At 68.6% G+C, this 56,840-nt stretch carries 52 protein-coding genes and 1 pseudogene (2 of these 53 only partly in view); 36 read left to right on the forward strand and 17 right to left on the reverse strand.

Features of this window, described 5'->3' with window-relative positions; genetic code table 11:
* Window positions 1-190, forward strand: partial view of an SDR family NAD(P)-dependent oxidoreductase gene (locus tag IE302_RS03815; RefSeq protein ID WP_229907576.1) — the 3' end only. 605 nt of this gene lie to the left of the window's left edge; only the last 190 of its 795 coding nucleotides appear in the window; the start codon falls outside the window, past its left edge; its stop codon occupies window positions 188-190.
* Window positions 191-197: 7 nt separating this feature from the next.
* On the opposite strand, the gene IE302_RS03820 is transcribed toward IE302_RS03815, so the two are convergent.
* The gene (locus IE302_RS03820) at window positions 198-1,238 is read right to left on the reverse strand and encodes a DUF2891 domain-containing protein (RefSeq protein WP_191251732.1); all 1,041 of its coding nucleotides are present in this window, start codon (window positions 1,236-1,238) and stop codon (window positions 198-200) included.
* A 549-nt stretch (window positions 1,239-1,787) separates the two neighbouring features.
* Here IE302_RS03820 and IE302_RS03825 point away from each other — a divergent pair.
* On the forward strand, window positions 1,788-2,471 hold the full coding sequence (locus IE302_RS03825) for a class I SAM-dependent methyltransferase (protein WP_191251734.1): 684 nt from the start codon (window positions 1,788-1,790) through the stop codon (window positions 2,469-2,471).
* 1 nt (window position 2,472) lies between these two features.
* On the opposite strand, the gene IE302_RS03830 is transcribed toward IE302_RS03825, so the two are convergent.
* Window positions 2,473-2,934: a nuclear transport factor 2 family protein gene (locus tag IE302_RS03830; protein ID WP_191251736.1), complete on the reverse strand. Its 462-nt coding sequence runs from the start codon at window positions 2,932-2,934 to the stop codon at window positions 2,473-2,475.
* 87 nt (window positions 2,935-3,021) lie between these two features.
* Between IE302_RS03830 and IE302_RS03835 the strand changes: the two genes are divergently transcribed.
* On the forward strand, window positions 3,022-3,588 hold the full coding sequence (locus tag IE302_RS03835) for a TetR/AcrR family transcriptional regulator (RefSeq protein ID WP_191251738.1): 567 nt from the start codon (window positions 3,022-3,024) through the stop codon (window positions 3,586-3,588).
* On the opposite strand, the gene IE302_RS03840 is transcribed toward IE302_RS03835, so the two are convergent.
* Together IE302_RS03840 and aztA are read right to left on the reverse strand one after the other, a co-directional pair.
* Window positions 3,589-5,598, reverse strand: coding sequence for an acyltransferase family protein (locus IE302_RS03840; protein WP_191251740.1), 2,010 nt, complete (start codon window positions 5,596-5,598; stop codon window positions 3,589-3,591). It abuts the gene before it with no gap.
* A gap of 123 nt (window positions 5,599-5,721) precedes the next feature.
* Window positions 5,722-6,432, reverse strand: a complete 711-nt coding sequence (aztA, locus tag IE302_RS03845) for a zinc ABC transporter ATP-binding protein AztA (RefSeq protein ID WP_191251742.1) — start codon at window positions 6,430-6,432, stop codon at window positions 5,722-5,724.
* 48 nt (window positions 6,433-6,480) lie between these two features.
* Between aztA and aztB the strand changes: the two genes are divergently transcribed.
* The 4 genes from aztB to aztD are packed head-to-tail and all read left to right on the forward strand — an operon-like array spanning window position 6,481 to window position 10,614.
* Window positions 6,481-7,332: a zinc ABC transporter permease AztB gene (gene aztB, locus IE302_RS03850; RefSeq protein ID WP_191251744.1), complete on the forward strand. Its 852-nt coding sequence runs from the start codon at window positions 6,481-6,483 to the stop codon at window positions 7,330-7,332.
* Window positions 7,329-8,525: a hypothetical protein gene (locus tag IE302_RS03855; protein ID WP_191251746.1), complete on the forward strand. Its 1,197-nt coding sequence runs from the start codon at window positions 7,329-7,331 to the stop codon at window positions 8,523-8,525. The genes aztB and IE302_RS03855 overlap by 4 nt, the downstream gene beginning before the upstream one ends.
* Window positions 8,522-9,421, forward strand: coding sequence for a zinc ABC transporter substrate-binding protein AztC (gene aztC / locus IE302_RS03860; RefSeq protein WP_191251747.1), 900 nt, complete (start codon window positions 8,522-8,524; stop codon window positions 9,419-9,421). The genes IE302_RS03855 and aztC overlap by 4 nt, the downstream gene beginning before the upstream one ends.
* 26 nt (window positions 9,422-9,447) lie before the next feature.
* The gene (aztD, locus tag IE302_RS03865; protein ID WP_191251749.1) at window positions 9,448-10,614 is read left to right on the forward strand and encodes a zinc metallochaperone AztD; all 1,167 of its coding nucleotides are present in this window, start codon (window positions 9,448-9,450) and stop codon (window positions 10,612-10,614) included.
* Window positions 10,615-10,721: 107 nt separating this feature from the next.
* Here the strand turns inward: aztD and IE302_RS03870 are convergent, their stop codons facing one another.
* Together IE302_RS03870 and IE302_RS03875 are read right to left on the reverse strand one after the other, a co-directional pair.
* On the reverse strand, window positions 10,722-11,357 hold the full coding sequence (locus IE302_RS03870; protein WP_191251751.1) for a response regulator: 636 nt from the start codon (window positions 11,355-11,357) through the stop codon (window positions 10,722-10,724).
* Window positions 11,354-12,529 carry a sensor histidine kinase gene (locus tag IE302_RS03875; RefSeq protein WP_229907577.1) on the reverse strand — a complete coding sequence of 392 codons (1,176 nt, stop codon included), beginning with the start codon at window positions 12,527-12,529 and terminating at the stop codon, window positions 11,354-11,356. Before IE302_RS03875 ends, IE302_RS03870 begins: the two co-directional genes overlap by 4 nt.
* Before the next feature lie 171 nt (window positions 12,530-12,700).
* Here IE302_RS03875 and IE302_RS03880 point away from each other — a divergent pair, with 171 nt between their 5' ends.
* The 8 genes from IE302_RS03880 (at window position 12,701) to IE302_RS03915 (ending at window position 21,497) form a co-directional block, all read left to right on the forward strand.
* Entirely contained in the window at window positions 12,701-13,780 is a 1,080-nt protein-coding gene (locus IE302_RS03880; protein ID WP_191251754.1) for an ABC transporter permease, read from the forward strand.
* Complete coding sequence (locus IE302_RS03885; protein ID WP_191251755.1) at window positions 13,777-14,460, forward strand: ABC transporter ATP-binding protein; 684 nt, start codon at window positions 13,777-13,779, stop codon at window positions 14,458-14,460. The genes IE302_RS03880 and IE302_RS03885 overlap by 4 nt, the downstream gene beginning before the upstream one ends.
* 64 nt (window positions 14,461-14,524) lie before the next feature.
* Window positions 14,525-15,409, forward strand: coding sequence for an ANTAR domain-containing protein (locus IE302_RS03890; RefSeq protein WP_191251763.1), 885 nt, complete (start codon window positions 14,525-14,527; stop codon window positions 15,407-15,409).
* Between the two features lie 153 nt (window positions 15,410-15,562).
* On the forward strand, window positions 15,563-16,489 hold the full coding sequence (locus IE302_RS03895) for a universal stress protein (protein WP_191251767.1): 927 nt from the start codon (window positions 15,563-15,565) through the stop codon (window positions 16,487-16,489).
* 13 nt (window positions 16,490-16,502) lie between these two features.
* A complete protein-coding gene (locus IE302_RS03900; protein WP_191251769.1) occupies window positions 16,503-17,108 on the forward strand; it encodes a CBS domain-containing protein in 606 nt (201 codons plus the stop codon).
* Window positions 17,105-18,004, forward strand: coding sequence for a universal stress protein (locus IE302_RS03905; RefSeq protein WP_191251772.1), 900 nt, complete (start codon window positions 17,105-17,107; stop codon window positions 18,002-18,004). The genes IE302_RS03900 and IE302_RS03905 overlap by 4 nt, the downstream gene beginning before the upstream one ends.
* Complete coding sequence (locus IE302_RS03910; RefSeq protein WP_191251773.1) at window positions 17,965-20,391, forward strand: phosphoketolase family protein; 2,427 nt, start codon at window positions 17,965-17,967, stop codon at window positions 20,389-20,391. The genes IE302_RS03905 and IE302_RS03910 overlap by 40 nt, the downstream gene beginning before the upstream one ends.
* Entirely contained in the window at window positions 20,388-21,497 is a 1,110-nt protein-coding gene (locus tag IE302_RS03915) for an acetate/propionate family kinase (protein WP_191251778.1), read from the forward strand. Before IE302_RS03910 ends, IE302_RS03915 begins: the two co-directional genes overlap by 4 nt.
* Here IE302_RS03915 and IE302_RS03920 read toward each other — a convergent pair.
* Window positions 21,478-21,945: a universal stress protein gene (locus IE302_RS03920; protein ID WP_191251781.1), complete on the reverse strand. Its 468-nt coding sequence runs from the start codon at window positions 21,943-21,945 to the stop codon at window positions 21,478-21,480. The genes IE302_RS03915 and IE302_RS03920 overlap by 20 nt on opposite strands.
* Before the next feature lie 246 nt (window positions 21,946-22,191).
* Here IE302_RS03920 and IE302_RS03925 point away from each other — a divergent pair, with 246 nt between their 5' ends.
* Window positions 22,192-23,154, forward strand: a complete 963-nt coding sequence (locus IE302_RS03925) for an Acg family FMN-binding oxidoreductase (RefSeq protein WP_191251787.1) — start codon at window positions 22,192-22,194, stop codon at window positions 23,152-23,154.
* Between the two features lie 18 nt (window positions 23,155-23,172).
* Here IE302_RS03925 and IE302_RS03930 read toward each other — a convergent pair whose 3' ends face one another.
* From IE302_RS03930 to IE302_RS03940, 3 genes are all read right to left on the reverse strand, one after another.
* Window positions 23,173-24,222: a hypothetical protein gene (locus IE302_RS03930; protein ID WP_191251788.1), complete on the reverse strand. Its 1,050-nt coding sequence runs from the start codon at window positions 24,220-24,222 to the stop codon at window positions 23,173-23,175.
* Between the two features lie 158 nt (window positions 24,223-24,380).
* Entirely contained in the window at window positions 24,381-24,893 is a 513-nt protein-coding gene (locus IE302_RS03935) for a hypothetical protein (RefSeq protein WP_229907579.1), read from the reverse strand.
* The gene (locus IE302_RS03940; RefSeq protein ID WP_229907580.1) at window positions 24,890-25,525 is read right to left on the reverse strand and encodes a CBS domain-containing protein; all 636 of its coding nucleotides are present in this window, start codon (window positions 25,523-25,525) and stop codon (window positions 24,890-24,892) included. Before IE302_RS03940 ends, IE302_RS03935 begins: the two co-directional genes overlap by 4 nt.
* 206 nt (window positions 25,526-25,731) lie before the next feature.
* Here IE302_RS03940 and IE302_RS03945 point away from each other — a divergent pair, with 206 nt between their 5' ends.
* Together IE302_RS03945 and IE302_RS03950 are read left to right on the forward strand one after the other, a co-directional pair.
* Window positions 25,732-26,634 (forward strand): nitroreductase family protein, encoded by a 903-nt coding sequence (locus IE302_RS03945; RefSeq protein ID WP_191251790.1) that lies wholly within the window; start codon window positions 25,732-25,734, stop codon window positions 26,632-26,634.
* Between the two features lie 130 nt (window positions 26,635-26,764).
* The gene (locus tag IE302_RS03950) at window positions 26,765-28,486 is read left to right on the forward strand and encodes a sensor histidine kinase (RefSeq protein ID WP_191251791.1); all 1,722 of its coding nucleotides are present in this window, start codon (window positions 26,765-26,767) and stop codon (window positions 28,484-28,486) included.
* A 14-nt stretch (window positions 28,487-28,500) separates the two neighbouring features.
* Here IE302_RS03950 and IE302_RS03955 read toward each other — a convergent pair whose 3' ends face one another.
* Entirely contained in the window at window positions 28,501-29,163 is a 663-nt protein-coding gene (locus tag IE302_RS03955; RefSeq protein ID WP_191251792.1) for a response regulator transcription factor, read from the reverse strand.
* A 222-nt stretch (window positions 29,164-29,385) separates the two neighbouring features.
* Between IE302_RS03955 and IE302_RS03960 the strand changes: the two genes are divergently transcribed.
* Window positions 29,386-30,381: an Acg family FMN-binding oxidoreductase gene (locus IE302_RS03960; RefSeq protein ID WP_191251793.1), complete on the forward strand. Its 996-nt coding sequence runs from the start codon at window positions 29,386-29,388 to the stop codon at window positions 30,379-30,381.
* Between the two features lie 7 nt (window positions 30,382-30,388).
* Here the strand turns inward: IE302_RS03960 and IE302_RS03965 are convergent, their stop codons facing one another.
* The gene (locus tag IE302_RS03965) at window positions 30,389-30,628 is read right to left on the reverse strand and encodes an SHOCT domain-containing protein (protein ID WP_191251796.1); all 240 of its coding nucleotides are present in this window, start codon (window positions 30,626-30,628) and stop codon (window positions 30,389-30,391) included.
* A 35-nt stretch (window positions 30,629-30,663) separates the two neighbouring features.
* Window positions 30,664-30,819 (reverse strand): annotated as a pseudogene (locus IE302_RS03970) (Acg family FMN-binding oxidoreductase); the annotation flags it as partial.
* Between the two features lie 238 nt (window positions 30,820-31,057).
* Here IE302_RS03970 and IE302_RS03975 point away from each other — a divergent pair.
* From IE302_RS03975 to IE302_RS03990, 4 genes are read left to right on the forward strand one after another with little or no spacing between them, the layout of a single operon-like run.
* The gene (locus tag IE302_RS03975) at window positions 31,058-32,449 is read left to right on the forward strand and encodes a DUF4389 domain-containing protein (RefSeq protein ID WP_191251798.1); all 1,392 of its coding nucleotides are present in this window, start codon (window positions 31,058-31,060) and stop codon (window positions 32,447-32,449) included.
* The gene (locus IE302_RS03980; RefSeq protein WP_191251800.1) at window positions 32,449-32,973 is read left to right on the forward strand and encodes a flavodoxin domain-containing protein; all 525 of its coding nucleotides are present in this window, start codon (window positions 32,449-32,451) and stop codon (window positions 32,971-32,973) included. Before IE302_RS03975 ends, IE302_RS03980 begins: the two co-directional genes overlap by 1 nt.
* A 14-nt stretch (window positions 32,974-32,987) precedes the next feature.
* Complete coding sequence (locus tag IE302_RS03985; protein ID WP_191251802.1) at window positions 32,988-33,896, forward strand: universal stress protein; 909 nt, start codon at window positions 32,988-32,990, stop codon at window positions 33,894-33,896.
* A gap of 31 nt (window positions 33,897-33,927) precedes the next feature.
* Window positions 33,928-34,740, forward strand: coding sequence for a ribosome hibernation promotion factor (locus tag IE302_RS03990; protein WP_191251804.1), 813 nt, complete (start codon window positions 33,928-33,930; stop codon window positions 34,738-34,740).
* Here the strand turns inward: IE302_RS03990 and IE302_RS03995 are convergent.
* Complete coding sequence (locus tag IE302_RS03995) at window positions 34,715-37,279, reverse strand: helix-turn-helix transcriptional regulator (RefSeq protein WP_191251806.1); 2,565 nt, start codon at window positions 37,277-37,279, stop codon at window positions 34,715-34,717. The genes IE302_RS03990 and IE302_RS03995 overlap by 26 nt on opposite strands.
* A gap of 210 nt (window positions 37,280-37,489) precedes the next feature.
* Between IE302_RS03995 and lanL the strand changes: the two genes are divergently transcribed.
* From lanL to IE302_RS04055, 12 genes are all read left to right on the forward strand, one after another.
* The gene (gene lanL, locus IE302_RS04000) at window positions 37,490-40,240 is read left to right on the forward strand and encodes a class IV lanthionine synthetase LanL (RefSeq protein WP_191251808.1); all 2,751 of its coding nucleotides are present in this window, start codon (window positions 37,490-37,492) and stop codon (window positions 40,238-40,240) included.
* A gap of 5 nt (window positions 40,241-40,245) precedes the next feature.
* Window positions 40,246-40,404: a listeriolysin S family TOMM bacteriocin gene (locus tag IE302_RS04005; protein WP_191251810.1), complete on the forward strand. Its 159-nt coding sequence runs from the start codon at window positions 40,246-40,248 to the stop codon at window positions 40,402-40,404.
* An 81-nt stretch (window positions 40,405-40,485) separates the two neighbouring features.
* The gene (locus IE302_RS04010) at window positions 40,486-42,159 is read left to right on the forward strand and encodes an ABC transporter ATP-binding protein (protein ID WP_191251812.1); all 1,674 of its coding nucleotides are present in this window, start codon (window positions 40,486-40,488) and stop codon (window positions 42,157-42,159) included.
* On the forward strand, window positions 42,156-43,838 hold the full coding sequence (locus tag IE302_RS04015) for an ABC transporter ATP-binding protein (RefSeq protein WP_191251814.1): 1,683 nt from the start codon (window positions 42,156-42,158) through the stop codon (window positions 43,836-43,838). The genes IE302_RS04010 and IE302_RS04015 overlap by 4 nt, the downstream gene beginning before the upstream one ends.
* 1 nt (window position 43,839) lies before the next feature.
* A complete protein-coding gene (locus IE302_RS04020) occupies window positions 43,840-44,424 on the forward strand; it encodes a thioredoxin-like domain-containing protein (RefSeq protein ID WP_191251816.1) in 585 nt (194 codons plus the stop codon).
* Window positions 44,425-45,165: 741 nt separating this feature from the next.
* A complete protein-coding gene (locus IE302_RS04025; RefSeq protein ID WP_191251818.1) occupies window positions 45,166-46,434 on the forward strand; it encodes an aspartate kinase in 1,269 nt (422 codons plus the stop codon).
* Entirely contained in the window at window positions 46,431-50,495 is a 4,065-nt protein-coding gene (locus tag IE302_RS04030; protein ID WP_191251820.1) for a Pls/PosA family non-ribosomal peptide synthetase, read from the forward strand. The genes IE302_RS04025 and IE302_RS04030 overlap by 4 nt, the downstream gene beginning before the upstream one ends.
* Window positions 50,492-51,856 carry an aspartate aminotransferase family protein gene (locus IE302_RS04035; protein WP_191251822.1) on the forward strand — a complete coding sequence of 455 codons (1,365 nt, stop codon included), beginning with the start codon at window positions 50,492-50,494 and terminating at the stop codon, window positions 51,854-51,856. Before IE302_RS04030 ends, IE302_RS04035 begins: the two co-directional genes overlap by 4 nt.
* A 476-nt stretch (window positions 51,857-52,332) precedes the next feature.
* Window positions 52,333-52,590, forward strand: a complete 258-nt coding sequence (locus IE302_RS04040) for a hypothetical protein (protein WP_191251823.1) — start codon at window positions 52,333-52,335, stop codon at window positions 52,588-52,590.
* Entirely contained in the window at window positions 52,587-53,408 is an 822-nt protein-coding gene (gene map / locus IE302_RS04045) for a type I methionyl aminopeptidase (RefSeq protein ID WP_191251825.1), read from the forward strand. The genes IE302_RS04040 and map overlap by 4 nt, the downstream gene beginning before the upstream one ends.
* 182 nt (window positions 53,409-53,590) lie before the next feature.
* Window positions 53,591-53,941 carry a beta/gamma crystallin domain-containing protein gene (locus IE302_RS04050; RefSeq protein ID WP_191251827.1) on the forward strand — a complete coding sequence of 117 codons (351 nt, stop codon included), beginning with the start codon at window positions 53,591-53,593 and terminating at the stop codon, window positions 53,939-53,941.
* Between the two features lie 212 nt (window positions 53,942-54,153).
* On the forward strand, window positions 54,154-54,303 hold the full coding sequence (locus IE302_RS04055) for a hypothetical protein (protein WP_191251829.1): 150 nt from the start codon (window positions 54,154-54,156) through the stop codon (window positions 54,301-54,303).
* Window positions 54,304-54,318: 15 nt separating this feature from the next.
* On the opposite strand, the gene IE302_RS04060 is transcribed toward IE302_RS04055, so the two are convergent.
* The gene (locus tag IE302_RS04060) at window positions 54,319-54,990 is read right to left on the reverse strand and encodes a hypothetical protein (protein WP_191251831.1); all 672 of its coding nucleotides are present in this window, start codon (window positions 54,988-54,990) and stop codon (window positions 54,319-54,321) included.
* A 280-nt stretch (window positions 54,991-55,270) separates the two neighbouring features.
* Between IE302_RS04060 and IE302_RS04065 the strand changes: the two genes are divergently transcribed.
* Window positions 55,271-55,636: an ArsR/SmtB family transcription factor gene (locus tag IE302_RS04065; protein ID WP_191251833.1), complete on the forward strand. Its 366-nt coding sequence runs from the start codon at window positions 55,271-55,273 to the stop codon at window positions 55,634-55,636.
* 13 nt (window positions 55,637-55,649) lie between these two features.
* Here IE302_RS04065 and IE302_RS04070 read toward each other — a convergent pair whose 3' ends face one another.
* Both IE302_RS04070 and IE302_RS04075 read right to left on the reverse strand, forming a co-directional pair.
* On the reverse strand, window positions 55,650-55,796 hold the full coding sequence (locus IE302_RS04070) for a hypothetical protein (RefSeq protein WP_191251835.1): 147 nt from the start codon (window positions 55,794-55,796) through the stop codon (window positions 55,650-55,652).
* A gap of 238 nt (window positions 55,797-56,034) precedes the next feature.
* Window positions 56,035-56,840: the 3' portion of a GlxA family transcriptional regulator gene (locus tag IE302_RS04075; protein WP_191251836.1), read on the reverse strand. Its footprint extends 163 nt past the window's final position; 806 of the gene's 969 nt are visible here — the last part of the coding sequence; its start codon lies off the right edge, out of view; it ends in the stop codon at window positions 56,035-56,037.

Below are 56,840 nucleotides of genomic sequence, written 5' to 3' on the forward strand. Positions count from 1 at the left end.
CGCCACCCCGATGATCCAGGATCTGCTCGACGAACAGGGCGACGAGCAACCCGACATCGTGCGCACTCCCATGCGTCGCGCGGGTGTCCCCGCCGAGGTCGCCTCGGCGATGCTCTTCCTGGCAGGCGATGGGTCCTCGTTCGTCACCGGAACGGAGCTCGTCGTCGACGGCGGCCTCACCGCCTACTGAGGTCGACTCAACTAAGCAGGAGGAGCGCGTAATAGGCCAGGAAGTGCTCGACCATGTACGCGCCGCCGGAGGTCTGCGCGAGTGAGGCGTCGGTGTGTGCGCGTGCGGTTTCGCCCATGGCGGGGATCCGGACGTCGTCGTCGGGGAGCGCCTGCGCGAGACGGCGCCAGCACCAGGCGCGATGCAGATTGAGGCCGTGCAGGTGGGCGATCTGCCCGTCGGAGGAATCGGTCACGGTCGCCGGGGTGAACAGCGTCGCGGGTTCACGGTCGGCGATGCCTGGCAGGAATCCGTGCAGCCAGCCGGCGAACTCGCTCGCGGAAAGCAGCCGGGTCATGAGTTCGGCTTCGGCGAGCGCGGGGGACAGGAAATCGGCGCCGGAGGGTTCCCAGGCGCCGGGGTAGTCGCGGTCGGAACCGAACCAGCGCCAGGCGGTCTCGGTGATGACCTGCCGCAACCGAGGGTCGCCCTGCTCGGCGAGGTAGCCCGCGTACGGCAGGGCGCGAGAAAGCCCGAACGCGCCGTTTTCGTGGATGCCGTACCGGATCGGATAGGTGGCTCGCGGCAGCCAGTCGAGGTATCGGGTCACGAACACCGAGCTCAGCTCTCGGAGGCCGGACGACCAGCGTGCGGCGTCCGGGTCGTCCCAGGTGGCGGTCTCGAAGGTGAGTTCCAGCAACGCGGACCAGCCATAGGGGCGCTGGGTGGTGCGGTGTTCGTCGGGAGTGAAGAAGGCGACCTCGCCCGCGAGCGCGTCGGCGGTCAGATGTTCGTCGAGGACGCGGCGGATTTCTTCGGCGGGAACGAGTTCGGAGTGATGGCGAAGCAGGCGTACGAGTACCCAGAACATCTCCACACACGAATGCCAGTCGAAACTGCCGTAAAAGCACGGATGCGACAGTTTCGGGGCAGGGATGGGCACGCCTTCGTGATGCCAGTGGCTCTCGTGGTGCGGATACTCGCGCACGACGTTGGTCAACGCCGTTCTGGCCAGTGTGCCCGCGTTCGTTTTCAGAAGCCGGGTCCGTTCGGCGTTCCCTGCGGCCATTGGCGTACCCCTCGGGTGGTCGTGAGTGGTAAGGATGGTTCTAACGGACTTGTATTTACCTATCCACTGGTGTGACTGGCGGTCGAGTGTGGAGGATTGGGGACGTTGAACGTCCTGAATACTCCACGCTCGGCCTTGGTGATGAGGGATTCGGGACAGCGAGCGACCTGAATCCTTCGACGGGGCCCTGCTTCGTCTGTGGCGCGTGGAGCTTGTGCTGGATGCCGGTGTGGTCGACGGGGGAGGATTCCGGCCGGTGAGCGTCCGGAATCTTCCCCCGTCACCTCGTCTGCCACCGGTCGCGACCGGCACGACCTTGATCAACGGAGGATCGGGGACGTTGAGTGTCCCGGATCCTCCGTTGATCAAGATCCGAGACCGGGCGACCCATGCGACGGTGAAGGAATTGGGACATCCAACGTCCCAATTCCTTCACCGTCGAGCCCGGCAGCCGCTGAACCGCCACCCTCGGCAGGTCAGGCGTAGGTAGGTAAATACCGGTCCGCTCTAACCAGCCTCGCCACTCACGAGACGATCTACGATGAAGGTGTGGACCAACGACCGATCACCACCGCGCAGGTCAACTTCCGTCGGGTCGCCGAAGAGCTCGAAAGCCTGGGGACCCAAGATCGTTTCACCTACATCTTCCGATCCCGATTGTGGGAATCCTCCTCGGTTTCCGGTCCCGGATCCGAGTCCGCACAGACCCGGGAACTCCGCGAGCGGCTGCCGGTTCTCCTCGAACGTTTCGGCGTGCGCACCCTGCTCGATCTGCCGTGCGGGGACTTCGGCTGGCTCAGCGAGGTGGAGCTCGACCTGGACCGCTACATCGGCGCCGACATCGTCACCGAGCTGGTCGAGTCGAACGCCGCCCGATTCCGCGACGATCCGGTGCGGGAGTTCCGGGGCCTCGACCTGACCGGCGATCCGCTGCCGACCGCCGATCTGGTGCTGTGCCGGGATTGCCTGGTGCACTTGAGTTTCGCCGACATCGAGCGGGCGTTGCGCAATCTTCGGCGCAGCGGCTCCCGGTACCTGCTGACCACGACTTTCACCGAACTGGGCACCAACACCGACATCGTGACGGGGGACTGGAGGCCGTTGAACCTGTGCCGGGAGCCGTTCGGGTTCCCGGAGCCGCTGGCCGTGCTGGTCGAGGGCTGCACCGAAGAGGGCGGGGCCTACGCCGACAAGTCCTTGGGGTTGTGGGAGATCGCGACGATCGTGGATTGAGCTACCGGAGCGGGAAATCGGCTCCGTATTCCTCCGCCGGGCGGGGGCCGCGGATCCGCCGTTCGTCTTCGGCGATGGTCACGTCGTTGATGCTCGCCTCGCGACGGCTCATGAGACCGTGCTCGTCGAACTCCCACAGTTCGTTGCCGTAGCTGCGCCACCACTGTCCGGCCTGGTCGTGCCACTCGTACTGGAACCGGACGGCGATCCGGTTCCCGGTGAACGTCCAGAGGTTCTTGCGCAGCGCGTAGTCCTGTTCCCGCTCCCACTTCCCGGTCAGGAACGCGACGATCTCCTCGCGGCCCTGGACGAACGTGTCCCGGTTCCGCCACACCGAATCCGGTGTGTACGCCGACGCGACCCGACGGGGATCGCGGGTGTTCCAGGCGTCCTCGGCGGCTTGGACCTTCTTCACTGCCGTCTCCCGCGTGAACGGCGGGTAGGGCGGGCGATCTTCCGACATCGTTGACCTCCTCAAGTAGAGAACGTGCGTTCTCTACGTCTGACGGCTAGAGTAGGGAACGACCGTTCTCGACGTCAAGGAGTTCCGATGCCGGCCGCAGTCACCGACGAGCAGAACCGGGTGGACCGCGAACTCCTGCTCGATGCCGCAGAGAAGCTCTTCTACGAGAACGGCATTCAGGCGGTCGGCATGGATCAGGTCCGCGCGGCGTCCGGCCTTTCCCTGAAACGGATCTACCGGTTCTTCGAGGCGAAGGAAGACCTCGTCGTGGCGATGCTCCGACGGCGTGATCGCCGCTGGCGGGGCAGCCTGGCCGACCGGGTGGAGCAGGTCGCCGATCCCCGCGAGCGGGTGCTCGCGATCTTCGACTGGCTCGCGGACTGGTTCGCCGAACCCGGTTTCCGCGGCTGTGCCTGGATCAACGCGCACGGCGAGTTCGGTCCGTCTTCCGAGGCCGTGCTGGCTGAAGTGCGGACGCACAAGCGGGCCTTCCACGAGCAGATCGAGACCTGGGTGCGGGCCACCGGGCTGGCGGTGACCGAACCGGTCTACCTGCTCGCCGAAGGTGCCATCGTGACGGCGGGCATCAGCGGCGACCCGGCTCCGGCCCGGCAGGCACGCGCCGCCGTCGCGGCACTGCTCGGGAAGCCGTGATCACCAGCCGAGCGCGCTGATCATGCCTCGTTCCAGCACCGGGGAGAGTGTGGTCATGAAGCTGGCGGTGACGTGGTTGTCGTCCATGTACACCAGCACGTTCCCCACCACGGGACGGCAGCGATCACGGCCGCAGAAGTAGTCGCTGAAGTCGAGCAGCGAGACGTTCGCCGGGATGTCCGCGAGTTTCTCGTACGGCGGGTCGGCGAGCAGTTTCTTCCGGGGGACACTGCATTCGGGAGCCTTGACGCCGTTGGCTTCGATACAACTGGGAGGCGAGAACCCGGGACGGGGACTGTCACGGATCGCCACGACCGGGATCCCGGCGCGGTCGAGGACCTTCCACTGGTCGACGAAACCCTGCGGGGTCTTCTCGGTGGGGCCGACCCGGACGTCGCGAGTGGACAGGGTCAGCACGGCGTTGGGCCGCATCGCGAGGATTTCCTTCTGTGCCGCGGAGTTCCACGCGAGGCAGCCCGCGTCGCCCGGCATCGCGTCCGACGTCGTGGAGAACGGGCAGGCTCCCTTGAGCATGAAGGTGACCTGATAGCCGTTCTTCTCCGCCATCGGTTTGATCGCGGCGAGATACTGCTGCATATGCGAGTCGCCGACGGCGACGATCGTCTTCGTCGGAGTGCCCTCCGGGCGGGAGGTGCAGACTTCGAGGATCTGGTCGAACCGGGACGGTGTGCACTGCGCCTCGGCGATGCCGCCCCAGTCGTTGGGGACGGCGATCAACGGCGGCACGGCTTCCTTGCCGGGTAGAGGTTTCTTCGGTGTCTCCGGGTCGCGGGCCATCGCGCCGGGATGATGGTCGTCGTCGAGCGCGATCGAGAAATCGGCTTTCTTGGCGCTCACCACCTGCCAGGTGCTCGCGACCAGCAGCACCGGGAGCAACGCGAGCACGGCGAAGCGGTAGGAGCCCCAGCGCGTCCGCTCGCCGACCGACGACTTCCGCACCGGTTCTTCGACGAACCGATACGTGGCGGCCGCCAGGACCAGGGACACCCCGATCACCACCGCCCCGCCGAGCAACCCGACGGCCTCGCGCTTGCGGGCGATCAAGTAGAACAGCAGCACCGGCCAATGCCACAGATACAGCGAGTAGCTGAGGTTGCCGAGGTACACCAGCGGCCGGGACGACAGGATCCGGTCGGCGCCCGCCCGGCTGCCGGTCGCCCCGGCGACGATCACCAGCGCGGCGGAGATGGTGGGCCACAGCGCCGCCCAGCCGGGGAACACCTGGCCGACGTCGAGGATCATCCCGCAGGTCACGAGCCCCGCCACGCCGATCCAGCCCAGCAGGATCCGGACCAGCCGGGGAAGCATGAACCGGTCGATGGCGAGGGCGAGCAGGCCGCCGAGGGCGAACTCCCAGACCCGGGTGAGGGAGTGGAAGTAGGCCAGCGGCTGGTTGGTCGCGGTCAGCCGCACCGAATAGGCCAGTGACACGGCGAACAGGACGCCGAGCGTGATCGCGACCGTGCTGTTGAGCGAGCGCCGCAGCCGGGTGGCGGCGAAGGCCACGAGTCCGATCAGCAGCGGCCACACGACGTAGAACTGCCCTTGGATGGACAGTGACCAGTAGTGCTGGACGACGCTGGCCGTGTTGTGCTGGGCGAAGTAGTCGACCGAGTCGGCGGCGAGACGCCAGTTCTCGACGTACAGCGCGGAGGCGAAGACCTCCTTGATCGTCTGGAACCACCGGTCTTGCGGGAGCAGCCAGATCGCCAGCGCGAGCACCGCGAGCAGGACGGTCAGCGCGGCCGGGAACAGCCGTTTGATCATCCGGCCCCACAGCGGACGGAACTCGATCCGGCCGCGGCCCGCGGCCCGGACCAGCTGACCCGTGATCAGGAACCCGGAGATCAGGAAGAAGACGTCGACGCCGCCGGAGATCCGGCCGAGCCAGACGTGGTAGACCACGACCAGCAATGCCGCGACCGCACGCAGTCCCTGTAACTCGGGCCGATAGCGGCGGCGCGTTTCCGCTGCTCCGGCGGTTGCCATACGCGGTTTCCTCACACTGATGGTCGGACGTCCTGGCAGCCTAGGTGGTCACCCTGGGTGATTTCGTACCCGCTGTCAGGTGAAGTAAGTCCCGAGTGTGACAAAGCTGCCGCATTCAGAGGACTAAACGCGGGTTCGCAGGCCCCAGGCGGTGGTCACGCGTTCCGGAGTCAGCACCGACGCAGGAGGGCCTTCGCCGACGAGACGACCGTCTCGCAGCAGCAGGCAGTGATCGGCCCGGCCCGCCACTTCGAGGTCGTGCGTGACGCGCAGGACCGTCGTGCCTTCGGCGAGTGTGGCGTGGACTGCTTCGTCGATCAGCTCGCGAGCGCGTAGATCCAGACCGGCCGACGGCTCGTCGAGCAGCAGCAGTCCCGCCTGTTGAGCCAATCCCTGCGCGACCAGCGCCCGTTGCCGTTGCCCACCGGACAGTGTGCCGATCAGCCGGTCGGCGATCGAAGTGATGTCCAGTCGCTCCAAGCAATCTCCGACGATCTTCCGGTCCATCTTGGACAGTCGTCGCCAGTGGCCGCGGTGCGCCCAGCGACCCATCGTGACGGTGGCGCGCACGGTGATCGGAAGCGACTGCGACACCTCGCTCTGCTGGGTAACGTAGGCGACGCGACCCGGATCTCGGCGGGTCACCGAACCGCTCGTCGGCGGCAGGACGCCGGCCACCAGGTTGAGCAGTGACGACTTCCCGGCGCCGTTCGCTCCGGCTATCGCGGTGAGTCTGGCCGCGGGGACCTGGGCGGTGATCCCGCGCAGCACCTCGCGGGGCCCGTAGTGCGCGTGTGCGCGGTCGATCGTGAGTGCCGCTGTGTCCGGGGTCATCCCATCCTCTTTCAGATAATGACAATCATTACCACTATAGTGTGACGCGTGGAGTGGTTGCTGATTCCCTTCGAGGTGTCGTTCGTCCAGCGTGCGCTGGTGGCGGGGGTGCTCGTTTCGGCCGTGTGCGCCGTCGTGGGGACCTGGGTGGTGTTGCGCGGCATGGCCTTCATCGGGGACGCCATGTCGCACGGGATGCTGCCCGGCGTGGCGATCGCCTCGCTGACCGGCGTGAACCTGCTGATCGGCGCCGCGATCAGCGCCGGGGTGATGGCGCTCGGCGTCACGGCCCTCGGACGTTCGCGGCGGCTATCCGAGGACACCACGATCGGGCTGCTCTTCGTCGGCATGCTCGCGAGCGGCGTGATCATCGTGTCGCATTCGCGCTCGTTCGCGGTCGATCTCACCGGATTCCTCTTCGGTGACGTGCTCGCAGTCGGATCCGGTGACCTGGTCGGTCTCGCGATCACCCTGGTCGTCGTGGGCGTGGTGGCTCTACTGGGACATCGCTCGTTCACCGCGCTCACCTTCGACGTCCGCAAAGCGCAGACCTTGGGGCTTCGTCCTCGCCTGGCCAACGCGGTGCTGCTCGGGCTGGTCACGCTGACGATCGTCGCGTCGTTCCGCGTGGTGGGGACGTTGCTGGTGTTCGGACTGCTCATCGCCCCCGCCGCGGCGGCGCTGTTCTGGTCGCGGCGGATCACCGCGATCATGCTGATCGCGGCGCTGCTCGGCATCGCCGCCACGGTCGGCGGCCTGCTCGTGTCCTGGCATTGGGGCACCGCGGCGGGCGCGACCATCGCCGTCGGCGCGGTCCTGTTGTTCTTCCTTTCCGCTCTCTTGTCGTTCGTGCGACAGCGATTCCGTTCCCTGACCCCGGAGGTCGAGAGTTCACGATGAAACTGAAAGCAGCGACGGCGGTCGTCGCGGCGCTGACCTTGGCGGCGTGCGGTGGGGAGCAGCCGAAGGAGGTGGCCGCCGAGGTGCCGCACGGCTACGTCGAAGGTGCCGAAGAGGCGGCCGAGGCGCAGTCACGGCTGATCGTCGCCGACGCCGGAACGGGGGCCGTGCGCGTGGTGGACCTGATCACCGAGGAGGTGCACGAGACCGGACAAGTCGACGGAGTGCGTGCTCTGACCAGTGACGGCCGCTTCGGCTACCTGACCGCGCACGACGGGACGGTCCGCGTGATCGACAGCGGTTCCTGGATGGTCGACCACGGCGACCACGTCCACTACTACCGGGCGAAGGTCCGGAACGTCGGTGTCGCTCCGGGCAAGGAGCCTTCCTCGGTGTACAGCGATCCCGCGATTACCACCCTGTCCTATTCGGACGGTACGACGACGTTGCTCGACCGGGCCCGGCTCGACAAAGGGACCGTGGCCGAACTGGGGAAGATCACGCGCGAACCGCATGCCGGTGTCGCGGTTCCTTACGGCGGACACATCGTCGCTTCGGTGGCGGAACCGGGAAAGCCTCTGGCCCGTGGCGTGCGCGTTCACGACCGTCAAGGCAAAGCCGTGGCGGACATCCCCGAATCGTGCCCGGACCTGAAGGGACAAGCGGTCACCCGGCGCGGGGTCGTGTTCGGGTGCGCTGACGGCGCTTTGGTCGTGACCGAAAAGGACGGTGCGTTCACCGGCGCGAAGATTCCCTACCCGCGCAGTGTCGACGCGCAGGAACGGGCTACCGCCTTCTTCCACCGACCGGATGCCGCGACCCTAGCGGCACGGGCAGGGGAGAACGCCGTCTGGTCACTGGACGTCGGCCGTCGCAGCTGGCAGTACGTCGAGACCGGGCCGGTCGCCGCGGTGAGCGCCGTAGGGGAGGGCGGTCCCTTGCTGGTCCTGAGCCGGGACGGAAGGCTGCGCTCGTTCGACGGCACCGGAAAGGAACAGAAGGCGACTCCGCTGCTGCCGCCGGCAGCGGCTGCCACGGATGGTGCGTCGATCCAGGTCGACACGACTCGCGCTTACGTCAACGACCCGCTCTCCGCGGACGTGTACGAGATCGACTACAACGACGACCTTCGTCGCGCCAGGACACTCAAGGTCGGCGGCAAGGCAAGCCACATCGTGGAGACCGGCCGATGAGGCGCCGGGTACTCGCACTGTGCGTCGCGGCGCTGCTGGCGGCGGCCGGATGTTCCGGGAGCAGCGGAAAGAGCGCGTCGGTCGTCGTCACCACGAACATCCTGGGCGACATCACCCGCGCCGTCGTCGGCGATCAGGCCGAAGTCACCGTGCTGATGAAGCCGAACGCCGACCCGCATTCCTTCGGTATCTCCGCGCAGGAAGCGGCCCAGGTCGAACGCGCCGGTCTGATCGTCTACAACGGACTCGGACTCGAAGAGGGGATGCTGCGCACGGTCCGCACCGCCGAGGAGAGCGGTGTGCCGGCGCTTCCCGCCGGGGAACGGGCGAACCCGATCAGCTACGCGGGGAACAAACCGGATCCTCATTTCTGGACGGACCCGGCGCGGGTGCGCGACGCGGTGAAGGCGATCGCCGACGAGGTCGTCGCCCATGTCGGCGGGGTCGACGAAGCCGTGATCCGGGCCAACGCCGAACGCTATCGCGGGGAGATCGACGCACTCGACACGATGATGACCGAGAAGTTCGGCAGGATCCCGCCCGAGCGCCGGAAACTCGTCACCAATCACCACGTCTTCGGGTACTTGGCCCAGCGATACGGATTCGAAGTCGTCGGTGCGGTGATCCCCGGCGGGACCACACTCGCTTCGCCCAGTTCCTCGGACCTGAAGGCGCTCGCCGACGTCGTCCGCGCGGCGGGAGTGCCGGTCGTGTTCGCCGATTCCTCGCAACCGGACCGGCTCGCGCGGGTCCTTGCCGAACAGGCCGGGCTGCATGTCGCCGTGACCCCGTTGTTCTCGGAATCGCTCAGCGAACCAGGACAGGGTGCGGCCACCTATCTGGAAATGATGCGCGCCAACACCGAATCGATCACCACCGGTTTGACCCGTTCCTGAGCGGAACAGAAGAAAGGCACAAGGAAATGGCACGAACCACCCGATACGTCGCGCTGATGGCGACGACGGTGAGCACGCTCGCGCTCGCCGCCTGCGCGACCGAACAGCCCGCGGCGGAAGCCCGGAAGGACGCGGCGCCCGTCGTCGCGGACCCGGTGGCCGTCACCTATGACGGGGGAATCGCGCTCCTCGACGGGAAGACCTTGAAGGTGGCCAAGGACTTCCCGATGGAGGGCTTCAACCGGATCAACCCCGCCGGGAACGACCGGCACCTCCTGGTCTCGACGTCGACCGGGTTCCGGGTACTCGATGCCGTCGGTGCCGTGCTGACGGATAACGAAGTGAAGGCCAGTAAACCGGGTCACGTCGTCCGGCACGCGGGCAAGACGGTGTTGTTCGCCGACGGGACCGGCGAGGTGACGGTGTTCGATCCGAAGACGATCGGCGCCTCCGCTTTGCCTTCGCCGAAGCACAAGACGCCGGAAGCGCACCACGGCGTGGCCGTCGAACTCGAGAACGGTGAACTGGTCACCACGGTCGGGAACGAGGACAAGCGGTCCGGGATCGTGGTGCTGGACAAGGACAAGAAGGAGATCGCGCGCAACGAGCAGTGCCCCGGCGTGCACGGTGAGGCCGCCGCACGTGGCGAAGCGGTCGTCGTCGGCTGCGAAACCGGTGTGCTGATCTACCGCAACGGGGTCATCACCAAGGTGACCAGCCCGGACGCTTACGGACGGATCGGCAACCAAGCGGGCTCGGACGTCTCTCCGATCACCTTGGGCGACTACAAGGTCGACAAGGACGCCGAGCTCGAACGCTCGAACAGGGTGAGCTTGATCGACACGGAGAAGGCCACGCTCAAGCACGTCGACCTCGGGACCAGTTACACGTTCCGGTCACTGGCCCGTGGTCCTCAGGGCGAGGCCCTGGTACTGGCCACCGACGGCCAGATCCACGTGATCGACCCGGTTTCGGGGGTGGTGACGCGGAAGATCGCCGTACTCGGTTCCTGGCAGGAGCCGCTCGAGTGGCAGCAGCCGCGTCCGGCGATCTTCGTCCGGGGTGGAACGGCCTACGTGACCGATCCCGGCAAGAAGGAGATCCACTCGGTGGATCTCGCGTCCGGCACGAAGACCGCGACCGGGACGCTTTCGGGGACGCCGAACGAGGTCAGCGGCGTGCTCGGCGGTTGATGCCTCGTGGTGAGGCTCAAGCGTGTCTTGCGCACCTGCTTGCTTGCCGAGTACATGATGGCCCCCTTCCTTGCGCCAGGCGCAAGGAAGGGGGCCATCATGTACCGTCAGCGTCGGATGAGGCCAAGGTCGGTCGCGGTGGCGACGGCGGCGGTGCGGGAGTCGACGCCGAGTTTGGTGTAGCTGCGGGCCAGGTGGGACTTCACGGTGCCTTCGGTCAGGTGGAGCCGGTCGGCGATCGCCCGGTTGGACAGGCCGTCGGCCACCAGGACCAGCACCTCGATCTCCCGTCGGGTGAGTGCGGTGGTGGGCATCCGCATGCGACTCATGAGCCGGTCGGCGACGGTCGGCGCCAGCGTGGTGCGTCCGGCCGCGGCGGTGCGCACGGCTGCGGCCAGGTCTTCGGGAGGCGCGTCCTTGAGGAGGTAGCCGGTGGCGCCCGCTTCGATGGCGGGCAGGGTGTCGGCGTCCGTGTCGTAGGTGGTGACGATGAGGACCCGCGGCGCGCCCGGCCGTGCCGTGATCGCCGCGGTCGCTTCGGATCCGGTCATGCCGGAGCCGAAGCGCAGGTCCATCAGCACGACGTCGATGTCACCTTCCGCGGCGCGGGCCACCGCTTCCTCGGCCGTCGCGGCTTCGGCTGTGACGACGAGACCGGGTTCTGTTTCCAGGACCGCGCGAAGTCCCGCCCGGACGATGGGGTGGTCATCGGCCAGCAGGAGACGGATCGGGGGCTCGGTCACGAGCGTTCCTTGGGTTCGACGGGCAACTGGACGGACAACGTGGTGCCGTGGCCGACGGCGGATCCGACGGTAAAGGTTCCGCCGAGGGCTTCGGCCCGGCTACGCATCGCGGTCAGGCCGAAGCCGCTGTGCTCGGGATCGAACCCGGTCCCGTCGTCGACGACGACGAGGGTGACGTACCCGCCCAGATAGCTCAAGGCGACCTCGGCGGTGGACGCGTCGGCGTGCCGGACGGTGTTCGCGAGAGCAGCCTGGCCGATGCGTAGCAACGCGACCTCATGCGTGGTCGGCAGCGGCACGGGAGTGCCGCTGAGGTGGAAACGCGCGGTGATCCGGTGCCGGACGCTGGTGGTGGCGCACAACCGTTTCAATGCGTCGGCCAGCGTGGTGTCGTCGAGCCCGGGAGGGGAGAGGGCGACGACGAATCGCCGGGCTTCGGCGAGGTTGTCCGCGGCCGCCTGTCGGGCTTGCTCGACGTAACGCGCGGCGTTCCCGGCGTCGTCGGGAAGCGTTCTTTCGGCGGCGGCCAACAGAAGCTGGATACTCGAGAGCCCCTGGGCGAGGGTGTCGTGGATCTCGTGGGCCAGCCGCTCCCGCTCGGCGAGCACCCCCGCCTCGTGCTGGGCTTCGGCGAGGTCCGTCTGGGCGGAGGTGAGCTTCTTGATCAGGTTCCGGCGCCGTTCGCTTTCGCGGTACAGCGCCTGGTACCCCCAGACGACAGCGACCGCCACCGCGGCGCCGAGGGCCGGGCCGATCGCCGCCGCCGGGACGAAGGCGCCCTGGTGGACGGCGAACGCGGTGATCGCGGCCAGCGCGGTCGCGATCACCGCGAACAGGCCTTGGCGGCGTGGCAGCAGATGCAGCTGCAGGAAGTACAGCGGGAAGGCGACCCACACGCCGTCGGCGGTCAGCACCAGAAGGGCCAACCACACGACGCCGACCGTGAGCAACCACCACGCGGCGGCTCGCCGCGACGCCCTCACGCGAGGCAGGAGCGGGCCTGCCGCGTACACCAGGGCACAGGTCAGTGCCGTCGCGACGACCGCTGCCGCCCGGGGCGAGCCGACCGCCACCGCTCGCACGGCCGCGAGTGCGAGCAGCGCGAACAGCAGCAGGTGCAGACACCAGGTCAGCACCCTGCTGGTCGGGGTCAAGGCAGGCGCGGTGATCACGATGCGTCCAGGCTACGGAGCGGGATCCGGGAGCGCCTCTATCCAAAGGTAGAGGCGGCGTGCCGTCTTCCGGCCCGCGAAGTGCGGTCTCCGGCCAGATGTCCTCGCCGGGCCCGAAGGCGATGGTGGAGAGGTACCCAGTCCACCCGCCGGAAAGGACAGACCGGAACCGTGTTCGTCGCCTGGAGAGACCTGAGATTCGCCAAGGGGCGATTCGCCCTGATGGGTGCCGTAGTCGTGCTGATCACCCTGCTGGTCGGCCTGTTGTCCGGGCTCACCGCCGGACTCGGCGAGCAGAACATCTCCGCGATCACCGGCCTGCCTGCGGACAAGATCGTCTTCGCCGCTCCTGGCGACGGACAGAACCTCTCCTATGCCAATTCCGCGCTCACCGAAACGCAGCGGCGGCAGTGGGCCGAGGCCCCGGGCGTCACCGGTGCCGAGCCGCTGGGCATCGCCACCACCAAGGCCACCGCCGGGAACCGCAGCGCCGGGATCTCCGTGTTCGGCGTCCGGGCCGGTTCGCCGCTCGCCCCGGACAGCGGCGCGATCGCCGGCGACTCGGTGGTGCTGTCGAGGTCCGCCGCCGAAGACCTGGATGTCCGCGACGGGGACACCATCTCCGTGGCCGGGCACCCGTTGACGGTCGCGACGGTGTCGGGGGACGCCTGGTTCAGCCACACTCCGGTGGTCTGGGCAAGCCTCGACGTCTGGTCGAGGACAGCGCCACCCGCCGGTGGCGCGCCGAGCGCGACCGTGCTCGCGCTGACCACCACCGATGCCGACGTCGCGGCCACTGACGGCGCCTTGGGCACGAAGACGGTCTCGAAGAGCGAATCGCTGTCCGCGATCGGCTCCTACACCTCCGAAAACGGTTCGCTGCAACTGATGCGTGGCTTCCTGTTCGCCATCTCCGCACTCGTGATCGGCGCCTTCTTCACCGTCTGGACCATCCAGCGGAGCGGCGACATCGCCGTCCTCAAAGCTTTGGGGGCCGGCACGGGCTTTCTGCTGAAGGACGCGCTCGGTCAGGCTGTCGTGCTCCTCGTCGGCGGGACAGCCGTCGGAACCGGGCTGGCCGTCGGTTTCGGCGCCCTGGTCGCCGGCTCTGCGGTGCCTTTCCTGCTGACTCCGGCCACCGTGCTCGTCCCTGCCGCCGTGATGATCCTCCTCGGCGCACTGGGGGCGGCCCTGTCCGTCCGCCGCATCACCTCCGTCGACCCGCTGACCGCACTGGGGAGTGCCCGATGAGCTTGAACCTGACCGGCGTCACCCTCACCTATCCCGACGGCGACTCTCGCCTCACCGCACTCGACGACGTCACCCTGGAGGTTCCGGCAGGAGCGCTCATCGCGGTCGCCGGGCCGTCCGGCTCCGGGAAGTCCAGCCTGCTCGCCGTCGCCGCGACCCTCATCAGCCCGGACGCCGGGACCGTCGACATCGACGGCACCGTGACCACCGGCCTGAACCGCGGCGAGCTCACCGAACTGCGCCGCCGCAAGATCGGGATCGTCTTTCAGCAACCGAATCTGCTGCCCTCGCTCACGGCCGTCGAGCAACTTCAGGTCATGGCCCGGATCGACGGCCGTGCGCCGGCCAAAGCCCGCGGCGCGGCCATGGAGCTGCTCAACGCCGTCGGGCTCACGCCGCAGGCGGAACGACGTCCGCATCAGCTCTCCGGCGGTCAACGGCAGCGGGTGAACATCGCCCGTGCGCTGATGAACGAGCCGACCGTGTTGCTGATCGACGAACCGACGAGCGCTCTCGACCACGATCGCGGCGCCGCGATCGTCGACCTGATCACCCGGCTCACCCACGAGCGCGCCACCGCCACCGTGCTGGTCACCCACGACCGGGTCCACCTCGCCGCGGTGGACCGGATCGCCGAAGTCCACGACGGGAGGTTGAGCGCCCCCGCGCCGGTGGGCTGAGTCGTGATGCCTTTGGATCGAAATTCGCCTTGTTCGGTCGTTCAGGGAAGCGGATAGTGGATTCGTGGCGTGTCTCGATGCGGCTGGCACCTGGCTGCCGCGCGACAGCGAACCGCCTGGAGTGATGTCGGGCGACAGCGAGACCCAACGGATATCGACTGCCGTCAACGGGCAGCCGGTCGACATCGATGCCCTCCTGACGCATTTGCGCGACCGGGCGACGTTGGAGCACGCGGCCGGTGTGCTGATGGCGCGGTACGAACTGGCTGACGCCCCGACGGCGTTCCGTGCGCTGCGAACCGCTGCTCTCCGCCACCACGTGGGCCTTGACGCGCTGGCCAGGGCGTTGCTCGTCGCGCCTCGCCCATGGCGGGACGGGCGCTGGTTTCCGCCCCGTGTCTGGCGGAGCGCGCCGGAACTCGACTTCCTTCCCGCCTCGTCCACGATCCGGCCGACGGGCATGCTGTGGGCGGCGCTGGACCGCGTGACCGACCGGGCCCAGACCGCCCAGGGTGACATTCAGTCGGTGACGACGAACCGGACGGGCCTCAAACTGGAGCGGGCCGAGGGTTTCTCCGCGGAGTTCTTCCAGCACTTCGCCCACGTCGAAGGCGATGCCACTGCGTGTGGCATCGCCTTGCGGGTGCGCGAACCGATCACGGTCACCGATGTCACCAAGTCGGGCATTTTCGATCGAGCGGCGCTCGAATCCCTTGTGGTGGAGAACGTCCGTGCCGTGTACAGCATCCCTCTCGCCGGCCCGAACGGATGCGAAGGCGTGGTTTCCGTTCACTATCGCCGCTCAGGCCAGGCCCCGTCGAAGGCGACTTGCGACGAACTGTCCCGGATCGCCTCCCAGACGACGGCCTGGCTGCACTGGTACCGCCGGACCGCGACCCTCGACGCGCTCGAAGACCTCCATCACCATCGAGGCCGTTTTCCCGGCTGATTCCCGCCGGTAGGGACTTTCGCCCTTTCGTACCGGGCCGGACCGCCACGTGAACGGGACCGACGGCCGACCGCCGCGGGACTTCATCCTCTGCGATCGGACCGCCGTGTCGTTCGAGACTGGGGCCGTCCGAACACGGAGAGAGGAGCAAGGATGCCGGTCGCCACGGAGGGGTCGATCGTCGCGGGGATCGACGGGTCCCGGTCCGCGAAGACGGCGGCGATGTGGGCAGCGGACGACGCTTCACGACGTGGTTTGCCGCTCCGGCTGGTCCATGTCTACCGGATCCCGGTCGCGAAGATGCCGGGTGTCCTTCCCCCGGAGGAAAAGATCCGAGCGGGGTTCGCGCATCAGGGCCAAGAATGGATCTCCGAGGCACGGAAGGCGGTTTTGGAACGCTTTCCGAAGCTGGTCGTCGAAACCGCGGTCAGGGAATGGAGCGCGGTGCCCGCTCTGATCCAGGAGTCGGCGACGGCGACGATGGTGGTGCTGGGGTCGCGGGGGCTGGGTGGTTTCACCGGACCGTTGATCGGTTCGACGGCGGTCTCGCTCGCCCGGCATGGTCATTGCCCGGTCGTGGTGGCCCGTGGGCGGCGCCACGACGGCCCCTTGCCCCAGGAGGGCCGGATCGTCGTCGGTACTGACGGCTCTCCCACCAGCGAAGCCGCCCTCGGGTTCGCCTTCGACGAAGCGAGGCTGCGGGATACCGGGCTGACCGTCGTCCGTACCTGGTCGGAAGTGATCGACCACGGCGAGATCCGGCCGCATCTCCTCGACCTCGACCCGGCCGAAATCGAGGCGGACGAGCGGAAGTCGGTCGGGGAGCAAGTGGCTCCCTGGCAGGAGAAGTACCCGGATGTTCCGGTCGAGGTCGTCGTACGCCGAGGGCGCCCCATCCGCACGTTGCTCGATTTCGGCATCGAGGCCTGGCTCGTCGTCGTCGGCTGCCGGGGGCGGGGCGGGTTCGAGGGGATGCTCCTCGGCTCGACGAGCCAGGCCCTGGTCGCTCATTCGGAGTGCCCGGTCGCCGTCGTCCGGCCCGCGGTGCCGGACGAGGGCCCTGTCGACGCACGACCTTGAAGAGGGAGGCGACATGCGGGCCAGGGACCTGATGACGAGACCGGTCGTGACCGTCGCACCGGAGACGACCGCCAAACGCGCCGCCGAACTGCTGACCGAACACGGTTTCACCGCCCTGCCGGTGGTGAACGACGAAGACCGCTTGGTGGGCATCGTGACCGAGGCGGATCTGATCCGGGATCGGTTCCCGGACGACATCCGTTCCGCGAAGCGGCCGTCGGGTCAGGCGGCGCCGGGCATCACCGTTGCCGAGGTGATGACGACGCCCGTGATCGGGATGAGCGCCGGCGCGGATCTCGCGGAGGTCGGCAGGGCGCTGCTCGACGGGAAGTTCCGGGCGATGCCCATTGTGGACGGTGCGAAGGTGGTGGGCATCCTCACCCGCGGCGACTTCGTCCGCGCGTTCGCCCGCGCCGACGAGGCCATCGCCGCCGACGTACGCCATCACCTCGCCATCTACGGCGGACCCGGCCGATGGACGGTCGACGTCCAGGAAGGTTTGGTCCGCATCGGCGACCGATACGGGAACGACACCGACCATCACGTGGCGAAGGTCATCGCGGAAGGAATCCCCGGAGTCGTGCAAGCGAAAGTGACTTACCAGGAAGGTGAGGAATGAATGCCGCGGTGAACAGGATCGTCGTCGGTGTGGACGGTGCCGAGCCGGGCCGGGCGGCGGTGCGCTGGGCGGCCGTCCGCGCCGCCGAACGGGGCCTGGGGCTGTTGATCGTGCATGCCCTCCACGTGGAGCAGCGCGCATACGGCGGTGGGCTCGCCGGGCCCTCGCCGTGGTTCGACGTGCTCGCCGCGGACGGACGGCGCATCCTCGACGAGGCCATGGAGGAAGCCGCGTCGGCTGCGCCCGGTGTCCGGGTGGACACCCTCATGCCCACGGATTCGCCGGTCTCGGCCCTGGTCGGCGCGTCGGAGCCGGCGACGATGGTCGTGATCGGCGGTACGGGCAAGGGTTTCTTCGGGGAAATGACCATAGGTTCGACTGCGTCGGCGATCATCGCGCACGCGCACTGCCCCGTGGTCGTGCTCCGGGGCAGGAAGGGTACGACGAACTATCCCGAGGACGGGCCGGTGGTCGTCGGGGTCGACGGGAGCCCGTTGAGTGAACAAGCGGTGGAAGCGGCGTTCGAAGAAGCCTCGCGCCGGAACGCCTCGCTGGTGGCGGTGCACGCTTGGTCGGACGTCACCTATGACGACGTCTACGGCATGGCGCGGCTGGTCACGCAGTGGGAGTCCATCGAGGACGACGAACGCAGACTGCTCGCGCAACGCCTCGCGGGCTGGCAAGAGAAGTATCCGGACGTCACGGTGAACCGCTCACTCGTCCGGGACCGGCCGCGGCAGGTCCTGCTGGACTGGAGCGGAAAGGCCCAGCTGGTGGTCGTCGGCAGCCGCGGGCGCGGTGGGTTCACCGGCCTTCTGCTCGGCTCCACCAGTCAGGCACTGGCCCATTACGCCGAATGCCCGGTGATGGTGGTCCGGCCGAGGAAGGCCAGGTGACCACTGCCGGTTCCAAGATCGCGCCCGCGGTTCCGACCGCGGCCGAACTGTCCCGGGTGGACGCTCAGTGGCGGGCCGCGAACTACCTCGCCGCCTGCCAGATCCACCTGGTGGACAATCCTCTGCTGAAGACACCGCTGAGACCCGAGCACGTGAAGCCCCGCCTCGTCGGTCACTGGGGGACCTGCCCCGGGCTGAACTTCGTCTACGCGCACTTGAATCGCGCGATCGTGCAGCGTGACCTCCCGATGCTGTTCGTCACCGGTCCCGGCCATGGCGGGCCGGCGCTCTACGCGCAGACATGGCTCGAGGGCAGCTATTCGGAGGCTTGGCCGGAGGTGTCCTACGACGAGGCGGGCCTGCGAAGGCTCTGCCGTCAGTTCTCTTTCCCCGGCGGCGTTCCCAGCCATGTGGCGCCGCACGTGCCGGGGTCGATCCACGAGGGCGGGGAGCTCGGCTACTCACTGGCGCACGCGCACGGTGCGGCGTTCGACAATCCGCACCTCGTCGTGGCGTGTGTGGTGGGGGACGGCGAAGCGGAGACCGGGCCGCTCGCCACGAGCTGGCAGTCGGGCCGGTTTCTCAATCCGGTCCGTGACGGCGCGGTGCTGCCCATCCTGCATCTGAACGGCTACAAGATCGCCAACCCGACCCTGCTGTCCCGGATCGCCGGGTCGGAACTCGACGAACTGTTGCGCGGCAACGGATACGCGCCGAGGTATGTCGAAGGGGATGACCCGGAACCCATGCACCAGGCCATGGCCGCGGCTCTCGACGACGTGCTCGACGAGATCGACGGCATCCAGGTGCGGGCGCGGTCCTCGGGACGCCCGCCGGAGCGGCCGCGGTGGCCACTGATCGTGCTCCGCAGCCCGAAAGGGTGGACCGGACCCTCCTTTGTGGACGGCCAGCCGGTGGAGGGGACGTGGCGTTCGCACCAGGTGCCGCTTCCCGGGGTCCGCGAGCACCCGGAACAGCTGAGCAGGCTCGAGGACTGGCTTCGGTCCTACCGGCCGGAACTGCTCTTCGACGAGAGCGGGCGGCCGACCGGTGAGGTCACCGCCCTGATCCCGCGCGGTGACCGGCGGATGGGTTCGTCTCCACAGGCGAACGGCGGCCTCGTACTGCGGCCACTCGACCTGCCGGAGGTCGCCGCGCACGCGATCACCCTCGAACGGCCGGGTGGCACGACCGCGGAGCCGACGCGGGTACTCGGGAAATGGCTCCGTGACGTGTTCGCCCTGAACCGGCGCACCGCGAACTTCCGGCTGTTCGGGCCGGACGAGACCGCCTCCAATCGGCTCGAAGCGGTTTTCGAAGTGACCGCGAAGACGTGGCTGTGCGAGACGCGGCCGGTCGACGACAACCTCGCCGCGGACGGCCGGGTGATGGAGGTGCTCTCGGAGCATCTGTGCCAAGGCTGGCTCGAGGGCTACCTGCTGTCCGGTCGACATGGGCTCATCTCGTGCTACGAGGCCTTCGCACACATCGTCGATTCGATGGTCAACCAGCACGTCAAATGGCTCAAGGTGCATCGGGGGATACCGTGGCGGCGGCCGGTGGCCTCCCTGACGTACCTGCTGACGTCGCATGTCTGGCGGCAGGACCACAACGGGTTCTCCCATCAGGATCCGGGATTCGTCGACCACGTGGCGAACAAGAGTCCCGAAGTGGTGCGGGTCTACCTCCCGCCGGACGCGAACACCCTGCTGTGGGTCGCGGACCACTGTCTGCGCAGCCGGGACTACGTCAACGTGATCGTGGCGGGGAAGAACGACGGCCCGGTCTGGCTGGGACGGGAGCAGGCCGCACTGCACTGCGCTCGCGGTGCCGGGATCTGGGAATGGGCGGGTGCGCACCCGAATCGCGAACCGGACGTCGTGCTGGCCTGCGCCGGCGACGCACCGACGGTCGAAGTGCTCGCGGCGGCGAAACTGCTGCGCGACCACCTGCCCGCCGTCGCGGTGCGCGTGGTCAACGTGGTGGATCTGATGCGCCTGCTGCCCGAAACCTGGCATCCGCACGGAATGAGCGATCGTGAATTCGACTCGCTGTTCACGACGGACCGGCCGGTCGTCTTCGCGTACCACGGCTATCCGTGGCTGATCCACCGCCTCACCTATCGGCGGGCCGGTCACGCCGGGTTCCACGTGCGCGGGTATGTCGAACACGGGACCACGACGACTCCGTTCGACATGCTGGTGCGCAACGACATGGACCGTTTTCAGCTGGTGATCGACGTGATCGACCGGGTGCCCGGGCTGCTCACGGGTGCGGGCCCGGTCCGGCAGCGGATGACCGACGAGAGGGAACGTCACCGGCGGTGGATCGTCGAGCACGGGGAAGACCTGCCGGAGATTCGCGAGTGGAGCTGGGAGGGACGATGAGGGTGCTGGCGCTGAATCCCGGCTCGTCGAGCCTGAAGACCGCCCTGGTGCAGGACGGGAAGCCAGTCGGCTGGGCGGCGTGGTCGTTGCCGGAGGCCGGGGACGACACCACGGTGGTGGGCGAAGCGCTCGACAGATGGTCCACAGTGGATGCTGTCGCGATCCGGTTCGTGCACGGTGGTTCGCGAGCCGGACCGGAACGGCTCGACGGCCTTGCGATCGGCGCGTTGCAACGGCTGATCCCGCTGGCGCCCTTGCATCAGCCGCGTGCGGTCGGCCTGGCCCGGGCGGTCTTCCGGCTGCGGCCGTCGATCCCGGTGGTCGCCGCGTTCGACACGTCGTTCCACGCCACCCTCCCTCCCGCGGCGACGCACTACCCGCTGCCGCGCGAATGGACCCGGCAAGGACGGCTGCGCCGGTACGGCTTCCACGGCCTCTCCTGCCGGCACGCGGCGCGCCGTGTCGGGGAACTCCTGGATGTCGCCGAGCCCCGTCTGCTGTGCTGCCATCTGGGCGCGGGCGTTTCGGTGACCGCGATCCGCGACGGCTGGAGCATGGACACGAGCATGGGCTTCACGCCGCTGGAGGGACCGGCGATGGCCACGAGGTCCGGTTCGGTGGACCCGGGATTGCTGCTCCACGTGATGCGGACCGCGCCGATGGGCGCCGAGGAGATGGAGGACGCGCTCTACCGTCGCTCGGGTCTGGCCGGGATGAGCGGGACCGACGGTGATCTGCGCTCGGTGCTCGCGTCGGCCACCACCGGGGATCCGGACGCGCTGGCCGCGATGGAGGTCTATCTGCACCGCGTTCGCCGCGAGATCGGGGCGATGGCGGTCGCGCTCGACCGGCTGGACGCGGTCGTCTTCACCGGCGGGGTCGCCGCTCACCAGCCTGAGTTGCTCGCGAGGCTCACGGAACCCCTTGGCGTCCTCGGCATCGAGGCCGACTCGGAGCGCTGCCTCGGGGACGGGGATCGCGTGGTCAGTCCCGAGGGTGCTTCGGTGACGGCACTCGTGCTGGGAACAGGGGAGGAGAAGGAACTCGCGCGGGCCGCGGAGGAGGTGCTGGCGGCCAGGACACGGCCTAAGGCGCCGACGGGCTGAACTGATGCGCGGCCCGCGGCGTCACGAGCACGGTCGGGCAGGTCGCGTGCCGGACGCACGCGGTGGCGACGCTCCCGAACGCGAGCCGCCTTCCCGTCGGGGAACCGAGCACCAGCAGCTCCGCGCCGTCCGCGGCGGACAAGAGTTCCGACGCCGGGTCGCCGGTGCGGATCTGGCACGTCACGTCCACCTCCGCCGCGAGTTCTTCACGGATCCTCGCGACTTCGGCCGCGAGCGGGTACCCGTGCCGGATCAGGATCCGTCCGTGGGGTTGTAGGGCCAAAGACGATCCGGGGAGGAGGAAATCCTTGGGGCGGACCAGGACCACTTCGACGCGGACGCATCGCGCGCGGCCCTCGATGATCGCCCAGCGGACCGCCTGCTCGCCGTGTTCCGTCCCGTCGGTACCGACGACGATCCGACGTCCCGCGCCTGTTCGCTGGTTCATGGCCTTTCCCTTTTCGAGTTGGTGCCGAGGACGACGCCGGAGTCGTGTCATGACCTCACGTACACGCATTACCGCAGTGTCGGCCGGTCGACGGGGGCGTCGTAACCGCTGGAGGTCCCGGTTTCCCAGGTCCGAGCGGTCACCGGGGCGGTGCCGAAGGTCCCGTCCCGACAGGGCCCACGGCACTGCCGCGCGCCCGGCCGCCGCGACACGCTGGAAACGTCCGCCGAGTGCTAGGAGCGCAGGATGATCTTCACCGACTTCCCGGTGATCACCACGGCGCTGAAGGCAGCGGTGCGGGCGCCTTCCCCGCACAACACCCAGCCCTGGTTCTTCGAGGTGGGCGCCGAGGAGATCGAGGTACATCTCGACGAGGACCGCGTGCTGCGGGTGTGCGACCCCGACGGCAGGGAGGCCTGGCTCGCGTGCGGCGCCGCGTTGCTGAACATCGAGCTCGCGATCGCCGCCGCGCGGAGGCTTTCCAGCACCGAGCTCCTGCCGGATCCGGCACGCCCGTCGCTGCTGGCCAGGGTCGAGCTCGGCGGCAGGCATCGGACGAGCGCCGAGGAGCTACGGCTCGCCGCGGCCATTCCCCGCCGGTACAGCAACCGGCGCCCGTTCGCCGACCAGAAGGTCCCCGCCCACCTGCGGGTCGCCGCCGAACTGGCCGCCCGGACCGAGGGAGCTTGGCTGCTCATGGTCGACGAGGCGGGCCTGCTCGAGGCGACCGCGTCGCTCATCAGGCGAGCCGACCATCTGCTGGCCCAGGACGACGCCTACCAGGCCGAGTCGCGCGCCTGGACCACCGGTCACGGCCGGGACGACGGGGTGCCCGCCTCCGCCGGCGGACCTCGGCCGGCAGGTGGGCTCCTCCCGGTGCGGCACTTCCACGAAAGCGAGGTCTCGCGGCCGTTCGAACAGGACCCGGTCGTCGCGGTGCTGACGACCTCCGACGACCGGCCGCAGACCCGGCTCCGCGCGGGACGGGCCATGCAACGGGTGCTGCTGTCCGCGACCATGGCGGGGCTGAGCGCCTCGTTCTACTCGCAGCCCATGGAGATCGCGTCCACGCGGGCCGAGCTGCGCGAGCTGATCGGCGGGGACCGTTATCCGCAAACCCTCTTCCGGCTCGGCTACGGCTACCCGGGCGTCCCGACGCCGCGCCGTCCGCTCGAAGCCGTCGTGCGTGAGAGGCCGCGGCCGGAATGACGCGGGAAAGAGGAGGGCTCAGGAGCGATACCAGGCGATCCCGCGATAGACGGCCTCGGCGGGGTCGTAGCCGTAACCGATGATGATGTTTCCGCTCATGGTGACGTGCTGGGCCACGATGGCGTCCAGACCGGCGGGAGACGGCAGCCGACGAGGTGTCGCGTCCTCGTCCCACCAGACCGGGCGCACCGTCGTGCCGCCCGCCGACTCGCCGACGACCACACCGGCGTCGTCGATGTCGAAGCAGGTACTGCTGGTGTCCGACGGCAGCGGAGGCAGCACGGTGGGCTCGCCCGACCGGTCCCAGCGGACGCCGATCTGCTGCCCGTCCGTCGTCGCGCCCCAGCCGATCGTCGCACCGTCATTGGTGAGTCTCAGCGTCTGCCCGGCCCGGAAAGCCTGGCCACCGGCCAACAGCGTGGCCTGGCCGTCGCGGTTCCACGACACGCCGTCGGCGGCCACCACGCCTTGGTCGTTGACGCAGCAAGCGGTCGCGCGACGTGGCGAGGGCAACCGGCTGATCTCACCCGACCGGTTCCAGCGCACCGCGGTTCGCACGCCGGAGTCGTCTTTGGCGGTCCCCGCGACCTCGTCCAGTTCGTTCAGGTCGTGCGCCTGGGTCTCGCCGCCGGCCGTCAACGGTTCGAGTTCCACGAGGTGACCTTCCGGAGTCCACCGGATCGCGTGCCAGCGGTAGCCGGGTTCCATCACGCCGCCCAGCATCGAACCCCGGTCATTGATGCGGTTCACCGCACCCGAGACCGCATCGGCGGGCATTTCGAGCCTCTCCACGGCACCGGCGGGATCCCAGCGCACCGGCCGGAGTTGCTCGCCGTCGTGAAGAATTCCCGCGATAACACCGGTTTTGTTCACATCGCAGGCGCGCCCGCCGGAATACCCGTCGAGGACGGCCAAAGCGGACGGGTCGCCCTCGCGGTTCCAGCGGGCGGGGGTGGAGCCTGACTCGCCGACGACGAATTCGGTGTCACTGACCGAGTACGCGCTGGTGCCTTCACCGCCGGCCAGCGGCCGCAGGTCGATCGCGGTGTAGCCAGGTCGCTCGAGCATCGCTACCGCCTGGGTGGTGGACGGGGCCGGGCACGAGTGGGCAGCTTAATGCGATCCGGGCGCACGGCGGCGAAAAGAGGACTGACCGGGTGAACACCTGGCTGTCATCGGGACGCTGTGTGGCCGGATTTCCTCCGCACAAGCGTCCCGATGGTGGTTCAGCGAAGCCAGCGATTGTGCTCCACAAAGGACAGGCGGGACCACCGGCCGCCCAAGCCGAGGTGATTTCCCGCCGCGGTGGCCGCCACAGCGATCAGAACGACGGCGTAGACGAAGTGGTAGTCGATGACGGGATTGGTCGACAGGCTCGGCTCGCCGGTGATGGTCGTCCGGGCCGGTGGCCATTCCGCGACCCACATGAGCGCCATCATCACGGTTCCCGTGAAGGCCGAGATCCACAGTCCGATACCGACGGTCACGGCGAGGCCGATGCCCAGGAGGCCGATCATGAACAGCCAGTCCGCCCAAGCCGCACCCGCCCACGAACGCAGGGTGCCGGCGAACGGCCCCACGTCGACGTGGCTCAGGAACCCTTTGGTGGGAGAACCGCCGTTGACCCAGGCGTTGTTCGACGTCGTGGCGTAGCCGAAACCGAAAGCCTTGTCCGCGAAGGCCCACAGGAAGATCAAGCCGATGGAGATACGGAGAACGGCCAGACTCGTACTTTTCATCGCTGTCCTCTTTGGAGGGAAGATGTGCGGGTGCGCCGGTCGTCCCAGACGAAATCGAGCCGGTTCTTCACCGCCAGCACGCCCGCGATGTCGGCGGAGAGTTCACCCGCGCGTTCCACCGCCCCGCGGCTGTCGAGCCTGCCGAGAAGGGTGACGACGCCGTCGGAGACGGTGACGGAGGCTTGACCGGGTGGCACCCGGAGAGTGTCCGCGAGGATGTCGTGTTCGACCGCCGTGCGGATCTCGTCGTCCGGACGGCGGAAGACGGCGAGCAGGTCGCGGCGCGCGACCACACCGACCAGCTTCCCGGCTTCGACGACGAAGAGCCGCCGGATCCCCGCGTCGGCGAGCCGGACGGTGGCCGCGGTGACGGACGTGTCCGCGCCGATCGTGGCGGCCGGGCTGGTCATCAGATCCCGGGCCAGCAAAGCACCCGTCTTGCCGAGCCGGGCGTGACGACGACGACGGCGGCGATGGTCCAGACGGGTGAGCAGGTCCGCTTCCGACACCACTCCGACCGGGACCCCGGCGGCATCGACGACCGGGACCGCGCTGATCCCGTACCGCGCCAGCGTGTCGACGATCTGCTTGTACCCGGCGTCCTCGGCCACGCACACCGGGTTCGCCGTCATCACCTGAGAAACCTTTTGGCGCATGAGAATCCCTTGGCTGATCGCGTTCGGCTCGTTCCGTTCCGAAGCTAGACACACCGGGCGGTTCCCGGCCGGTGCCGTTGGTCCCGGAAGAGCGGGACTTCGGCCGCGCCGGACGCCACTACCGTCGTGGGCCCGGACCGGAGTGGACTCGAACGAGATGTTCCGGAACGAGGAGCCGCCGCATGCGAGAGTCGAACGACGCGGTGCGTGGGCAATGGTCGGACGGCGAGGTCGAGGTGCTCGCCAGGGCCGCGGTGAGCGCGCCGTCGACGCGTCGTGGACGGCCGTGGTCGCTCTCGCTCCCGGGGCGGCGTGTGGAAGTGACGGAGCATGTCGATCCGGCTGGTCCGTCGTCCACATCGGACCGTCTCGATCATCTGATCTCTTGTGGGGCGGCGCTGGCGAATCTCGTCCTGGGGGTACGCGTCCTCGGCTGGGGCGCAAGGATCAGCCTGGCGGCGGAGGAGGAGGCGCCACTGGTCGGCACCGTGGTCGCGACCAGGAGGGCGCCGCCGTCCGACCGCGATCTGCACGGCTACTCCGCCATCTCGCGCCGGGCGAGTCACGACGTCGAGTTCTCGCGGGTGCCCGTGGCGCCGGACCTGATGGCCCGGATCGTCCGGCGAGCACCCGGGGACGTGCACTGCCGGGTGGTGCACCCTGGCGAGCTGGGGCCACTGGCGGATGTCTTCGCTTCGACCAGGGACGAAACGGAACTGAACGCGTGGACCGCCGCCTGGAACATCGGCCGGGTCGGCGTGCGGTACTCACCCGGCTCCGGTGCCGAGCCGTGGGCCGAGGTCGCCCGTAGCTGGCCCCTGCTCCCCGACGGCGTGAAACTGGCCGCCCGGCTGAAAAGAGAGACCCTGGTGGTCTTCTGCGCCACCACCCAGCGCAGACCCGAGATGGTGTCGACCGGAGTAGCGATGGAGTCGGTGTGGCTCGCGGCGGTCGAAAGCGGGCTGGCGGCTTCGACCCTGACCCGTCCGCTTCGCGTGCCAGGGATCAGGAGCCGGCTTGTAGCCGAGCTGGCCCTTCCCGGCGCGCCGGGCTTGATCATGCGTTTGGGCTATCCGGCTGGGTGACTCGGATGCGTCCGGCAGGGTCGTCCCCGAGCGGACAACGCGTCATGTCTTGGCAGCGGGTCCGCTGAGTGGAACGCTGGGCCCGTCCTGACGGCGAACGAGCCGTCATCCGACCGGAAGGAGGCCGGCGATGTCGGCCGAGTCGCGACCGGCTGGCAGTCAGCCTCCGCCCAGCGCGGCGGTGCTGACCGGGCTACGGCTGGACGAGTTGCTGCACGAGGTCCAGGAGCGGCTCTCGGAGATCGTCAAGACCCGGGACAGGCTGCAGGGGCTGCTCGACGCGGTTCTCGCGGTGGGGACCGGGCTCGAACTCGATTCGACCTTGCAGCGGATCGTCCAAGCGGCTGTGGAGCTGGTCGACGCCAAGTACGGCGCGTTGGGTGTCCTCGGTGACGAGGACGGCCTTTCCCAGTTCGTGTACGTGGGCATCGAGCCGGACCTCCGGGCGACGATGGGGCATCTGCCCGAAGGCAGAGGGCTTCTCGGCTTGCTCATCGAAGAGCCGCAGCCGGTCCGGGTCCCGGATCTGTCGGCGCATCCGGCCTCGGTCGGTTTTCCCGCCAACCACCCACCGATGCACAGCTTCCTGGGGGTCCCGGTCCGGGTGCGGGACGAAGTGTTCGGGAACCTTTATCTGACCGAGAAGCGCGAAGCCGCGGAATTCACCGCGGACGACGAGGTCGTGCTGCAGGCACTCGCCGCCGCCGCGGGGGTGGCGATCGACAACGCGCGGCTGTTCGAACGCTCACGGACGAGGGAACGGTGGCTGGAGGCGGTGGCGAAGGTCAACGGCGAGCTGCTCGGCGGTGCTTCGGTGATCGACACGCTGGGCTTGATCGTCAGGAGCGTCAGGGAGCTGGCCGGGGCCGACGAGGTGATGATCCTGCTGGCCGAGGACGGGCCGAAGGGAACGCGGCCGCTGACGGTGACCGCGATCTCCGGCGAACGGCAAGGTGCTCTGCAAGGGAAGTCGATCTCTGGTGAGCACCCGTTGCTCGACGAGGTGTTCGACGGCGGGCAGACCTGCCTCATCGCCGACCTCGGCACGGTCTTCACCTCGGGAGACAAGGCGCTTTCCGGCCCGGGGGCCGTGGCGCCGCTGACCAGCACGGCGGGCGTCGGTGGCGTTCTGGTCGCCAGCCGGGAGAAGGGCACCCAGCAGTTCAGGGCCGACCAGATCCCGATGTTGTCCTCGTTCGGCGACCAAGCCGCCGTGGCACTCGAATTCGCCGAGAAGCAGCGCAACCAGCGGTTACTCGACGTGCTCGCCGACCGTGACCGGATCGCGCAGGATCTCCACGATCACGTCATCCAGCGGCTTTTCGCCACCGGCATGAGCCTGCAGAGCATCCTGCCGAGGGTGCCGGACGACTTCGCCCGAAACCGGGTCACCCAAGCCGTCGAGCAGCTCGACCGGACCGTCCGCGAGATCAGGACGTCGATCTTCGACCTGCACACCGCGGGAACCGAGGAGTCGACGAGCCTTCGACGGCGGTTGCTCGACGTCGTCACCGAACTGACCACGGCTCCGGCGGTGACACCGTCGGTCCGGATCGCCGGCGCCGTGGACACCCTCGTCCCGCCCGAGCTGTACGAACACGCCGAGGCCGTGGTCCGTGAGGCGCTGAGCAACGCGCTCCGGCATTCCGGCGCGGACGAGATCTCCGTGACCGTCGAGGCCGACCGGGAACTCGCCATCGAGGTCAGCGACAACGGCGTGGGTCTGCCGTCGTCCGGCAGACGCAGCGGGCTCGACAACCTTTCGCAGCGAGCCGAGCGGTGCGGGGGACACGCCGAGTTCACCGGCCGAGCGGGCGGCGGGACCCGGATCGTGTGGCGCGTTCCGTTGTAGCGCGACGATCACGGCTAGCGGTCGCCGAACAGCGGGATCCAGTCCTCCTTCTTGAGCTCGGCCGCCAGCACGGCGGCCTGCGTCCGGCGCTGGATGCCGAGTTTGCCGAGGATCCGGGAGACGTAGTTCTTGATGGTCTTCTCCGCCAGGAAGAGCCGGTCACCGATCTCGCGGTTGGTGAGCCCTTCACCGATGAGTTCGAAGACCGCTCGTTCCTGCTCGGACAACGCGGCGATCGGATCCTCGCGGTCGTTCTCCCGCCGGATGCGGTTCATCAGCGCGGCGGTGGTGCGGCTGTCGAGCAGGGAACCGCCGTCGGCGATGGTCCTGATCGCGGAGACGAGGTCGTTGCCGAGCACCTGCTTCAGGACGAACCCGGACGCGCCTGCCATGATCGCGGTGAAGAGGGCTTCGTCGTCGGCGTAGGACGTGAGCATCAGACAGCGCAGACGCGGCCGAGCGGAGAGCAGTTCGCGGCACAGTTCGATGCCGGTGCCGTCCGGGAGGCGGACGTCCAGCACCGCGATGTCGGTGTCGCTCGCGGGAATCCGGGTGAGGGCCTCCGAGACCGACGCGGCTTCGCCGGAGATCTCGATGTCCGGCTCGCTGCCGAGCAGGTCGAAAAGCCCCCGCCGGACGATTTCGTGGTCATCGACCAGGAACACCTTGGTCGTCATGGCTCGCCCTCCCGACGCAGGTCCCGGCCGTGTGCCCGAAAGTACTCCGGCGCCCGGATCGACACACCGGTCTGTACGTCCTGTGGCGGAAGGGCTTTGGTCCCTCACCGGACAGCGTCGGGGCTTAGGTCCCGGCGATCCGAGTCCTCCGCACCTGCGCACCGCACCCCGGCCTGGCGCACGGTGGGATCCCGGCACGGCACGATCGAGGAGGGCGGGAGCATGGTGGGGCGAAAGCGGCGAGAGGTCTGGTCGACGGCGGAGACCGAGGTACTGGCACGGACCTTGCTGCGGGCTCCTTCGGTGCACAACACCCAGCCGTGGATCCTGGAGTTCGATCCGGACCGGCTGCTCCTGGTCGAGCGCAGGGACCTGACCCTGCCGGAACACGACCCGCTGGGCCGCGACCGTGTGCTGTCCTGCGGCGCCGCGCTCGCGAACCTGGAGATAGCCGTCCGCGTGCTCGGATACGAGCCGCGGACGGAGACCTTCCCCGAACCGGACCGCCCGGAAGTGGTCGCGTCGCTCGCCCCGGGCGAGCGTGCGGTGCCTTCCGCCGCCGAGCTGCACCGGTACTCCGCCATCGAGCGACGGCGTAGCTATCGAAGGCGCTTTTCCGGGCGGCCGGTCTCGCCTCAGCGGGTCGGCGAACTGATGGTCACCGCCGCTTCGGCGGGCGTCGAAGCCAAACCGATCCGCGATGAGCTGGAGCTGACGCGGGTCGCCGAGTTGCTCGAGTTCGCGGCGGAAGCCCATCAGCACGACCACGGGTATCAGCGTGAGCTCGCGTTGTGGACGATCCGCGACGAGGTCTCTCATCGGCACGGTGTGGGTCTCGCGGCGACAGCGCTCCCGCCGGGTTCGTTGCCGTGGGCGGGACTGGTGCGGCCGTCCACGGCGTTGCCGGACAGCGCGGTCCTGATGCGACGGCTGGCCGAAGAGACGCTGCTCGTGTTCCTGACCCTCGACGACACCCGGCACGACCATCTGGCGGCGGGTCACGCGCTGCAGACGACGTGGCTCGACGCGGTCGACGGCGGCCTCGTCGGCTCGGTGCTGACCCAGCCGCTGCACCTGCCCGAGGTCCGCTCCGCGTTGTGCGAGGACCTCGAACTGGCCGGTTTCCCACAGGCGCTCATGCGGTTCGGTTACCCCTCCGGGGCGGTACCGGCCAGCCCGCGCCGCGCGATCGACGAACTACTCGGACGCGGCTTCTGAGCTCGGCTCAGTTCCGCATCTTCCGCATCGCGGCGCGGCGTTCTTCGTACTCGGCCTTGTCGATCTCGCCGCGGGCGAAGCGTTCGTCGAGGAGCCGCAGGGCTTCCTCGTCGCCGGCGGCGGGCCCTGGGTAGCGGCGGAGCAGGAGCACGGCGACGGTGACGACGCCGGCGATCACGGCGACCGCGATGGCGAGGATCAGGACCACGCCGACCCAGTCGTTGCCGTAATAGTGTCCGTGAGGCATCACTGGAGGTCCCTTTCGGTCAGCGGCTCTGATAGCGCAGAACCGGGTGGCTGTCCGAGGGCGGGGTCGGCGAACGCGCGCGTCGGCAGGACGCCGGGGGTGTCGTCCCACGCGGGCGCGTTCGCCGACGGGATGCCGTCCGGAGCGGTGTGGCGTCCGCTCCAGGCGGCGAGTTCGGTGCGATAGACCGGAACCGAAGGCGCCCGGACGGCGAGGGCCACCGCGTTGTCGACGGTGAAGTCGTCGGGAAGGCCACGATCCATCGGGAGCACCCGCCTCATCGGTAGGGGAACCGGTGAACACCATGGTTCTTGCGACCCGCGACGCCGAGGAGGGTCGGAGGACCCGGCTGGGAGGGTCCTTCGTTCCTGTCCACGGGGCCCGGAAACCCGGATCGTCGAGCTGTCCGCTCCGCGTCGAGGAGGAGCCGTGAACCAGGCAGTTCGTGTCGAAGCCAGGCTCGACCCCGGTCTGTCACGCTGGTTGTGGCTGGTGAAGTGGGTGCTGGCGATCCCGCATTACCTCATGCTCGCGTTGCTGTGGCTCGCTTTCGTGCTGCTCACCGTGGTGGCCTTCTTCGCCATCCTGGTCGCCGGGCGCTATCCGAGAGCGATCTTCGAGTTCAACGTCGGTGTGCTGCGCTGGACCTGGCGCGTGCATTACTACGCCTACGCGGCGCTGGGCACCGATCGCTATCCGCCGTTCACCCTCGCCGACGTGCCGGAGTACCCGGCGAGGCTGGAAATCGACTACCCGGAACGGTTGTCGCGCGGACTCGTGCTGGTGAAGTGGTGGTTGCTGGCGCTCCCGCACTATCTCGTCGTCGGCCTGTTCGCGGGCGGCGGCCTGTGGCTGGCTTGGCGATCCGAGGACGACGGGTTCAGCTGGGGCGCCGGCGGGCTCATCTGTCTGCTCGTGCTCGTCGCCGGGTTCGCGCTGCTGTTCACCGGCGAGTACCCGAAGCCGATCTACGATTTCGTGCTGGGCATGGACCGCTGGGTCGTCCGGGTCGGTGCCTACGCCGCGCTCATGACGGACGAGTATCCGCCGTTCCGGCTCGATACCGGCGGAGCCGAGCCGGATTCCTCCACCGGCGAGAGGGTCGTGTCCGGGCGAAATCCGGGCGAGTCCGGCTGGACGCGGGGCCGGATCGTCTCGGTGGTCTTGGGCGTGGTCCTCGGCCTGACGTCCATGGGGCTGCTCACCGGCGGCGCGACGGCCCTGTGGCTGGACAGGTTCGCTCGTGACGCCGACGGCTATCTGACCACCGCGGTGTCCTATCGCACCGAAACCTTCGCGCTGGCCAGTGAACGCATCCGGTTCGCCCGTGCCGCCGACGATTCCGTGCCCGCGCTGGGAGCGCTGGGCGATCTCCGGTTGACCGCGGTGGACGTGACCGGGAAAGCGGTCTTCATCGGGATCGCGAGGTCGGACGCCGTCCGGCGGTACCTCGCGGGAACGCCGTACGCGACGGTCACCGACCTTTCCTCCGGCGCGGTGATCACGCATGAGGGCCCCGACTCGCCGGGACCACCCGAGACCAGGGACATCTGGAAGGCGCAGTCCAGCGGCCTCGGCACGCGGACGGTGAGCTGGCCCGACGAGCCGGGGGACTGGACCGTGGTGGTGATGAACGCCGACGGGTCCCCGGTCGTCGACGTCCGGGCCGAGGCCGGGGCGACCGTGCCCATGCTGAGCTGGTACGCGTGGTCGCTGCTGCTCATCGGCGCCGCCGCGCTGGCGGGAGCGGTGGCAGTCGTCGCCGTCGCGGTCGCGCGGGTGGCACAAAGAAATTCGACCGCAGGACAAGGAGAACGCTGATGCGGGCGATGGTGGTGTACGAGTCGATGTTCGGGAACACCGAGCAGGTGGCGAAGGCCGTGGGGGCGGGGCTCGCGCCGTATGCGGAGGTGTCCGTGGTAAACGTCGACGACGTCGAGGACGTGACGGAAACCGACCTGTTGGTGGTCGGTGGACCGACTCACGTGCACGGGATGTCGTGGCCGTCGAGCCGGACCGAGGCGGCTCGGCAGGCGATGGACGACGTCCGCTCGGGTACAGGCCTCCGCGAGTGGCTCGGCGCCCTGAACCGGAAGTCCGGCGGCAGGCCGGTCGCGACCTTCGACACCCGGTTGGAGAAACCGCGCTGGCTCACCGGATCCGCCGCGGTCGGCGCGGAACGCAGGCTGCGGCGGCTCGGCTTCGGGCCGCTCGTGCCTCCGGAGAGCTTCTTCGTCGAGATGGACGAACAGCGGACGGTACTGCGCGCCGGTGAGCTGGACCGGGCCCGCGAGTGGGGTGCCGCGCTCGGCGGAAGGTTCGCATCGGCCAGGAAGCTCGGCTAGCCCGGAGAGGCGGTGTGACGGTGGGAAAGCGTGAACCCGTCGTAACGGGGGTCGACGGCTCCGAAGCCGCGCTGCGGGCGGTGCGCTGGGCGGCGGGCGAAGCAGTCCGGAGCGAACGGCCGCTGCGGCTGGTCCACGCCAGTGCCCCGCCGAGCCACGACTATCCCAATCTGGAGGTCACCGCCGCCGAGATCCGCGAGGCGATGTGGGCGACCGGGGCCAGAAGGCTGGAGATCGCGGCCGCGGTCGCCCGGACGTCGGAGCCGACGTTGGAGATCGAAGCCGAGGCCAGGACCGGGGACCCCCGGGTCCTGCTGGTCGAAGAGTCGTGGCGGGCCGCGGTGGTGGTGCTGGGTTCCCGCGGGCTCACCGGTGGCGGCCGGTTGCTGTTGGGATCGTCGGGACTCGCGCTCGCGGTCCACGGTCATTGCCCGGTCATCGTCGTCCGCGGCGGCCGCACCAGATCGGGGCCGGTATTGGTCGGTGTCGACGACTGGGGTGGCTCGGCCGCGGCGGTGCGCTTCGCGTTCCAGGAGGCGTCGACGCTCGGCGTGCCGGTGACGGTGCTCAAGACCTGGAGCGGGGCCGATCCGGACGGGACGGTCACCGCGCACGAGTACTTCCTGCGGCCTCTGGAGAAGCAGATCGACCGGGTCGCCGCCGAGTTCCCGGCCGTCGTGTCGGAATGCCTCGTCGTCCGGGGCCGTCCCGGCCGGGTGTTGATGGAATACGGCGAGCGCGCCGGGCTGATCGTGGCCGGGACCCGTGGCCACAGTGGTTTCGGCGGTCTCATGCTCGGCTCGGTCGGCCTGGAACAGCCGGGATTCGCGCCGTGCCCGGTCGCCGTCGTCCGGCCGGGGGTGGTTCCCGCGTTCGGCATCCGGCGGGAGGAACCGCTTTCGGTGAAAGGCGATCGGACCTGAGATGCCGACTCGATCGGAAGGGAGCAGTCGAATGCGGACGACCGGTATCACCGTGACGCCGGACGTACATGTGACGGTACGCGGAGACCTTCCACCCGCCCTCACCGAACGTGCCGGGCGGAGGGTGAAACGGCTCTTCGGGCTCGCCCATCGTCCCGTGCTCGCCGCGTCGGTGCGGCTGACCAGACACGGGAATCCCGGCGGTGAACAGCCGGTGATCGCCCAGGCGAACCTCGATGTGAGCGGAAGGCGGCTGCGGCCCCAGGTCGTCGCGCCGACCGCCGAAGAGGCGATCGATCGCCTGGACCTGAAAGTGCGGCGCCGGCTGGAACGGAGCGCGCTCCACTGGGAGGCCCGGCGGGGGCGTCGTCCGGATGACGATCCCGGCGAATGGTGCCACGATCCGCCCTCCGGTTCTCCCGGGCGATGGCTTTCCCGGCCGGAGGGTGAGCGGGAGATCGTCCGGCGCAAATCCTGCTCACTCGCTCGCTCCACTGTGGACGAAGCGTTCCTCGAGATGCACTTTCTCGACTACGACTTCCATCTGTTCACCGAATCCGGGACAGGGCAGGACAGCGTGCTCTACCACGCCGGTCCGACGTCGCACCGGCTGGCGCAGTCGACGCCGCAGGGACCGCACCGGCTCAGCCCGTTCCGGCTCGCGGTGACCGTCAGCGGGCAACCGGCGCCGGTCCTGACGACGAACGACGCGGTGGACAGGCTCGGCCTGCTCGGCTTGCCGTTCCTCTTCTTCCTCGACCTCGACCACGCCCGGGGGAACGTGCTCTATCGCCGGTACGACGGCCACTACGGACTGATCACCCCGGCCGGAACAGCGTGCTGAGTTCGATCCTGCTGGAAATACCGAGCTTGTCGTAAACGTGGGCCAGATGGTTGTCCACGGTCCTGACGGACAGCCGCAGCCGCCGGGCGATCTCCGGGCTCGTCGCCTGTCTCGCGGCCAGCCGGGCGATCTCGCGTTCCCTCGGGGTGAGCTGCTGGGTGCCGTCGACGCTGTCGAGCCCCGGGGTCCGCGCGGTCGGGCAACAGCGTGCCAGCTCGCGGGCCCTCGCGAGGGCGGCGCCCGCTCGTCGTGAATGTCCCGCCGCCTGGGCGACGCGGCCGGCGGCCGTCAGCATCTCGGCGGCGAGCAGGGGAGCGGGCAGTTCGGCGAACGCGTCCGCCGCGACGAGCAGGGCGGGTTCGTCTCCTGCCGCCAGTGCCGCGGCCGCGTCACGATAGACGAGGATCAAATCGCCTTCGACGGTCTCCGCGAGCACCTTCAAGCGTTTCTCCACCTGCCTCGCCGCGCCGAACCGCGCGGCCTCGTACAGCACCACCGCTTCCATGAGCGGGAGTTCGGCGTGCCGGGCGATCTCCGCGCCGCCGAGGGCGATCTCGGCGGCGCCGCGCAGGTCGCCACGGGCGGCACTGACCCAAGCGCGATGGGCTTCGGCGTGCGGTTTGAAGAGCCGCTTGACCGCCGTCCGCGAGTCGTCATCGCGAATGCCGTCGAGAATCTCGGCCGCTTCGTCGACGGCCCCGCTCATCGCCAGAGTTCCGGCGAGGATCATCTCGTGCAGGTGGAGACTGCCGGTCGGATCCTGCGCCGTTTCGATGGCGACGGTTTCGCGCAACGACGTCACGGCGGCGCGGAGTTCACCGCGAAGCTGGGAGATCATTCCGGACAGCGCGGACCAGGCCGCGATCAGCCCGGGGTCACCGACCTGTACGGCGGACTGCCCACCGTCCTCGGCGACGTCCTGCGCCGCGGAAATCCTGCCCGCGAACAACAACGCGTACCCCTCGGCGAGCCGGAGATACGGTGATCCGGTGCGGACCAGGTCGCCGTGACGTTCGGCGAGCCGCCTGCCACGGCGGGCGAAGGAAAGCGCGGTCGAGGCCTTGCCGAGCATCGCGTAGGCGTTCACCGCGGTGGTGAACGCCCAGAGCCGTACGTCGATCGGCGCCGACTGCAGGTCGGTGATCTTGAGTGCGATGTCGAGGGCGTCCCGGCAGTTCCCTTCGGCGAGCAGGATCAGTGCCCGCGTCACCGTCGGATCGTCAGGGAGCATCGTCGTGGCCTCGTCGTGCCGCGCGAGCCCCCAATACAAGAGCCTTGCCCTGGTCGTGGTCCAGGCACTCGGTTCGGACCGTCCGCTCTCGGCGAGTACCGCGATTCCGTCCTGGTGCCTGCCGCACCAGCTGAGTACTTCGGCGAGCAGGGTCCGAGCCTGATCGGATCCCGCGTCGACGGCGGCCCGGGCGAGTCGTTCCGCGAGTACGAGGTCATGGCGGGCAAGGGATTGCCGGGCCGCGGCGAGCATGTCCGGCACACTCGGCCGCAGACCGGCGGCCAGCTGCCAGCTGGTGAGGCGCAGCAGATCGTCCCGGCGCCGCAACGAGGTGGCGTCGAGGCGCTCGGCGAGCGTCCGGTGAATCTCTCGGGCGCGCAAGGGTTTCAGGCCCGAACGGAGCACTTCGCCGTAGATCGGATGGGTGAGCCGGGCTTCGGAGCGGCGTCCGTCACCCGTGACCTCGAGCAGCCCGGCGCGTTCGGCCGCGAGCAGTCCCGGTTCCGGTTCGACCAGGCCGAGCGGCAAGGGTTCACCACAGGCCACCAGTTCGACCACCGCACGTACATCCGCGTCGCAACTGCGCAGCCGTGCCTCGACGAGTTCGTGTAGCCGCCAGGCGCCGACCACCGGACCCAGCCAGCGCCAGGAATCGTTTTCCTGTACCAGTGCTCCGGATTCGAGCCCGTCGAGCACCAACGCCTGCAGGTGCAACGGATTCCCGTCGGCCAGCCGTCGCAGCCGGGTCCGGACGGACACCGGGACATGGCCGTCCAGCGCGTGCCCGATCAGATCGTCGACGACGGAATCGGGTAACGGCAGGACTTCCGTGCGGCGAGCTTGCCCGTTCTTCCACAGGGTGAAGATCGCGTCCGGTGTGCTCGCGCCGGTCACCACGGTCGCCACCACGACGACCTTCCGGTGGGTGCAGAGATGATGGACCAGCGCGGCCGACCCCTCGTCGAGCAGATGGGCGTCGTCGACGGCGAGGACCGCGCCGTCCTCGTCCCATCCTGCGGACGCCCACCGGAAAAGTGTTGTGCGGTCAGGTTCTTCGTCGGACGATGGCATGGCGGGCAGGAGGTGGGAAGCGGCGCCGAGCGGGATCGACGATCCGGCGCCGGTCGCGGCCAGGAGTTCGACACGACGCCCGGTGGCGGCCGCGCGTTCCATCGCGACACGCAGCAACCGGGTCTTACCGACGCCTGGCGGCCCGGCCAGGACGAGCCCTCCGGTGGTTCCGGCCAGCACCTCGTCGATCGAGGAAAGCTCTCTTCGGCGTCCTACCAGTGGCCACGTCGAATCCAAGGTGGCACCCCCCTCAGGTGTCCTCCGCGGAAGCCCTTTCGGTCCAGCCTCGATGCGGTCCCGGGATACGTCAAGCGATGATGCTCCATTCGCATTGAGTAATCCGGAGATCCGTGCGAATAGGGGTTTGAGTAGTGGCGCTGCTCTGTCGGAGTGGAATCGCCGCGGCCTAGGTTCGTGTCCTCAAACCGACCACGTCGAGGACATGCAATGGCTCTCCCGCTTGTTCGTGAAGAAGACGATCTCCGGACCCTGCCGCGGACGGCGGCGCTGTCACCGGGTTTCCCGGAACCCGGTGAACTGGTTACCGATTCTCTGGCGGACTGCGTGCTTTCCGGCTGGCTGATCGAACGCGACGACATCTGGACCTACCTGCGCCCGCCCGTGGAGGAACGTCGTGTCCAGGGCTGGAAACTACACGTTTCGGCCACCGTGCTGTCCGCGCCGTGGGTGCTGCAGGCCTGTTTGCCGATCCTGTTCGCCTCTTCGGCGCAGTTCAAATTCGCCGCCACTTCGGCCGACGTGCTGAAACTCAACGACTTCCTGTGCCCGCGTGGCAATTCAGGTAAATTCATCACCGTTTACCCGACGGATCGTGATTCTTTGCTGGAACTCGCCGAGAAGTTGCACGAAGCGACTTCCGGACTGTCCGGTCCGGCCATCCTTTCCGACGCCAGGTATCGGCCGGGGAGTCTGGTCCATTACCGTTATGGGGCGTTCGACGGTTACCGGATGCTGACCCATGACGGCGGCTATCGGGATTGCGTCCTCGACGAGAACGGCGCGCCGGTGGAAGACCGGAGGCAGGGCTTCTTCCAACCCCCGTCCTGGCTTCCCGACCCGTTCGGAAACACGGACTCCGCCACGGCGACGTCGGTGCTGCTGCGGGACCGGTACGAAGTCACGCGGGTGGTCCGCCACGCCAACAAGGGCGGTGTCTACCGCGCGCTGGACCGGGAGACCGGACGCGAAGTGCTCGTCAAGGAAGCTCGGCCCCACGTCGGCACCGATCGCGAAGGCCTCGACGCGCGCGACTACCTGCGACACGAAGGATTCGTGCTGCGCCACCTCGCGGGCACCGGCCTGGTTCCGGAGTACCTCGATCTGTTCGAGCAACAGGAACACGTTTTCCTGGTCGAGGAATACCTGGACGGCATGGGCTTCCGTGAGCGGGTCGACGGCGTTCTGCGCACCGGTGAAGGTCAGCTCGACACCGCCGGAAGCGCCGAGCTGGCCCGGAAACTCGCGCGATTGCTGCAGCGCTTGCACGAACGAGGCGTGGTCGTCCGTGACTTCACGCCGAACAACCTGCTGAGCATGCCCGACGGTTCCGTCCGGCTGATCGACCTCGAACTCGCGGCGGTCCGTGGCGGGAACCCGGTCGAGTGGGTGGTGCTCGGTGTCGGCAGCGGAACCCCGGGCCTGAGCGCGCCGGAGCAGTTCGCCTGCGCGGACCCGGATCCGACCGCGGATCTCTTCAGCCTCGGAGCGACGCTCCTGCACCAGACCGCCCATGTGAATCCCGACTTCGCCGAGGACCTGCCCGAGGTCCGTCCCTTGGAGGAACGGGTGGCCGAATGGCTCGCCCCACCGCTGGCCCGGCCGCTGTCGCGGACGCTGAGCCGGGTGATCAAGGGGCTCATGCGTACCGACCCCGCCGAGCGGATGAGCCTGGCGGAGGTCGCCGAACTGACCGAGAGCCCGGCACCGGCGCTCACCGGATCGAGGGAACTGCTCTGGTCACCCGAGCAGTGGGACGAACTGGTGGAGGGCGCGCTCGGACATCTGGTCGGGACGGCCGCGGGCGAATCCGCGCCGAGACCCTGGCCCGAGACCGGATTCGGGGAGCTGAACGAACCGTGCTCGGTCCAGCACGGGCTGGCGGGAACCCTCGCCGTGCTGGCGAGGCTCAGCGAGAACGACATCCACGTCGACCGGCTGTACGACATCGTCCTGCCCCGGATCCTCCGGCATCTGGACGGTCAGCATCACCGGCTTCCCGGCCTGTACTTCGGTTTCTCCGGGACGGCTTGGGCGCTGTACGACGCCGGCCGGGCTCTGGGCCGCACCGATCTCACCGACCGTGCCCTGCGGCTGGTCAAGAGTCTCATCATGGCCTGGCCGAACCCCGACGTCACCCACGGTCTCTCGGGGCTGGGCACGTGCTTCCTCTACCTGGCAGGCGAAACCGGCGACGCGGAACTGGCCCGGCGCGCGGTTCACTGCGCCGAATCCGTGCTGGCCGCCGCGAACCCGGGACCCGACGGTCTCTTGTGGACGATCCCGATGTCGTTCGATTCGGACCTCGCCGGATACCGCTCGTACGGCTTCGCCCACGGGGTGGCCGGGATCGGCGCGTTCCTGCTCGCCGCGGCCGGAGCCGCGGGACGCGAGGACTTCGCCGACGCCGCCCGGCGTTGCGGCGACACACTGCTGACCGCGTCGAGCGTCGATGCCGGGGCCGTGCACTGGCCGGACTGTCCGGGGGCGACGCGGGCACCGGTGTGGTGGTGCAACGGTTCGGCGGGAATCGGCACCTTCCTGTGCCGTCTCTACTCGGAGACAGGAGACGAGCGTTACCTCCAGGCGTCGATCGGGGCGGCCCGTGCGGTGATGGCGACCCGGCAGTGGGCGGGAACCGCCTACTGCCACGGACTTCCCGGCAACGGCGACTTCCTGCTCGACCTGGCGGGCGCGACCGGCGACCCGACTTACCGGGCCTGGGCGGAGTCGATCGCGCAGCTGATGTGGGCGCGCCGGATCTACCGGAACGGCCGGGCAGTGCTGCCGGACGAGGGCGGCAAGGACGTCACCAGCGGCTTCGGAGCGGGGATCTCCGGACAGCTCGCCTTCCTAGCCCGGCTGAGGTTCGGCGGTCGGCGGCTCTTCCACCCCGACCCTTCGACCTGGCGTGACGGCCTGGCGCCGACGCGCTCCGGAACTCGTTCCGAGAGGAGGTGACCGATATGGCGATTCCCAACGTCGAGGCACTGCAGGCACTGCCTGAGCCGGGAACAGGTCCGTCCTACATGGACTTCTCCGCGGGTTGCTGCAGCTTCACGTGCGGCAGCAAGTCGTGTGGCGCGACCTGCATCAAGCCGAAACTGCCGATCAAGGACAGCTGATCGACATGGCAGACGAACTCGCCGGAGGCGTGACCACGACTCCGCCTCCGGCGGGTTTTCCATCGTGAGGGGAACCCGACCATGACCTCGGTACGCCAAGTCGTGCTGCGCGACCTGCTCAGGCGCCGGCCGGTGCTGACGGCGTTCGCGGTCGGCGGCGCCGCCGTGGCGCTGGCCTGTGAACTCCTGGTGCCGTCGTCGCTGGCGGACGCGGTCGCGGCCATGTCCGGCCGGGGTGTGGCGACCGGGCCGCTGCTCGCCCTGGCGACGGTGCTCGGCATCGGTCTCGTGGCGTCCGTCGTCGCGGGTCAGGTGACGGTGCGGGGGATGGCGGAGACCACTGCGCGGCACCGCCGGGACCTGCTGGAGAAGACGCTGAGCCTGCCGGTCCGGCAGCGGGAGTTCTCGCCCGGAGACCTGCTGACGCGGTTCTCCGGTGACGCGAACGCTCCCGCGCAGCTCGGGTTCGGCGTGATCGGGGTGCTGATCACCGCGGCCGGATCGGTGGTGGCGCTGGTCGCGTTGTGGTTCCTCGATCCGTGGCTCACCGGGCTCGTCGGAGCCGAACTCGTCGTCAGCTGGTTCGCGGTGCGGGTGTTCCTCCGGCGGGTGGGCGACGCCGAGACCCGGTACCGGACCGCGCGCGGCAGGCTGGCGGCGCTGCTGGTCGACGCGCATACGGGGATCCGGACCATCCGTGCCTGCCGCACCCGCGACCGGGAGCTGCGCCGGATCCTCGGTCCGCTGGCGGAATTGCGGAGCGCGGGCCTCGACGCCTGGCGTTCACAGCGGGAGATCGGCTGGCGGATGGGGCTGCTCACGCCGTTCCAGGAGGTGGCACTGCTGTCCGTCGCGGGTTTCGGCGTGCTGTCCGGACGGCTCGACGGCGGCGAGGTCCTCGCCGCGCTGTTCTACAGCCAGCTGGCGCTGGGTCTGCTGGAACAGGTGGACGCGCTGGTGAGCATGGTCTACAGCGCGGCGAACTCCCGGCGTCTGCTGGAGGTCCACGACGCGCCGTCCGTGCCGGTGCCGTCCCGGCCGCGGGCTCTGCCTCGCGGCGACGGCGAGATCCGCTTCGAAGACGTCGCCGTCGGGCCGTTGAGCCGGGTGACGTTCACGGTTCCGGCCGGAACGCATGTCGCGCTCGTCGGCCGGTCGGGTTCGGGGAAGTCGTCGCTGGTGGGAACGGTCGGAAGGCTGTCCGACGCCGAGTCGGGGCGGGTGGTGCTGGACGGCGTCGACGTCCGGGAGGTGGAGCCGTCCTCGCTCCGGAGCGAGATCGCCTACGCCTTCGACGAACCCTCGCTGTTCGGGGTCACGATCGGCGACGCGATCGCCGCGACGGCGCCGTTGCCCGGATCCGCTGTCGCGAGGGCGGCCAGGCAGGCACGAGCAGACCTGTTCGTCCGGCGGCTTCCGGACGGCTACGGTACTTCGGCCGACCGCCTCCCGTTGTCCGGCGGCGAGATCCAGCGCCTCGGCCTGGCGAGGGCGCTCGCCAGACCCGCCCGCGTGCTGGTGCTCGACGACGCGATGTCCAATGTGGATACCGCGACCGCTGCGGAGATCTCCCGCGCGATCCGGTCGGCGTGGCGCTCGCGGACGGCGCTCGTCGTCGCGCACCGCGTGGTCACCGCGGCCGGTTCGGATCTCGTCGCGTGGCTCGACGACGGTGGGTTGCGAGCCCTCGCGCCGCACCACGAACTGTGGCGCGACGACGGCTATCGCGAGTTGTTCGCCGTGGGGGAGCCGTGAAGGCCCGCGCCGGGGTGCGGCTGCTGCTCAGGGAACTGGCCCCGTACCAGCGGTCCCTGTTCGCGGTCGCGGGGTTGGCGTTGCTGCTGTCGGCGCCGACGGCGACGTCCGGGGTGTTGATCGCGCGGGCCCTGGACGATGGGTTCTTCGTGCGGCAGGTCGGGACTGGGCTGTGGTGGCTGGCGCTGCTGGTCCAGATCCAGCTGGCAGGCGCGGTCCTGACCAGGGTGTTGTTCGGCCCGCTGGCCAGGATCGTCGAGCCGCTCCGGGACCGGCTGGTCACCGCGATCACGGCGGCGGGCCTCGACCGCGCGCTGGCGGGGGAGAGCGCCGAAGCCGGGGCCGCCGTGCGGCAGGCCACCGACGAGACCGAGTCGGTCCGACGGCTCGTCGCGACGGTACTGCGCAACGTGCACACCACGGTCTCCGTCGCGATCGGTGCGCTGGCCGGGCTCGCCGCCGTCGTCCCGGTCGCGGCCCTGGTGCTGCTCCCGGGCCTGCTCGCGGCGGCCTTCGTGTACCGGTGGCTGGTGCGGTTCGCCTGGAAATGGCAGCGGAAGGCGATCCTGGTCGAAGAACGCCTCGCCGACGACGCCACCAAGGTGTTCACCGCGCGGCGGGACATCGTCGCCTTCGCCGCCGAACCGACCGCGACCCGGCAAGTGCGCGAAGGTATCGACGCCTCTCGGCACGCGAGCGTCAGGTACGCCAGGGTCGGGGTGTTGCGTTCCCTCACCGTGAGCCTCGGCGTCGACCTCGGGCTGCTGGCTCTCCTGTCCCTCGCGCCGGTCCTGATCTCGGATGGCCGGTTGTCTTCGGGTGATCTGGTCGCCGCCGTGTACTACGTGATGTTCGGGCTCGCCCCGGCGGTGAAGTTCCTCGTCTACGGCGGTGCGGGCTGGGTGATGGACCTGGTCGGGACGATGGCCAGGCTCAGTGAGGTCGCCACCGGACCTGGGGCGCCCGCGTCCCCGAGGGCGGTGCGGAGTTCCCGGACGATCAGCCTCCGACATGTGTCGTACGCCTACTCCCCGACGGCCGACCCCGTGCTGGACGACGTCAGCCTGGACATCCCGTCCGGACAGCATCTCGCCGTGGTCGGCCCGAGCGGGGCGGGAAAGTCGACCCTGGCCTCTCTTCTCTGCGGCCTCAGGACGCCGACCGCCGGGTCGATCCGCGGTGGCCGTTCGGTCGCCCTCGTCCCGCAGGAGGCCTACGTCTTCGCCGGAACCGTCCGGGAGAACCTCGCGTACCTGGCGCCGGACACCGCCGACAAGGACCTGCTCCGCACCGCACGGCTCTTCGGTCTGGACGAGCTCGAACTCGACCGGGAGCTACCTCCAGGCGGTGCGGGGCTTTCGGCGGGCGAGCGGCAGCTCATCACGCTCGCCCGCACCCATCTTTCCCCGGCGCCGGTGGTGATCCTCGACGAGGCGACCTGCCATCTGGATCCGGCGGCCGAACAGCGCGCGGAAACGGCCTTCGCTCGCCGAGGCGGCACGCTCGTCGTGATCGCCCACCGGATCAGCAGCGCGTGGCGAGCGGATCGGGTCCTGCTCGTCGACGGGGGCCGGGTGGCGGACGGGACGCATTCGAGCCTGCTCGCGGGCAACAGCCGGTACCGGGAACTGGCGACGAGCTGGGAAGCGGAACCACTCCACAAAGGACGGACTGCCTGAGATGCACCGAGCGGCCGACGAATTCGCACTGGGCGACCCGCCGAGGCGACGCGGAGTCGTCTGGGTGTTCCTCCTGACCGCCACCCTCGCGATCCTGGCGGCGGATCTGGTCGGGTTCACCAGGCTCACCGAACAGAGTGAGCCGGAGATCGCCGGCGTCGAACGCTTCGCCATCCGCGAGCGCGGGCACACGACGGAACCCGTCGCGTACGACCGGGTCCCGCCCGCGGGTGGCCCGCACGATCCGGCGCTGCAGAACTGCGGCGTGTACGCCGAGCCGTTGCGTAACGAGAACGCGGTCCATTCGCTGGAGCACGGCGCGGTGTGGCTCACCTATCGTCCCGGCCTGCCCGCCTGGCAGCTGGACATGCTCAGCGGGCTGATCAAAGGAAAACACCACACTTTGCTCAGTCCGTACCCTGGTCTGCCCGCCACCGTGGTGGCCACCGCGTGGGGCAGGCAGCTCGCACTGGACGATCCGGCGGACCCGCGGATCGCGCGATTCCTGGACTTTTATCGTGCGGGGCCGCAGGCGGTCGAGAAAGGAGCACCCTGCGACGGTGGCGTCGGAAACCCATTGCCTTAGGGATGAATCCGTTCTTTGACGGCGTATCCTGCGGTAAGTCCCATTGGCGGGGTTTGTGATCACTGAACCGGTTTCCGGCATGGTTTGCGAGACACCGACCGGGCGGACTCGGGCAAAAATGCCATCCGGCGGGCGGACGTTCTCATCCGGTTCGACCACCTACGGCGCGGACTGCAAACGGCGACTGGTGACGCAACTCGACCCGCATTATGGGATTCACTCACCCGAAGGGGCCCTGCATCCTGTTCCTGAACGGTGTCGACACCGTGGGTGACCCGACTTTGAACGTGGGTAAAAATACTGTGTTTCGTCCACCGAGGGGCGTCATGGCCCTTTTGACGGTTTCCTCCCGGCTGGTGGAGAGGTAAAAGGATCTCGTAACTTCCGGCGGGTGGTTAAATTCGTTCCGCTTTGCCCAATGGCTGTTCCGTCGATTTTCGAAGCAAATACGAATTCATCATTCATCTGCCCTAATTCCATCGAAGTGGGCTGTTCGTACGTATGCCCTTGCGCATTGTCGCCGACTTATGTCGTGCGAACTCATTAGAGGACCTTTCGTACGGATGGAGGTACCGATTCAAAGTTTCTCGCACTACTTTCCAAACCTGTCGTCCCGGCTGCGCGACGCGCTTGGCCCGCTCGTGGCAGTGCAACCCGTGAATTCGCGTATTCGCGGCGGGCCTATCCGGGGTGACTTTGTCCAAATGTAAACCCAGCCATAACGGCGTTCTACTAAGGAAAATGGTGAATTCGACTCAAGATCTTGAAGTCAGCTTGGACCCGCCTTTACGAAAAGTACGAAGCGGAGGGCTCGTCGTACGGAAATATGGCGGATCGTCGCTGGCCACACCCCGGATGGTGGGTGATGTGGCCACGGAGGTGGTCTCGCTAACCGAAGCGGGGCAACGGGTGGTCCTGGTGGTGTCGGCCATGGGGGACACCACCGACCGCTTGATCGCGCTGGCCGCGGAGTTCGCCGAACCGCCGTCTCCGCGGGAGCTCGATCAGTTGATGGCGACCGGTGAACAGGTTTCCGCGTCGGTGCTCGCCATGGCGCTGGCCGAACGCGGCGTCGAGGCCGTTTCACTGTCCGGCGACCAGGCCGGAATCGAGGTGAGCGGCGAACCAGGGGCCGGGACGATCGTCCGGATCGACCCGGACAAGATCCTCGCGCGGCTGCGTGACGCGCAGGTCGTCGTGGTCGCCGGTTTCCAGGGGCGTGACGCGAACGGCGAACTGCTGACCCTGGGCAGAGGGGGCTCCGACACCACGGCGGTGGCACTGGCCGCCGCGCTCGGCGGTTCCGAATGCGAGATCTGCACCGACGTCCACGGTGTGCGCACGGCCGACCCCCGGATCGTGCCGGACACCCGGCCGGTCGAGGAGATCTCCTACGACGCCATGGTCGAGCTCGCCGGTGTCGGTGCCCGGGTACTGCATCCCCGGTCCGTGGAACTCGCGCGGCGTCACGGGGTGGCCGTGCGGGTGACGCATTCCTCCGATCCCGGTCCTTCCACCGTTGTCACCGCGGGAGAATCGTCACTGGAAGGCACTCCTCGCGTCATCGGCATCGCCCACGAACGAGACGTGCGGCTGGTCAGGGTCGAGGTTTCGGCCTCGAACCCGGATCACTACGCCCGCGTGCTCACGACGCTCGCCGGATGCGGGGTGAAGCCCGAGAACCTGAGCTGGCCCGATCCAGGCGAACTGCGGTTCACCGTCCGTGGTTCGGAGCCGCTCGGCCGGCCGATCACGGAACTCGCGATGGAGCTGGACGCGCGTTCCACCGTCTTCGAGGAACTCGGGTCGGTCTCCGTCGTCGGTACCGCGTTGCTCGATCCACCCGGCTTCCTACCCGAACTACTGCGGGTCCTCGCCGACCACCGGGTCACGGTGCCGGCGATGACGACCTCGCAGTCGCGCCTCACGGCGGTGATCCCCGCTGAAGCAGTCGACACGACCGTCCGTGCCCTGCACGAGTCGTTCGGCCTGGCGGAGGACAGGACATGAGCCCTTATGGCCAGCCGTCGGGTCTCTTCACGACCGACGGCCTTGTCCTGACGTGCGACGGCCACGAACAGCGGGTTCGCTGGCGCGTCGGCGATCGGCTCGAGCAGTTGTACGAGCGGCTCTGCGACCGGTTGCGTGCCGACGGCTTCGGTGATCGTCTCGCGGTCGACGCCGCGGGGACGAAACTCACCTTCGCCGCATTGGACGAGCGGGCCAATCGTCTCGCCCGGCACCTGCGGGCGCACGGGGTGCTGCCCGGCGATCGGATCGGGCTGCTGTTCGACGAACCGGTTCATCCTTATGTCGCGATGCTGGCGGTACTCAAGGTCAACGCGGCGTACGTACCACTCGACGCGGGTTTCCCCGACGACAGACTGGCCTACATCGTCCGCGACGCCGGTGTCCGGATGGTGTTGTCGATCTCCGGCCTGCGCGACAGGTTCGAGCCGGGCAGCGTCGATCTGCTCTGCCTCGACGAGGACTCGGACCGCATCTCGGCACAGCCGGGCGAGCGGCTCAGCGCGGCCGAGAAGGGCGATCCGGCGGACGAACTCTGTTACATCGTCTACACGTCCGGATCGACCGGGCGCCCGAAAGGCGTGACGATCGACCACGCCGCGATCTGCAACTTCGTCCGCGTCGCTTCCGACGTCTACGGCATCCAGGGCACCGATCGGGTCTATCAGGGGATGACGATCGCGTTCGACTTCTCGGTCGAGGAGATCTGGGTCCCGCTGCTCTGCGGGGCGACGCTCGTGCCGAAGCCCGGCGGTACCAGCCTCGTCGGTCACGAGCTCCTCGAATTCCTGCGGGACAACCGGGTCACCGCGCTGTGCTGCGTCCCGACCCTGCTGGCCAGCCTCGACGAGGAACTGCCGTTGCTGCGGTTTCTCCTGGTGTCCGGCGAGGCGTGCCCCGAGGATCTCGTCCGTCGCTGGTATCACCCGGACCGGCGCTTCCTCAACGTCTACGGTCCGACCGAGGCCACGGTCACCGCGACGTGGTCGGTGCTGAGACCGGATCGGCCGGTGACCATCGGGGTGCCCTTGCCGACCTATTCGGTCGTCATCCTCGATCCGGACGAGCCTAGAGCGCTGGCGGCCGGGGAGCTGGGGGAGATAGGGATCGCCGGGATCGGGCTCGCCGGGGGCTATCTGAACCGGCCGGACCTGACCGAGGGCGCGTTCATCCCGGACTTCCTCGACATCGGGCACAACCCGTCGCACCGCATCTACCGCACCGGCGACCTGGGCCGGATCACCCCGGACGGGGAGATCGAGTATCACGGCCGCGCCGACACGCAGGTGAAGATCCGCGGCTACCGGGTCGAGCTCACCGAGATCGAGTCCGTCCTCCTGCAGATACCCGGGATCGCGCAAGCGGTGGTCGAGACCCATCATCCGGAGGCGGGCACGACCGAACTGGTCGCCTACTACAGCCTGCGGCGCGACAGAGAGACCATCGACGCCGGCGAGCTGCGTCGTCGTCTGGGGGAACTGCTGCCGGGCTACATGGTGCCCGCCTATCTCGAGCAGCTCGATCGCATTCCCCTGACCCCGGCGGGCAAAGCCGACCGCAAGAACCTCCCGGCGCCGACGAATCCGCGAAGAACGGCGAACGACGTCGACTACGTGGCGCCGGCGGGCGATACCGAACAGCATCTGGCGGAGGCCTTGGGGCGGGTCCTCGGCATCGAGCGGATCTCGGCGACAGGACACTTCTTCGACGACTACGGCGCGGACTCGCTGCTGTTGGCCAAGTTCTGCACTCAGGTGCGGGAACGCGGCGAAGTCGCGCCGTTGTCGGCGAGGGACGTGTACCTCAACCCGACCGTTCGCGGCCTGGCCGAGCTGGCTTCCGCTTCACCCGAAAGCGCGGTCGCCCGTGCCGAGGAACCGCGCCGGGCGTCCACCGCGGCTTACGTCCTCTGTGGACTGTTCCAGCTCGTCATCTTCCTCGCCTACGCCGCGGGTTCGGGCTGGATCCTGGACAAGGGATTCGCCTGGATCACCGGGGCGACCGGGATCATCGACGTCTACCTGCGTGCGGTGGGGCTCGGCCTCATCGTGTTCGTCGTGCTGTCGGTGGTGCCGCTCCTGGCGAAGTGGACGATCGTCGGACGGTGGAAACCGGGGGAGATACCCCTGTGGAGCCTTGGCTATCTGCGCTTCTGGACGGTCAAGACCCTGGTCAGGTTCAGCCCGTTGATGCTGTTCACCGGGACCCCGTTGTACTCCTGGTACCTGAGGTTGCTCGGCGCGGACATCGGCAAGGGAGCCTTGATCCTGTCCCGGAACGCTCCGGTGTGCACGGATCTGCTCCGCGTCGGCGCCGGGGCCGTCATCCGGAAGGACGTCTTCTTCTCCTGCTATCGCGCCAGGGCGGGCTGGATCCAAACCGGCAGGGTCACCTTGGGCGACCACGCCTTCGTCGGTGAGATGACCGTGCTCGACATCGACACCGCGCTGGGGGACGACGCGCAGCTCGGCCATTCGTCGTCCTTGAACACCGGGCAGAGCGTGCCCGACGGCGAGTCCTGGCACGGCTCGCCCGCTCGTCCATCCACAGTGGACTACCGGTCGCTGGGAACGGTCCCGCGTGGCAGGTTCAGGCCGTTCGCCTTCTGCGTGTCCAGCCTGCTGCTCATGCTGCTGGCGACGCTTCCGGCGACTCTGGGCGGTGCGGAACTGGTCGTCGACCGCCTGTTCACGGCGACGGGGGACTTCTCCAGCTGGGCCTTCTACCGGGACCAGATCGCGGGTTCGGCACTGCTGTACTTCGGCGGGTTGATCGCCGGGCTGGCGTTCGTCCTCACGATCCCGCGCCTGCTCAACCTGTTCCTTCGGCCGGGCCGGGTCTATCCGCTGTACGGCGCGCATTTCGGGATCCAACGGCTGATCGCGCGGCTGACGAACCTGCGCTCGTTCACCTATCTGTTCGGCGACAGCAGCTACATCGTGTATTACCTGCGTGCACTGGGGTACGACCTGTCGAAGATCCACCAGACCGGGTCCAACTTCGGGGTGGAGGTCAAGCACGAGACGCCGTTCCTCAGCACGGTCGGCACCGGGACGATGGTCTCGGACGGCCTCTCGATGCTCAACGCGGACTTCTCCGCGTCGTCGTTCCGGTTGCGCAGGACCGCCATCGCGCCGGAGGCGTTCCTGGGCAACGAGATCGCCTTCCCGCCGGAAGCACGGGTCGGCCGCAATGTCCTCCTGGCCACCAAGGTCCTCGTTCCTCTCGACGGGCCGCTCCGGGAGAACGTCGGCCTGCTGGGGTCACCGGCGTTCGAGATCCCGAGGAACGTCCGTCGTGACGGCGGGTTCGCGCATCTCAGCACCGGGGACGCGCTTCGCCGGAATCTGCGGGCGAAGAACCGGCACAACATCGGCACCATGCTCGTCTACCTGCTGGTGCACTGGCTCCATTTGCTCGGTATCACTCTGGTGGGGACGGCGGCCAGCATCGCGCACGACCGGATCGGCTCGCTCGCCGTCGGCGGCGGCATCGTGGCCTCACTGCTGTTCTCGGTCGCGTTCTTCATCCTGGCCGAACTCGCCGTGCAAGGCTTCCGGTCGCTGCGACCCCGGTTCTGCTCGATCTACGATCCGGTGTTCTGGCGGCACGAGCGGTACTGGAAGCTCAGTCCCGCCCGCTATCTCGCGTTGTTCAACGGGACGCCGTTCAAGTCCTTCCTCTGGCGCTGCCTCGGCGTCCGGATCGGACGCCGCGTCTTCGACGACGGATGCGCGATCCCGGAACGGTCGTTGGTGCGCATCGGCGACGACTGCACGCTCAATCTGCACACCGTCCTGCAAGCCCATTCGCTCGAAGACGGCACGTTCAAATCCGACTACATCGCCATCGGACCGGCCTGCACGATCGGTACCGGCGCGTTCATCCACTATGGAGTGACGATGGCGGAGGGGGCGATCGCGGAAGCGGACGCGTTCCTGATGAAAGGCACCACGGCCCCGGCCCGGACCCGCTGGCAGGCCAATCCGGCGGTCGAACTCGACACGGCGGAAGTCAGCACTGCGGCAAGGAGGCTGCCATGACCCACACTCACACCGCGAGACCGGCGCCCCTGGTCCGCGGCGACCTGCCCGGTCCGCGCTCGGCCGAGTTCCTCGAACACCAGCGGCAATGGGAATCCAGTGCGAGGGCTTATCCCCGCAACCTGCCGATCGCGATCGCGGGCGGGGAAGGCAGCTACATCCGAGACATGGACGGGAACGTCTTCCTGGACTTCCTGGCGGGCGCGGGTGTGCTGTCCCTGGGCCACAACCATCCCGAGCTGGTGCACGCGGCCACCGAGCAGCTGCACGTGCTCACTCATGGCCTCGACTTCCCGACGCCGGCCAAACGCGAGTTCGTCGACGCCCAGCTGTCCATGCTGCCCACGGACATGCGTTCACGGATGCGGATGCACTTCTGCGGTCCGGGCGGGGCCAACGCGGTGGACGCCGCGATCAAGCTCTGCAAGACCGCGACCGGGCGTGGGGATCTGGTGACCTTCCAGGGCGGGTTCCACGGATCGAGCCACGCGGCGATGGCGTTGACCGGCCTCGTCGCCCAGAAACGGCCGATCGCCAACGGCGTGCCCGGTGTGCACTTCTTCCCGTACTCTTACTGCGCCCGTTGTCCGCTGGGGCTCTCACGGGACACCTGTGAGACCAACTGCGTGGGCTTGCTGGAGCGGTCCCTGCGCGATCCCAACGGCGGTATCCCGCTTCCCGCCGCCGTGATCATGGAGATGGTGCAGGGCGAAGGCGGGCTGATCCCGGCGGATCGCGACTTCGTGCGGCGCGTCCGCGCGCTGACCGCGGAGCTGGACATCCCGCTCGTGGTCGACGAGGTGCAGACCGGCTGCGGCCGCACCGGCACCTGGTTCGCGTTCGAGCATTACGACATCGAGCCGGACGTGATCATCGCCTCGAAGGCCTTGAGCGGGATGGGGTTGCCGGTGGCGGTCATCCTCTACGACAAACGGCTGGACGGCTGGGCGCCCGGTGCGCACACGGGCACGTTCCGGGGCAATCAGGCCGCGTTCGCGGCAGGCGCCGCGGCCGTCCACATCGTCCGGCGCGACGACGTGCTCGGCAACGTCCAGGATCGTGGGCGGCAACTCGAAAGACGGCTCGGGGTGCTGCGAGGTCACCCCTGGGTCCGGGAGGTCCGCGGGCTCGGCCTGATGTGGGGGATCGAGCTTGCCGATCCCCGCGACGGCCGTCCGGCGAGCGGGTACGCCCGCGCCGTCCAGGCGTACGCGTTGCGGCACGGGCTGATCATCGAACTCGGTGGCCGCGATGACGGCGTGATCCGGCTGATGCCTCCGCTCACCGTGACCGAGGAGGAGATGGAGCTCGCCTGCGGGATCCTGCTCGACGCCGTCGCGCACTGCGTCGCGGGCCGGTAGGGGCCGCCTGGCTCAAGTGAGGTGAAGGGGACTTTCGCCGCATCGCAAGCGGGAAAGGTCCCCTTCACCTCGGGCGTGGACGCCACGATGCCCCGGTACGACCTTGATCAACGGAGGATTGGGGACGTTGAGCGTCCCGGATCTTCCGTTGATCAAGATCCGGGATCGGGCGACCCTGACGACGGTGCAGGAATTGGGGCATCCAACGTCCCGATTCCTGCACCGTCGAGCCCGGCAGCCGCGTATCCGGCACCCTCGCGCAGGTCAGGCGTGGATAGGTAAATACCGGGCCGCCCTACTCGATACCGGCGCTTGCCCCTCCTGAGGTATATGAAGGCCCCCTTCCTTGCGCCAGGCGCAAGGAAGGGGGCCTTCATGTACTTGGGTCGGCGTGAAGGTCGAGTTTCCTCGGCTGAGCCGCGTGAAGGGGACCTTCACGCGCACCCGCTGGGGTGTGTGGGGTTTCTGTGGCGGACGTGGCGATCGCCGACTCCGTGAAGGCCTCCTTCACTACTTTCAGGGTAGGGAAGGAGGCCTTCACGGACTTCATGCAGACGAAGGAAGGTGCGGACGCGCCCCGGCCGACCTCGCCTAGCCGCTCGGCCCAGGTCGCCACTCGCGACCACCTCGGCCAGTCGCTCAGCTGCACTGTCGACGTCAAGTGGTATTATTATACCGAGCCGTGCTACGGTGCCGGTATGATAATACCGACCCTGGACGTGAGGTTTCCGTGATCGAACTGAAGACGCCCGCCGAGGTCGAGCGCATGCACGTGACCGGGCGTTTCGTGGCCGAGGTGCTCACCGAGGTCGGCGCGCTCGCCGACGTGGGCGTCAACCTCATGGACCTGGAACACCACGTACGCGGCATGATCGAACGGCGTGGGGCGGAGTCGTGCTACTGGGATTACGCGCCGTCCTTCGGCAAGGGCCCGTTCCGCAATGTCATCTGCCTGGCGGTGAACGACGCCGTCCTGCACGGCCTGCCCCACGACTACACGCTGCGCGACGGCGACGTCCTCACCGCGGACTTCGCGGTGAAGATCGACGGCTGGGCGGCCGACTCGGCGCGCACGGTCATCGTCGGGACGGCCGCCGAGGAGGACCTGCGGATCGTCCGCGCCACCGAGGAGGCGTTGGAGGCGGCGATCGACGCGGCGCGACCCGGCAACCGCCTGGGTGACATCTCGGCGGCCATCTGGGCCGTGGCCAGTGGTCATGGTTATCCGGTCAACACCGAGTTCGGCGGCCACGGCATCGGCCGCACCATGCACGAAGAGCTCCACGTTCCCAACAAGGGCAAAGCAGGCCGAGGCATGAAACTGCAGCCGGGACTGACCCTCGCGCTCGAACCCTGGTTCGCCCGGACGACCGACCGGATCGTGTTCGACCCCGACGGCTGGACCATCCGCTCGGCCGACGGCTCGCGCGCGGCCCACACCGAGCACACGGTGGCCGTCACCGAGGACGTCCCCTTGGTGCTCACCCGTCGTGAGCAGGAGAACCCCGCGACGCGGGCGGGAACCGACCGTCTGTCCACAAAGGATTCCTGAGCCGCCGAACGGGTGCTGTGCGGGTGACCTTCGGCACCTTCCTGCCTTTTCGGTCACTGTCGGGGCGTGCAACAGGCAGCGTCGCGGACTTTCCGTTCCTTGTCGTTCCAGCGTGGATACGCTCGCTCGTGCCCAGTGAGTTAACGGGCGATCATCCATGCGAGGAAGGAAATCCAGCCACCATGCGGAAGAGTCTCAAGAGGCTTTCGGTCGTCGGTGCGGCCGCCCTCGGCCTGCTCGTCGCGATCCCGGCCAGCCCTGCCTTCGCCATCGGTGAGGTCGCCTGCGGCAACAGGGACGACTTCGTGAAGCTGGACATCTCGTTCGGAAACGGGATGGGGACCAACAAGTGCTTCGCCAACGCCGGTGTCACCGGCACGAACATCGGCGGCGTCTACAACGTCTTCTCGGGCAACAACAAGGTGACCGTCAACTACGAGCGCAACGGCCGGTACGAGTCGTCGACGCTCGGATACTGGCAGGGTGTGGGCTTCTCCGGCACCGTGCGCGTGTACGAGGTGCGCATCTGGTGACGCTCGTCTGAACTCCTGACACGACCGATGGCCGGGGCGGTGTGGTCGCCGCCCGGCCATCGGCGTGCGATGTGGTTGCCGGAGGCTGACCTCGACCTGAGTGCCGCGGCGGCGGGAAAGTTCGACCAAAATCTCGAATACGCCCCGTCATCACGACGCGGCCGTTAGAGTGAACGGTCGCAGCAGCCGTCACTCTTGAGGAGCAGCAGTTCATGATCGCCGAGAGCGCGAACCAGCAGAGCGTCACCTTCCCGCAGGAAGCGACGCCGATCTTTGACCTGGTCGCGAGGATGGTGGCGCGGACGCAGGCCGAAGACGAGCACGACCGCGAGCGTGAACCCGGTCTCGCGACCACGGCGTAGCCTCTCTTCGCCGAGTCACTCGGCAGATCTGCCCGCGATGTCGGCGCGGAGTTCCGAGGCGGTGCGGCGGGCGTGGGCCAGTCCGTCGAGGATCCATTGCGGAGGCTGCCTGTCGTTGGCGGCGATCCGCTCGTAGGCCGCGACCAGCCTTTCCGCGATCTTCAGGCGGGTGTGCGCGGTCGCCGGTCCGGTGTCGCTCCGCTCCGCGGGGATCGCGACGAGGGCGAGATGCCCGGACGGCGGGGGAGACGCGGCCGCTGCGGACTCGACGGGGGTGTCGGGTTGCCGCTCCGGGGCCGGTAGCCGTCGGAGACGGAAAGACGTCTGCCTCGTATGTCCCGGCACACCTTCGCGACGGGCGTCCTGTGAAGGGAACGGATCCGCGCGGAACCGCGCGACCGCGGGCCAGTACCTGTTCCGCGCGGACTGTGGAGTCGCCCCGTCGAGCGCGCCCGCGATCTCCTGCCAGGTCTTCCCGTCGACCCTCGCGGCGACCACGGCCGCGTCGAGGATCTGCTGTGCCATCCTGATCAGGTCGGGCCGGTCCGCGGCGGCCTGCGTATCCTGCCCTGCCTTCGTGTCCGCTCGTACGGCGTTCACGGCGAGATCGGCCAATTCCGCCGCGTGCGCGGCGAGCACCTGATGGGCCCGGGTGGCGGCGGCCGAGGCGGAGCGGCGTGTCGTCACCGCCGGCTCCTCGTAGCGGGCCGGGAGGTCGACGAGGGGCTCGCGGAATCACGCATGCCGTGGCTCACTGGTGTTCTCACCTTCTCGTGGTGTGCAAACTTGCATAAGTATGCAATTTATAGGTGTGTGCTGGGGTTGAAGAAAACGCTGGTTATGCCCTGATCGGGTGCGGTCGCGGCCGTTCCGCGCGGGGTGTTGTTTCGCGAGCGTCGTGGTCGGGCACGATTGTTCTCATGCGGACGGCCGGATCGATCCCTCCCTGTGCGGCGGAGGGTGACCGATGAGCAGACCCCTGTATCAAGTGAAGGCGGAATTCTTCAAGACGCTGGGGCATCCCGTCCGGATCCGCGTGCTGGAGCTCCTCAGCGAGCGGGACCATCACGTCTCGGAACTGCTCGCCGACCTCGGGATCGAGCCCGCCAACCTGTCCCAGCAACTCGCGGTGCTGCGCCGGGCGAAGCTGGTGGTGCCCCGCAAGGACGGCACGACAGTGTCCTACTCACTGACCAGCCCGTCGGTCGCCGAGCTGCTCGCCGTCGCGCGCGGAATTCTCACCAGTGTGATCACCGGCCAGATGGAATTGCTCGACGATCTGCAGAATTCCGCCGCTGTTCCCGATGACGGGAATTCTCCGGAAACGGGATGAGAAATCATTCGGATTACCGCGGGGTGCGATCGTCGTCGATTCCCTGGCCGGCATCGGTGTGCTGCTCGGTCAATTCGGAGTCGCCGTCGCCGCTCCGAGCGGCCGCCCTCCTCGTTTCCTCGACCAGCGAGTCGAAGATGGGGGTTCCGCACAGCTCCACATGGTCCTCCGTCTTGACGGTACGTCGTGCCCGGTCATCTTGCCCTGGAGCGGTTCCCGGATCCAGTCCCGCCGGGCAATGCACTCGATAGAGCTCACCCTCGGGGGTGAGCTATTCACTCACGTGAAATCAAGTAAGGGACTCCGTGCTGTCCTGCCTCTTTTCGGACACGCCGCCGTCCGTTTTGCGGAAATAGCGGTTCCAGTCAGCTTGGAGCTGGAAAAGGATTTCCGTCAGCTCAGGGCGCGTGAGACATCGGGCCGGCGAACTCGACCCGGTAGCGGGTCGGCGTGGTGCCCAACGCGGCGGCGAAGTGCTCGCGCAGTCGCGCGGGAGTGCCGAACCCGGACTGGGCGGCGATGGCGTCGACGCCGAGCGCGGTCGTTTCGAGGAGGTGCCGGGCGTGCGCGAGGCGTTGTGTGACAAGCCAATGGTGGACGGTGGTGCCGGTCCTGGCGCGGAAGGCGCGGGTGAAGGTGCTCCGGCTCATATGGGTCCGGGCGGCGAGTCCGTCGATGCTGTGCGGTGCGGCCGGATGGGCCTGTGCCCAGTTCAGCACCTCGGTGAGCGGATCCGCGTCCGGAGCGGGTACCGGGAGTTCGATGAACTGCGCCTGCCCGCCGGGACGGTGTGGCGCGGCGACGATCCGGCGGGCGACGCGGTTGGCGACGACCTGACCGGCCGTGCGGGCGAGCAGGTGGAGGCAGGTGTCGATCCCGGCGGTCGCGCCTGCGCCGGTCACGACGTCGCCTTCGTCGACGTACAGCTCTTCGGGACGTAGTTCGACGGAGGGGAATCGCTTCCGGAACGTTTCGCCCCATTTCCAGTGGGTGGTCGCGGCGCGACCGTCGAGGATGCCGGCGTCCGCGAGGGCGAAGACTCCCAGGCAGAGCCCGACGACGAGTGCTCCGCGTTCGTGCGCGGTCCGCAACGCGGCGGAGACCGGGTCGGGCGTCGGGGTCTCCGGTGCGGACCACCACGGCACGACGACGATGTCGGCCTCCGCGAGCGCGTCGAGGCCCGCGGAGACGTCGATGGCGTAGC

Origin of the sequence: Amycolatopsis oliviviridis (genome assembly GCF_014654365.1) — a bacterium.
Classification (GTDB): Bacteria; Actinomycetota; Actinomycetes; order Mycobacteriales; family Pseudonocardiaceae; genus Amycolatopsis; species Amycolatopsis oliviviridis.

Bases quoted from the DNA above. Each gene is read 5' to 3' on its own strand.
- IE302_RS03820 (WP_191251732.1), bottom strand. From the start codon at position 1,238: ATGGCCGCAGGGAACGCCGAACGGACCCGGCTTCTGAAAACGAACGCG.
- IE302_RS03830 (WP_191251736.1), bottom strand. From the start codon at position 2,934: ATGTCGGAAGATCGCCCGCCCTACCCGCCGTTCACGCGGGAGACGGCA.
- IE302_RS03835 (WP_191251738.1), top strand. From the start codon at position 3,022: ATGCCGGCCGCAGTCACCGACGAGCAGAACCGGGTGGACCGCGAACTC.
- IE302_RS03840 (WP_191251740.1), bottom strand. From the start codon at position 5,598: ATGGCAACCGCCGGAGCAGCGGAAACGCGCCGCCGCTATCGGCCCGAG.
- aztA (WP_191251742.1), bottom strand. From the start codon at position 6,432: ATGACCCCGGACACAGCGGCACTCACGATCGACCGCGCACACGCGCAC.
- IE302_RS03855 (WP_191251746.1), top strand. From the start codon at position 7,329: ATGAAACTGAAAGCAGCGACGGCGGTCGTCGCGGCGCTGACCTTGGCG.
- aztC (WP_191251747.1), top strand. From the start codon at position 8,522: ATGAGGCGCCGGGTACTCGCACTGTGCGTCGCGGCGCTGCTGGCGGCG.
- aztD (WP_191251749.1), top strand. From the start codon at position 9,448: ATGGCACGAACCACCCGATACGTCGCGCTGATGGCGACGACGGTGAGC.
- IE302_RS03885 (WP_191251755.1), top strand. From the start codon at position 13,777: ATGAGCTTGAACCTGACCGGCGTCACCCTCACCTATCCCGACGGCGAC.
- IE302_RS03895 (WP_191251767.1), top strand. From the start codon at position 15,563: ATGCCGGTCGCCACGGAGGGGTCGATCGTCGCGGGGATCGACGGGTCC.
- IE302_RS03900 (WP_191251769.1), top strand. From the start codon at position 16,503: ATGCGGGCCAGGGACCTGATGACGAGACCGGTCGTGACCGTCGCACCG.
- IE302_RS03905 (WP_191251772.1), top strand. From the start codon at position 17,105: ATGAATGCCGCGGTGAACAGGATCGTCGTCGGTGTGGACGGTGCCGAG.
- IE302_RS03910 (WP_191251773.1), top strand. From the start codon at position 17,965: ATGCCCGGTGATGGTGGTCCGGCCGAGGAAGGCCAGGTGACCACTGCC.
- IE302_RS03915 (WP_191251778.1), top strand. From the start codon at position 20,388: ATGAGGGTGCTGGCGCTGAATCCCGGCTCGTCGAGCCTGAAGACCGCC.
- IE302_RS03920 (WP_191251781.1), bottom strand. From the start codon at position 21,945: ATGAACCAGCGAACAGGCGCGGGACGTCGGATCGTCGTCGGTACCGAC.
- IE302_RS03925 (WP_191251787.1), top strand. From the start codon at position 22,192: ATGATCTTCACCGACTTCCCGGTGATCACCACGGCGCTGAAGGCAGCG.
- IE302_RS03930 (WP_191251788.1), bottom strand. From the start codon at position 24,222: ATGCTCGAGCGACCTGGCTACACCGCGATCGACCTGCGGCCGCTGGCC.
- IE302_RS03935 (WP_229907579.1), bottom strand. From the start codon at position 24,893: ATGAAAAGTACGAGTCTGGCCGTTCTCCGTATCTCCATCGGCTTGATC.
- IE302_RS03940 (WP_229907580.1), bottom strand. From the start codon at position 25,525: ATGACGGCGAACCCGGTGTGCGTGGCCGAGGACGCCGGGTACAAGCAG.
- IE302_RS03945 (WP_191251790.1), top strand. From the start codon at position 25,732: ATGCGAGAGTCGAACGACGCGGTGCGTGGGCAATGGTCGGACGGCGAG.
- IE302_RS03950 (WP_191251791.1), top strand. From the start codon at position 26,765: ATGTCGGCCGAGTCGCGACCGGCTGGCAGTCAGCCTCCGCCCAGCGCG.
- IE302_RS03955 (WP_191251792.1), bottom strand. From the start codon at position 29,163: ATGACGACCAAGGTGTTCCTGGTCGATGACCACGAAATCGTCCGGCGG.
- IE302_RS03960 (WP_191251793.1), top strand. From the start codon at position 29,386: ATGGTGGGGCGAAAGCGGCGAGAGGTCTGGTCGACGGCGGAGACCGAG.
- IE302_RS03965 (WP_191251796.1), bottom strand. From the start codon at position 30,628: ATGCCTCACGGACACTATTACGGCAACGACTGGGTCGGCGTGGTCCTG.
- IE302_RS03980 (WP_191251800.1), top strand. From the start codon at position 32,449: ATGCGGGCGATGGTGGTGTACGAGTCGATGTTCGGGAACACCGAGCAG.
- IE302_RS03990 (WP_191251804.1), top strand. From the start codon at position 33,928: ATGCGGACGACCGGTATCACCGTGACGCCGGACGTACATGTGACGGTA.
- lanL (WP_191251808.1), top strand. From the start codon at position 37,490: ATGGCTCTCCCGCTTGTTCGTGAAGAAGACGATCTCCGGACCCTGCCG.
- IE302_RS04005 (WP_191251810.1), top strand. From the start codon at position 40,246: ATGGCGATTCCCAACGTCGAGGCACTGCAGGCACTGCCTGAGCCGGGA.
- IE302_RS04010 (WP_191251812.1), top strand. From the start codon at position 40,486: ATGACCTCGGTACGCCAAGTCGTGCTGCGCGACCTGCTCAGGCGCCGG.
- IE302_RS04020 (WP_191251816.1), top strand. From the start codon at position 43,840: ATGCACCGAGCGGCCGACGAATTCGCACTGGGCGACCCGCCGAGGCGA.
- IE302_RS04025 (WP_191251818.1), top strand. From the start codon at position 45,166: ATGGTGAATTCGACTCAAGATCTTGAAGTCAGCTTGGACCCGCCTTTA.
- IE302_RS04030 (WP_191251820.1), top strand. From the start codon at position 46,431: ATGAGCCCTTATGGCCAGCCGTCGGGTCTCTTCACGACCGACGGCCTT.
- IE302_RS04035 (WP_191251822.1), top strand. From the start codon at position 50,492: ATGACCCACACTCACACCGCGAGACCGGCGCCCCTGGTCCGCGGCGAC.
- IE302_RS04050 (WP_191251827.1), top strand. From the start codon at position 53,591: ATGCGGAAGAGTCTCAAGAGGCTTTCGGTCGTCGGTGCGGCCGCCCTC.
- IE302_RS04055 (WP_191251829.1), top strand. From the start codon at position 54,154: ATGATCGCCGAGAGCGCGAACCAGCAGAGCGTCACCTTCCCGCAGGAA.
- IE302_RS04065 (WP_191251833.1), top strand. From the start codon at position 55,271: ATGAGCAGACCCCTGTATCAAGTGAAGGCGGAATTCTTCAAGACGCTG.